Here is a 56,738-nt window from a genome sequence, read left to right on the forward strand (position 1 = left end):
ACTATGCTCGCGCTATTGCCGACGCCGGTCTTTTAGCGTTAATTGCCTGTCTAGGCTTAGCTCAACTGTCACACGAAACAACGCCGGCATTAGCGCAACTAGGCTTTACTGCGCTGATTTTTTACGCCATGGCGTCTAGTCCCTATCGCAACGCCACTACCATTCTTGGCCCCGCGCTTGGCCTTTTAATTGGCCTTGCCGGCTTAACCTTAAGCGGTGCACCAACACTGGCACTGCTACTCGGCAGCGGCGGCGCAGTGGTGGAATGGATGCATCTTAAATGGGGCCACACAAGAAAAAGCTTTGATGAGTATGAGAGCCAAACCAGTAGCCGACAATCTTGGGCTTGGATCGTACTTATCGTTAGCCTAACCCTGTTGATCGCCATCTTGGCTCACACACTGAATTTGTGGCGCTGGCGCATAGAACTACCGGGTGAAAACGGCTTACCATTGACCGGCGAGTGGAAAAAAATGGGCCGACTGCTGCTCTGGTTTACTTGGCCGGCTTGGCCGCTGGCGCTGTGGACCCTGTGGCGCTGGCGGCGCCAATTGAGTAGCCGCCATGTCGCCTTACCGCTGTGGTTTGTCGCCGTTTCCGTGGGCGCTACGCTGACCACGACTGCATCTGACCGCAGCTTGCTGCTCAGCCTGCCCGCACTGGCTGCGTTAGCCGCTTTTGCACTCCCGACCTTTAAGCGCAGCGCCGCGTCACTAATCGACTGGTTCACCCTGCTGTTTTTCACCGGCTGCGCCACCATCATCTGGGTAGTGTGGATAGCCATGCAAACCGGTATTCCGCAGCAGCCGGCGGCCAATGTGGCGAAATTAGCGCCGGGTTTTGAGCCTAGCTTTTCACTCAAGTTATTTTTGCCCGCACTAATCGCAACGCTGGCTTGGACCTGGCTAGTGAAATGGCGAGCCAGTGCGCAGCGCGCGGCGATCTGGAAGTCTTTGGTTCTGCCAGCTGGCGGCGCTACTTTGTGCTGGCTGCTGTTAATGACACTCTGGTTGCCCTTGCTGGACTATGCGCGCAGCTACGCTCCACTCTCACGCAAAGTGGCAAGCCTAGTAGAGCAGCAATCCTGCGTAGAAATATACGGCCTACCCAGTGCAACCGCCGCCGCACTTCAATACCATGGCAAGCTAGAACTCAAGCAAGCCACCAACACAGCCGTCTGCCCTTATTTATTGGTCAATGCGGCCTCCCAAAACAGCTTGGGTAATACCGTCAATCTGCCAGATTGGGCTTTTCAAGCCACCGTCAGCAGGCCAGCGGACAGCAGCGACAAACTATTGCTATTTAAGCGCGTGAGCTTGCCAGCGCAGACTAGACCTCAACCCAAATGACAGAGATTAAAACCATTGCTAAGCACGCTAGCAGCGTGCTGGTAGGACAACTTGCGGTAATGGCCTATGGCGTTGCCGATACCGTGATTGCTGGTCGTTACAGCGATGCCGCACTGGCTTCTTTGTCCGTGGGCTCGGCAATCTACGTCAGCGTGTTTGTCGGCCTGCTGGGCATTGTGATGGCGCTGTTGCCTATCTGGGCAGAGATGCGCGGCGCGAACCGCTTTGAAGACATGGGCAAGTCACTACGCCAAAGCCTTTATTTATGCGTTTTGATCACACTGACTGGCATGACGGCGCTGTTGTTTCCTGGCCCTTTGCTGCGCTGGGCGAAAGTGCCAGTTTTGATGCTGGGAGAAGTCGAAAGCTATCTCCGAGTATTGGCCTTTGCTTTTGCACCAGCCTTGCTGTTTCGTGTCTACAGCAGCTTTAACCAGGCTCTTGGCAAGCCGCTGTTAGTGACGTGGCTACAAGTAGGCGCACTAGGCCTAAAAATACCCTTGTCTATCTGGCTAGTGGGTGGTGGCGCTGGCATAGAGCCCATGGGCGCAGTAGGTTGCGCTTGGGCCACATTGGTTGTGAGCTATACGCTGATGGCGCTTGGCCTAATCATGCTACGCACGCAAAAACTCTATACGCCGTTTCGTATCTGGAAGGCTATGGAAAAGCCAGATTGGCGTCAAATCGGTGAGTTTGCTCGGCTAGGTATTCCGGGCGGTCTGGCTTACATGGTGGAGATCACCTCCTTTACGTTAATGGCCTTATTTATCGCGCGCTTGGGTACTACCGCATCAGCCAGTCACCAAATAGCCGCTAGCGTAGGCGCCATCCTTTATATGGTGCCGCTATCAATGGCGATAGCCTGCAGCGCACGGGTTTCCTATTGGCTGGGTGCAGGACATCCGGACAAGGCCAAGCGGATTGTGATCATCAGCCTCCAAACCACTATGCTGATATCGCTACTCTTAGCAGCAACGCTTTTTATCTCTAGGCAAACGGTTGCAGGCCTTTACTCAGCGTCTCCCGACATCGTGCGCATGGGCGCGACCTTGCTAGCTTGGGTTGCGTTATTTCATCTGGCCGATGCGACACAAGCACTCTGCTCTTTTTTGCTGCGCTGCTACCGCATCACACTCAAGCCCTTAGCGCTATATGGCGTGCTGCTCTGGGGCATGGGTTTATATGGCGGCTATCTGATGGCCTACAAAGGTTTGTTTGGCCGACCAGCGACGCAAGCAGCGGTGAGTTTTTGGGTCACCAGCACAGTAGCTTTAGCACTGGTGGCGCTTTGCTTTTTGCTTTTATTGTGGCGCGCTGTTGTCAGCGATATGAACACCAAGCGAAGCGGCAACCTAGCGACGTAAAGAGTGTGCTGGCTTAAATTAAAGACCAGGCCGAGATAAACACATCACGATCCATAGATCTATTGAGTCCGATTCAGTCGAATCGAATCAAGCCGCCCTCAACAAAACTGGCATTTGGCGCACACGGCTTGCAGGAAAAATGATTGAAAAGCTTGAGCCCTGCCCGACTTGGCTGTGAATGACTAATTCAGCGTTATGCCGTTGCACCACGTGCTTGACGATGGCCAGTCCCAAACCCGTGCCGCCAGTCTCCCGCGAGCGACTGCGGTCAACTCGGTAAAAACGCTCAGTCAGGCGCGGTAAATGTTCAAGCTCTATGCCAGGCCCACTGTCGCTGACGATGAACTGACCACGACCATCGGCTAATACAGACCAGCTAACCTTAACTACGCCAGCACCTGGCGTGTAGCGCACTGCATTGGTGACCAGATTAGACATAGCACTGAACAACTCGTTTTGCACGCCAGAAATCTCAGACACTGGACCCGCATCAAAATGAATTTGATGACCCAAAGGTGAGATCACGGACGACAAAGCTTTTGCTTCTTGCTCACACTGCACCAGTAGCCCACCCACCAAGACCCACTCACTAGCACCGGGTTGCGGACTGCCATCGATGCGCGATAGGGTTAACAAATCGCTGACCAAAATCTGCATGCGCTGCGATTGTTGCCCCATTAACCTTAGGTAACGCTCCCGTTCGGCTTCTTTGAGTGGAAGGTTTTGCAGCGTTTCAATAAAGCCTGACAAGACAGTCAAAGGCGTGCGGATTTCGTGCGAGACATTGGCGACAAAATCACGTCGCATGGTTTCCGCCAACTCCAGCGCGGTGATGTCACGGGAAAGCAGTAGCTTTTGATTTCTACCGTAAGCATGCGCATGCACAGACAGTTTGACGCGGCGCGCTGGCGTGCTGGCACTGCCAGCAATCACCACATCATGGGTGAAATCATTGCCTGCCATATAAGCTTTAAAGGCTGGTTCTCTGACCAAATTGGTGATGTGCTGGAGCAAGTCACGCTGAGCATCGAAGCCATAGTGTTGGGTCGCAAAATAATTGCACCACTCAATTCGGCCTTGCGCATCTAACAAGACAACCCCGCTAGGCGAGGCTTGAATAGCAGATAAAAACTCATTCAAACGGCCGCGACTCTCAACCAGCAATTCATTGCGGTCTTTCACCAGCCTAAGCGCACGGCCCACAGCTTCGCCCCAAATACCGTGCATACGCGGCACGCTATCGCCCAACACAGTGGTTGATTCATTGGCTTGCTCTAAACGCAGCCACGCCAGCAAACGGGCCAAACAAAAACTATCGAATGCCATCCACAAAGTAGCGGCGAGGCCCATACCGATAATTTCACCGGCGCGGCCCTGAAGTAAAAATCCCGCAACCCCACCCACCAACATGCAAGCAACAAAACCCAGCCAGCGGCTAATCATGTCGCTTAAAGGTTGCTGCGATTGGGCAGCGCAGCACCAGGCAGCTGATTGGTTAAACGGTAACCCGCACCGCGTACCGTCTCGACCATTGCACCAGCGTCACCCAGTGCTTCACGCAGACGCTTGACATGAACGTCGACAGTGCGTTCTTCTATAAACACGTGGTCACCCCAGACTTTGTCTAGCAGTGAGCTGCGGCTATGCACGCGCTCGGCATTCTTCATCAGGTAGTGAAGTAATTTGAATTCAGTCGGTCCAAGCTTAAGGTCTTGATCTTTAAAAGAAATTCTGTGCGTAGAGGCGTCCAACATTAAAGCGCCCACGCTGACTGTGTCATTGATCGCTTCAGGCGCACGCCGACGCAGCACAGCCCGAATACGCGCCAGTAATTCTTGGGTCGAAAACGGCTTGGTGATGTAGTCATCGGCACCCGCATCCAAGCCTTCAACCTTGTCCGGCTCATCGCCTTTAGCGGTCAACATGATGATGGGAATATCTTTGCTGCGCGCCTGTTTGCGCCATTGCCGCGCCAATGAAACACCGCTTTGACCGGGTAGCATCCAGTCCAGCAAGATGATATCGGGCAAGTTAGCATCAAGCTCACGCTGAGCGGTCACGCTGTCTTGCGCTAGCACCGGATCAAAGCCGCCGTGCAAAAGATTGACAGCAATTAATTCAGCGATTGCAGGCTCGTCCTCAACAATCAAAACGCGTGGCAGTTGTTTCATTAATATGACCGTGAATTACTTAACAGCGGACTCAACATCGGCCATGGGAATATGCCGCACATCCGCACCCTTGACGATGTAGATGATGAATTCAGCAATATTTTTGGCATGGTCTCCGACCCGTTCAATCGCCTTGGCAATAAACAGCAAATCAAGGCTGGTGGAGATAGTGCGTGGGTCTTCCATCATGTAGGTGATGAGTTTGCGAACGAAGCCGTCGAACTCCTGATCAATCAGGTTGTCTTCTTTGAGAATTGTCACTGCCATCGCCGTGTCTAAGCGCGCAAAAGCATCTAGCGACTTGCGCAACTGGCCCGAGGCCAACTCGCAGGCCAACCGCAAACCCGATGTCGGCAAGGTGCGGGTAGCGCCACTGTCAATAATGGATTTGACCATACGAGCAATTTTGTCGGCTTCATCACCAACACGCTCAAGATTCGCCGTGGTTTTTGAAATCGCGACCAAAAGGCGCAGATCGCGCGCCGTCGGCTGACGTCTAGCGATGATGGAAGAGAGCTCGCGATCGATATCAATTTCCATGGCGTTAACGCGCGGCTCGTTGGCGATAACTAAATTGGCGCTCTCAGTGCTGTATTGAGAAAGCGCATAAAACGCATTGGTTATCTGGGACTCAACCAGTCCACCGAGTTCCATGACGCGCGATGAAACAGCATTAAGCTCGCTGTCAAACTGGGTAGATAGGTGTTTTTCAGGCATGGTTTACTCTTTGAAATCCGTTGAAATTGTCGGCCTCAGCCGCGCTTGCATCAAACGTAAATTATCAGCCGAATCGGCCGGTGATGTAGTCTTCGGTTTCTTTGCGCTTGGGTTTGAAGAAAATATCTTCCGTCACGCCAAACTCAACCAAATCACCCAGATACATGTAGGCAGTGTAATCACTGCAGCGCGCAGCTTGCTGCATGTTGTGGGTCACAATAACCACGGTGTAGTCGTCTTTTAGCTCGGTAATCAACTCTTCAATCTTAGCGGTTGAAATCGGGTCTAACGCCGAGCAAGGTTCGTCGAGCAGCAGTACTTCTGGCTTAATCGCAATACCGCGAGCAATACACAAGCGTTGCTGTTGGCCGCCTGAGAGGCTAGAACCGCTTTGCTTGAGTTTGTCTTTGACCTCAGTCCATAGCGCTGCTTTGCGCAGTGCCCACTCCACACGCTCATCCATATCGCTGCTGTTGAGGCTATCGAAAAGCTTAACGCCAAAAGCAATATTGTCGTAAATCGACATTGGAAAAGGCGTTGGCTTTTGGAACACCATTCCAATTTTGGCGCGAATTAAAGCGACGTCTTTTTTAGAGGTCAGCAAATTCTCGCCGTCGAGCAATATCTCACCTTCGGCGCGCTGCTCAGGGTAGAGCTCAAACATGCGGTTAAAAACCCGCAGCAAAGTTGATTTTCCACAACCTGAAGGGCCGATAAAAGCGGTGACTTTTTTCTCAGGAATTTCAAGATTAATATTTTTGAGTGCGTGAAATTTACCGTAATAAAAATCCAGATTTTTAACGTCAATCTTCGGCTTGGTAGCGCTTGGTGTAGAAACTTGCATGAGTGGAATTTTTTTGTAAGATCAGGTTTTGGCGCGTGTCAAAACACGGGCAAGAATATTCAAAGCCAACACCGCCATGGTGATAAGAAGCACACCAGCCCAAGCCAGTTTTTGCCAATTCTCATACGGGCTCATAGCGAACTTAAAAATGGTTACGGGCAAACTAGCCATGGGCTCACCCATACTGGAAGTCCAGAACTGGTTATTCAGTGCGGTGAACAAAAGCGGCGCGGTCTCGCCAGCCACACGGGCAACGGCCAGCATGACGCCAGTGACAACACCAGCTCTAGCGGCTTTGAGCGTAATACTCAAGATCACTTTCCACTTTGGCGCACCCAGTGCGTAAGCGGCTTCGCGCAAACCGGAAGGCACTAATTGCAGCATATTTTCGGTAGTACGAATCACCACAGGAATAACCAACAGAGCCAACGCAATCATGCCGGCCCAGCCAGAAAAAGTCTTAAAGCGTGCCACAACAACGGCGTAGACAAAAAGACCAATCACTATGGATGGTGCAGAAAGCAAGATGTCGTTGACGAAACGGGTAACGGTAGCAAGCCAGCTTTTGGTGTCGAACTCAGCCAAATAAATACCGGCCATCAAACCAATCGGTGTACCGACCAAAGCCGACAACATGACCATCAAAAACGAGCCGTAAATCGCATTCGCTAAACCGCCCAACTCATTCGGCGGTGGCGTCATCTGTGTGAGGGTGTCCATAGTCAGGCCAGCAAAGCCTAAACGCACCACTTCAAAAAGTATCCAAGACAGCCAGAACAGGCCAAAAAGCATAGCGCCAAGCGCCAGCACAATAGCTAAGCGATTGATTAATTTACGTCGCGCGAATTTAGCTTCGCGAGCCGATTGCAGCACGGCGCTCATGTCTTGACCCCTTCATTTTTCTTGAGTTGCGAGAGTAAAACCTTGGACAGCACCAACACAACAAAAGTAATAAAGAACAAAACCAAACCCAAATACATTAATGCGGCTTGATGCAGTCCAGGACCGGCTTCGGCGAACTCATTGGCCAAGGCGGAGGTAATGCTGTTAGCCGCTTGGAACAAGCTAAGACTGTCCAGTTGGTTGAAGTTACCAATCACAAAAGTGACCGCCATGGTCTCACCAATGGCGCGACCCAAACCCAACATAATGCCGCCCACTACACCAGCTTTGGTGTAAGGCAATACGACTTGCGAGACGACCTCCCAAGTCGTAGCGCCTAAGCCGTAAGCTGATTCTTTAAGCAAGCTGGGCGTGACTTCAAACACATCGCGCATCACTGAAGCGATGAACGGAATGATCATGATGGCCAAGATAATACCGGCCGACAAAAGGCCGATACCCACCGGCGGGCCAGAAAACAGTGCGCCAAGAACTGGCACATCACCAAACGCGCTTTGCAGCGGCTGCTGCACATAGGTCGATAGCACCGGGCTAAACACCAACAAGCCCCACATACCGTAGACGATAGACGGAACAGCTGCCAACAACTCAATAGCCGTACCCAGCGGGCGTTTGAGCCAGGCCGGGGACAACTCAGTTAAAAATAAAGCAATACCAAAGCTCACAGGCACAGCAATGATTAACGCAATGATGGAGGTCATGACGGTGCCGTAAATCATCACCAAACCACCGTACTCGTCCTTCACAGGATCCCAGGTGGTACTGGTCAAAAATCCGAAACCATACTCATGGATGGCCGGCCAAGCACTCACAGTGAGTGACGCCAATATGGCCAACAAAATTAACAGGGTAAAAATTGCCGCACCTTTGGCAGCCCAGCCAAAGATGCGGTCGGCCATAGGCCCGGAGCGAGTTTTTTTAACAGGAGGCGGATTGGTCATAGCGCTTGCGGAGGATAGTGCAGACAGTTGCAAAGGTATATCTTTCGCCGGAAGTGTAATTGACACAGATAGAGTCTCTTGTAAATTGAGTTTCGCTACGGGCTTATGGAGTTACTTAGTGGCGACTGATTTACCAGACATATCAGTGACTTTGGCCCATGATTTCTCAATCGTGCCAATCACGTTGGCAGGCATTGGCACATAGTCCAGAGCAGCAGCGCTAGCGCCACCATTTTTATACGCCCAGTTGAAGAACTTAAAGACTTCAGTCGCATTGGCAGGTGTTTCTTGCTTCATGTTCAGCAAGATAAAAGTAGCAGTAGAGATAGGCCATGCATTTTTACCGGGCTGGTCAGTGATCAGTTGGTAGAAAGACTTATTCCATTGCGCACCGTCAGCGGCAGCGGCAAACGACGCGTCATTAGGCGAGACAAAAACACCATCATGGTTTTTCATCAAGGTGTAAGTCATTTTATTTTGCTTGACATACGAGTACTCGACGTAACCGATGGAGTTAGGCAGGCGGTTCACAAAAGCGGCAACGCCTTCGTTACCTTTGCCGCCGGCACCGACTGGCCAGTTAACTGCTGTGCCTTCACCGACTTTGGTTTTCCACTCAGCATGCACGCGGCTGAGATAGTTGGTGAAGTTAAAAGTTGTACCTGAACCATCGGCGCGGCGAACCGTTGCAATCGCAGCGTCTGGTAAAGCCAAGCCTGGATTGAGTGCCACGATGGCGGGGTCATTCCATTTCGTGATTTTGCCCAAGTAGATGTCGCCCAACACTTGGCCATCTAACTTCATTTGGCCGGGTGCTATACCCTTGATGTTGACCACTGGAACCGTGCCGCCAATCACAGCAGGGAACTGGATCTGACCTTTTGCAGCCAACACTTCATCGGTTTGCGGCATATCGGAAGCGCCAAAATCAACTGTCTTGGAATCTATTTGCTTAATGCCAGCGCCAGATCCTACGGACTGGTAATTGACTTTGACACCGGTAGCCTTGTTGTAATCAGAAGCCCACTTCGAGTAAAGCGGGGCAGGAAAACTTGCACCTGCACCCGTTATTTGCTGTGCACTAGACAAGCTGCTAAAGCTCAGCGCAGCGATGGCAGCAATACCGGTCAAGGAAAGTTTGAAGCTCACGTTCATTGGGACACCCTTAGAGTTAATCGATTGATAGACAAAACAGCGTTACTATAAAAGCCGTTTATGACAAAGATGTGACATTTAGGCTTTCCGCCATTGCATCAAACCCTCACGGTATTTAAAAAGTCGCTTTCAAATCAACACTGAATAGAGCGCAAAAAACTAAGCCATCAGCGCCATGCCGTCAACGTCGCCTAGTTTTTACCCGCGGCTAAATGACTGTCATAAAAATGTCATACGCCAATTGCCATAGCTAACATGACTACAAGCAATAGCTTGACTCACATCGCCTATGGCATCTTGATTCCACTGAACAAGGAATAAATAAAACTGATGTGAACAATTGTCGCAATTACGAATAAGTAAATAACCGTAACAAAGACTATTTTTTTTATTAAAACCGGATATTGCCGATTGCCCCATGTTGGCCGGCTTGCGTAAACCAGCCTATTTAACTCGAAATTGATCGCCACATTTGAATGCTATGCTGACCACGAACAAAACGAGTCAGCTGATATGGAAAATGGAACGTTACTAGCCGCTGTTGATATTGGGTCCAACAGTTTCAGGCTAGAAATTGGTCGTTACGACCACGGTCGAATACACCGCATCGAATACCTCAAAGAAACCGTACGCCAAGGCAATGGCCTCGATGTAGACAGAAACCTTAGCCTTGACGCTATGCAGCGCGGCTGGGACTGCCTGGCTCGGTTTGGCGAGCGACTCGCCGGCTTTAATCCGGCGCATGTGCGAGCAGTCGCCACGCAGACCCTAAGAGAGGCCAGAAACCGGGATGAATTCATCACCCGTGGCCATGCTATTTTGGGCTTCCCCATTGAAGTCATCCCCGGGCGCGAAGAAGCGCGGCTGATATACCAAGGCGTAGCACATTTACTAGCGCAATCGGATGAGCGTAGGTTGGTGATTGACATTGGTGGTCGCTCGACAGAGATGATTATGGGTCGCGCCATGCAGGCCCACACCACAGAATCCTACCGCGTCGGCAGCGTCGCATGGTCTATGAAGTTTTTCCCCACTGGGGCATTTACTGCACGGGCTTTTGAATCCGCAGAAATAGCGGCCAAAGCGATTCTTGACGAAGCGGTTGATGTTTACCGCAGCAGCGGCTGGGACGTCGCTTATGGCGCCTCCGGCACGATTGGCGCGGTCTGCGATGTGCTGACTGCCGGCGGTTGGCCTGCGGGTATGGTGACGCGAGAAGGTCTGGACTGGCTGCTTGAGCGCCTGCTCAAAGCGCAAAGCGCAGACCGCCTAAAAATGGACGGCATGCGTGATGACAGACGCGCTGTCATAGGCGGCGGTGTGAGCGTTTTGAGGGCCGTATTTGATTTGCTAGACATTAAAACCATGCATGCCGCTCAAGGCGCATTGCGTCATGGCGCACTGCACGACTTGTTAGACCGCGAGCATGAACACACAGACTTGCGTTTGAGCACGGTGCAACGTTTGGCCGAAAAATTCCAAACCGATGCAGCGCAGGCCAAACGCGTCAGTCAAGTCGCAGGCCAGTTGTTTGCCATGTGCGGCAGCAACTTGCCTGACGGCAACAGTGACCTACACAAACGCAAACTCGAATGGGCGGCGCAACTGCACGAAATCGGCAGCCATGTCTCGCACAGCGACTATCACAAGCACGGCGGCTATATTTTGGACAACGCCGATGCACCTGGCTTTGCGCTGCCTGAGTTGCATCGCCTAAGTTTGCTGGTGCTAGGCCACAGAGGCAAGCTACGAAAGTTAGAGGCTGATTTTGAAGACCGACTGTTTATTGAGCAACTGCTGTGTCTGCGCTTAGCCGTCATACTCTGCCACGCCAGACGCGAGCCTGATCTTCAAGGCTTGCGACTCGACGTCGGCGACAAGTCCACTCGGTTATTCGTTCTCAATTGCAGAACTGGCTGGGCACAAACATTTCCGCAATCGGCTCACCTGCTACAAGAAGAAGTACTGGCTTGGCAGAAAACGCCTTGGACATTGCTTTTGTCAGTGCTTTAAAAATGGCTTGATTGTGTCCGTAAAAAGGCTGAAAAAATGAGTACTTCACACTTAAATTTAAATGGTATAAACTGTTTATTCTGTTTATTTCAAAAGGCATAAACCATGACCACCATGCAAGAAGAAGTCACGCCAGCAGCCGCTTTTGTAGCCACACCAGTCACAGCAACACAGCGAAAAGCAGCCGTCGCCACCAAGCCAGCTAAGGCACCGCGTGTGGCAGCAAAAGAGAAAGTGAAACCAGTAGCCAAGAAAACGCTCACGGCTCAAGCTGCTGTAAAAAAGCCAGCCCTTAAACCCAAGGCAAGCATCGTTAAAGCAATTCGCTTGAAAGCTGATAGCAAAACAACGGCGGCAAAGCCTAGCGCTAAACCAGCGCCTAAATTGCAAGCAAAGTCAGCTGAAAAATTAGCTGAAAAAGCCAAGTTAGAAAAACCCAAAAAACCCAAATTAGTGCGCGACAGCTTTACCATTCCAAAAACGGAATACCTGGTGCTAGACGACCTCAAACTGCGTGCCAACCAGCTGACTCGTCCAGTCAAGAAAAGTGAATTACTGCGCGCCGGCATCAAGGCCTTGGCCGCACTAAGCGACGCCGCATTTTTAAGCGCTCTAGACCAAGTACCCGCGATCAAAACCGGACGTCCGGCGCGCGAATAAAGCCTAGGACTAAGTGGGATTGGCTCTGGTCTAAATGTGTTCAGGCGACTGCACAGTGACCACTACCGTCTCTACCAAGGATTCGCGCTCACGATAACGCAGCCACCAAAGCGCGCCTTTTTTCACCGCGCAATCACTCTCTTGCATACCCAAGAGCTGCGCAATAGTTTGGCCCAATGTAGGTTGATGGCCAATGATGAGCACGGGTGTTTTCGCCGTCGGCCACTGCGCCACCGCTAGCATTTGACCTGGCGTGCAGCCGGGCGCTAGTTCTGGAACTAAACGATATTTACGCCCCAGCGCCTGTGCAGTTTGTTCGCAGCGGCGCGCTGGGCTGACCAAAATACGGCAGCCCTCAGGCAATTGTCTATCCAACCAAAGAGCCATCCGTGTGGCTTGCTTTTCACCCTTAGAGGTAAGCGAGCGGGTTAAATCAAGTTGCTGCTGTGCTTGCGGCGAAAGCGTTGCATCTAAGGTCATATCTTCAGCCTGGGCATGACGCCATAGGATTAAATCCATTGTGATTTCAGCCTTTATACGGGGAGGAGTAACGCGCGACCAATGCCGCCTGCGCACAATGGCTTATCTCTGAAGGGAGTGGCCAGACGCGCTGATAGCTGCCGTCGCCGCGCATATCCCAAGCATCAACTCTGTCCCTTAGATAGGCCACCAAACATTCATCAATCATGTGTTGACGCAGGTCTGCATCAACCACAGGCCAAGCCAGTTCGATGCGGCGCAACATGTTGCGATTCATCCAGTCGGCACTGGAGAGCAATAAGGTTTCGTCCTCGTCGCAGCGAAAATAAAATACTCGCGAATGCTCTAAAAAACGCCCTATCACTGAGCGCACGGCAATGTTGTCGGTCAATCCAGGAAGACCTGCGGGCAACATGCAAGCACCGCGCACAATCAAGTCAATTTTTACGCCGCACTGACCGGCTCTGACCAGCGCGTTCATCAAGTCTTCGTCAGTCAGGGCATTCATCTTGGCAACAATACGGGTTTGCCTTCCCGCTAATGCGGCCAAACCTAATTGATCGATTTTTTCAATCAACTTTCGTTGCAACTCAAACGGCGCGAGCAGCAAATGATTGAGCTTTGGTAGCCGACTTTGGCTGGCCAAGTGAACAAACAAATTATCCATATCTGCGGTTAGCTGTCGGTCGGCCGTGAGATAGCTGATATCGGTGTAGAGACGCGCAGTGCGCGAGTTGTAGTTGCCGGTAGACAAATGACCGTAGCGCACCAAGCGCTTGCCTTCGCGCCGTGTGATCAGCAGCATCTTGGCATGGGTTTTCAGACCCACTACGCCATACACCACCTGCGCACCAATCGATTCGAGCATCTCGGCCCAATTGATATTGGCCTCTTCGTCAAAGCGCGCCTTGAGCTCAACGACTACCGTCACTTCTTTGCCGAGGCGCACCGCTTCGCGCAGCAACTCCATCAAAACAGAATCGGCACCGGTGCGGTAAATCGTTTGCTTTATGACCAACACTTGTGGGTCGTTCACCGCCTCACGTAAGAAAGCCAACACGCCGTCAAAACTCTCAAACGGCTGATGTATGGAGACATCTCCTTGCTTGAGGCGTTCAAAAAAAGACTGACCGATATTTAACTGCGCCGGATAGCTAGGCCGGTGGCTAGGAAACAGCATAGAAGAATCATCAATCAGGTCAATCAGTTGTGTCAGCCTGACCAAGTTGACAGGCCCGTGCACACGATAAAGCGCTGCCACAGGCAAATTAAATTGCTTTAGCAAAAATGCCGAGAGATGCTCAGAGCAACCAGCCGAGACTTCAAGCCGCACAGCTTGGCCGTAATGCCGGTATTCAAGACCTTGACGTAGCGCCGTGCGCAGGTTGGCCACATCGTCTTCATCAACCGCGAGGTCAGAATGGCGCGTGACCCGAAACTGCGAGAACTGACCCACTACACGGCCTGGAAACAACTCGTCGAGGTGACTGCGAATCACGCTAGAGAGCGAGACAAACAAGCGTTCAGATTCATACGCGGGCTTTGAAGAATAGTTTGAAGCGGTTGACGAACCCTGAACCGGCAAGGCGATAAAGCGCGGCAACACACGCGGCACTTTAACAATCGCAATATCATTAGCGCGCCCAAAAGCATCTAGCCCGCTGAGGCGAACAATAAAATTGAGCGACTTATTCGCCACTTGCGGAAACGGGTGCGAAGGGTCCAAGCCCACCGGTATCAACAGCGGCCTGACCTCGCGGGCGAAATAAGATTTAACCCAGCGACGTTGTGCCGCATTGCGCTCGCCGTGCGAGACAATACGGATACCGTGACGCTCAAAAGCCGGCAGCAAGGCCTCGTTATAAAGCGCATATTGTCGCGCTACCATGTCATGCGCAGACTTTGAGAGCGTCTCAAAGGTTTTCGTGGTGTAAAGACCCTTGGTTTCATTGGCTTTTGCCGCGATTAAATGCGGCGCTGCACGTACCTCAAAAAATTCATCGAGGTTGGAAGACACTATGCACAAAAAGCGTAGGCGCTCCAATAGCGGGACTTCGTCACGCTTGGCCCAGTCAAACACTCGCTCGTTAAACGCCAAAATACAGCCGTCACGGTCTAAGAACTTAACGGGTAAAAAATCTGCTTTGGTAGGCGCTAGCAAGGCAAGTGAAGAAGAAGGTAAATCAGGGAGCATGAAGTACGGTAAAAAGTTAAAACTAAACTTTTGAATTTCAGAGTGAGTAGTTTTTAATTTTAACGATTAACTGTCATTTAGCTTAGCCCTGCGCTGAAAGATCTGTCGCTAAACGTTCAGCCGCAACGGTGCTCTTGGCTTGGCCATTAGCGGCGACTAGAAAACCCTCAAACAAACCACTGGCTTGCGACCAACTAAAGGCCATAGCGCGCGCCCTAGCCTGCTCGCGTGGCAAGGCCAAGGCTTGCGTGCAGGCTTTTTGCAAGTCAAGATTTAGCGCGCCACCGAGGCCTAGTGCATAGTCATCCAGGCTCACACCTAGCACTTGCAACGGCCCATCTACCGGATAGGCCGCGACAGGCGTGCCGCTGGCCATGGCTTCTAGCATCACCAAACCAAAAGTTTCCGAGCGACTGGGGAAAACAAACACATCAGCGGCGGCATAAACCTTGGCCAACTCATCACGAGCCAATACGCCCATCCAACATACGTCTGGGAAACGCAGCTTGAGACTGGACTCCAGCGGACCTACACCGCAGACAACTTTGGTGCCCGGCATGTCGAGTTTTAAAAATGCTTGGATATTTTTCTCATACGAAACACGACCCACAAACAACGCTATTGGGCGCGACATTTCCGCCATAAGTGGATGTACCAAGGGCTGAGGCGAATAAGAAAAAAGCGCCGTATCAACCCCATGAGTCCAACTTCTGAGCTGCTTAAAACCGCGCCGCTCTAGCATCTGTAGCACGCCTAGCGTAGGCACCATCACGCCAGATGAGGCTTTGTGAAAATACCGAAACAGCGCATAGCCTAAAAAAAGCGGTAGCCCGATTGCAGCCTTGAGTATTTCGGGAAACTTGGTATGGAAGGCAGTGGTAAAACGCAGACCGCGCTTAATGCAATAACTGCGTGCGGCCCAGCCCAGTGGTCCTTCTGTCGCCACGTGAATGGCATCGGGCACAAACGCATCTAGTGTTTGACTCAGTACGCGCTTGGGTGAAACCGCCAAATCAAGACCAGCATAACCGGGGCAAGGTCTTGTCTTGAACATACCAGGATGAACTACGGCCACTGTGTGGCCTAACAGTTCAAGCTCACGCACCAACTCAACCAAGGTGGTGACCACGCCATTGACTTGGGGTTGCCAAGCATCGGTAACAAGAGCAATTTTCATAAAGTGGCTGTGGCTTGGGTTGAGTTTTGGGTTCGAGTTACGACGAAACTTGAGAGGTCGCTGTCGCTGTGCCAGTGCAGCAGCTCTAAGCTGCCATCGAAGTTCTCTACCAACGCGGTTCGACTCTCGACCCAGTCGCCATCGTTGCAATAAAGAATGCCGTCAATTTCGCGCATCTCAGCACGGTGAATATGACCGCAGACCACACCTTGGTGTCCGCGCCGGCGCGCCTCCTTGGCAACTGCCACTTCAAAGTCAGTAACATAGTTAAGCGCAGTTTTAACTTTTTGTTTGAGATACGCCGACAACGACCAATAAGGCAAACCCATGCGGGCACGCAGGCGGTTGAGATGGCGATTGAGTTTGAGAGTGAACTCATAAAGATTGTCACCAAGGTAAGCCAGCCATTTGGCACACTGCACGACTGCATCGAAATAGTCGCCGTGGATAACCCAAAGTTGACGGCCATCAGCAGTCATATGCACGACCTCTTCCATCACCACAATGCCGCCGAACTGGTGACCAATAAAGCCACGCGCAAACTCGTCATGATTACCTGGTACAAAGATAATTTTGCAACCTTTGCGCGCACGTTTGAGCAGTTTTTGAACCACGTCGTTGTGTGCTTGCGGCCAATACCATTTGCGCCGCAATTGCCAACCATCAATGATGTCGCCAACCAGATAAAGACGCTCGCTAGGATGGGCTTTTAAGAAATCCAGCAAAGCGTTAGCCTGACAGCCAGGCGTGCCTAGATGTAAGTCAGAGATAAATATTGTGCGGTAGCGCTTACGCACAGCGCTCTCATCGTCATTACCATCATGCTCAATAGAACCCATGCCTTTGACACCTGAGGCATCAAATAAAGCACCTATGGCGGCGTCAAAATTGGCCCGCATATCAGCCAGCCCGGTGGTTGCTACCAGTTTCAAAAGTATCTAAGCGGCCAGAGAAATGTTTTAAATAACGCGGCGGTAAATCTTGGATGCGCATCATCATGGGCAAATCGGCCGAATTGAAATCAGGGTCCCATGCCGGCGCACCCAATACTTTGGCACCTAAGCGTAAGTAGCCTTTAATCAATGCCGGCGGCTCTATGTCTAGTGAGCCGTCTAGTTGATCAACAGGCAAGGCCAAGCGCGGCGTGACACGGTATTCAATCGGTGCGAGATGGGTCTGGCTGACTTGTCGCCAGATGCTAGCGGCTGCATGACCACTGGGCACACCCATGTGCCGCATAGGAATACTCGCGCAACCAATCATGGTGTCTAACTGGTTGCGCCCCATGAACTCAGCCAATGCACCCCAGAGCGCCAAAATCACACCACCATGCCGGTGATCAGCATGCACGCAACTGCGACCAAGTTCGACCATGCGTGAGCGCAGTGTGCGCAGCCGGGTCAGATCGAATTCGGTGTCGCTATAGGTGCTGCCGACGCGCTTGGCCTGCGTCGGCGTGAGAACGCGGTAAGTGCCTATGACTCCGCCACTGGCCTCATCACGCACCAGCAAATGTTCACAAAAGTCGTCAAACAAATCGATGTCATGGCCCGCGATATTGCACGGAATTTTTGCGCCCATCTCCAGCGCAAAGACTTGATACCTCAGGCGTTGTGCCTGCCTGACTTCATCTTGATGCTTGGCCCAGCTGACAGAAATTTTGCCCGCGACAGGCTTGAGCTGAGAGGCTGCATGGATTGCATGATGGCTTGGACAAAGCGACCCCCGTGGCATAGCGACTGGCGACAATGCAAAGGTTGGATTCGGCAGTTCTTTCATGTTTCGCTCCTAAAGAGTAGAGGTTTTAGTCATGACAGGGCTACAAAAAAGCCCCTTGCAAGGGGCTAATTTCTGTGCCACTTCAGTCGTTAGCGAGTGCAGTATTGACAAATTTTTGGGAATCAAAAGTCTGTGCCGACAACAAACCGTCTAACCAGGGACGGGTGCCAGCTTTGAAGCGTAAGCCGCCAGGACTGCTACTCATGGCCTTGGCGGTGCAACGCAAAATACGTTGACATTGCAGATTGAGATCTTGCAAACCGCTGCTGAGATTGCGGCTTGAAGATGCGTTATTGCAGAGAGATAGGGTTTCCAGTTTCATTGCATGTGCTCCATGAATCTTTTCAGTTCATGTAGTTTGCAAGACTGGAATGACGGCGGCGTGTCAGTTTAATGGCTTATCTGTGACACAGCATACAAAGCATTGGAGCAAGTTGCTCGGGGCAAATATAGCATTGCTAAGTCGAACTACGAACCGTTGAAAAATGGTACTTAAAGAATGCGTTTACCACTGGCATCAACCAGTTTTTGTCCATCTTCTTTCGTCAATGCCGCATGTTGCGGCAGCGGCAAAATATCCAACACCCGCTCAGAAGGACGACACAAGCGCGTGCCCAGCGTGGTCACAACTATGGGTCGATTAATAAGTATCGGGCGAGCCAACATAGCCAACAGCAAGGCTTCGTCATCCAGCGCCAACTCTGCAGGGTTGGCCTCTTTTTCTCGCATGATTTCGCGTACGCTCAGGCCTGATTGCACGATTAGTTCACGCAGTTTTTCTAGAGTAGGCGGCGTTTGAAGATACTCGATGATTTTCGGCTCTTGGCCGATATTGCGAATCAACGCGAGTACGTTGCGCGACGTGCCGCAGAGTGGATTGTGATAAATGGTGATGCTAGTCATTGGTGAAATATTTTTGTAGATTTTGCGTTTAGAGGTGGTTAAAAATAAATGCTTCGATCTTTCGACTATAGTCGAACAATGACAACACAAGCGCAAAACAAAATACCCACTACGCAAAAGTCAAAGTCTGTAAAAAAAATCGCACCGAAGAAAACGCTTGCAGCAGCACCGCAAGACCAGAGCGGCCCACTACTCAGCATGGAAGAGGCGGCTGCCGTTAAAGCATTAGCGGCACTGGCCCAAGCCCAAAGACTACGCACATTTCGCGCTTTAGTTGTTGCCGGCAGTCAAGGCCTCACACCCGGTGCGATTGCACAACAGCTAGATCTTGCGCCCAGCACCCTGTCGTTTCACCTCAAAGAGTTAACTAACTCCGCACTTTTGAGCAGTCAAGCGCTGGGGCGTAATTTGATTTACCGGGTAGATTTTTTGCAAGTGCAAGCGCTGCTAACTTACCTAAGCGAGAACTGCTGCGAAGGTCAGTCCTGTGAGGTCAGCAAAACTGCGATCTGCATAAGCGCTGACGAGGTGCCAAAGCCAAAAATAAAAGTCAAAGCAAAGACGACTAAAAAAGAAACCGACAAAGCATTAACTGAGTTAGTCAAATCAGCTAAGTCGTCAACGACGACGAAAATAAAATCCACCGTCAAACCGTAAACGATTCATACCTAAAAGCGCACGACGAAATTAGTCGTCAACACCTTGTCTACTACCAACGTTTTTCAGCAACGTTTTTCCACGCCAACTCATCATGCTCACAGCTCTCATCATTTTCATCGCCACTCTCACACTGGTGATCTGGCAACCACGTGGCCTAGGCATTGGCTGGAGTGCTTCTGCGGGGGCAGCATTGGCCTTGTTAACCGGTGTTGTTCAGCCCGGCGACATTGCAGTAGTTTGGGACATCGTCTGGAACGCAACCGGCACTTTTATTGCCATCATCATCATTAGTTTGCTGCTGGATGAAGCTGGTTTTTTTGAGTGGTCGGCTTTGCATGTTGCGCGCAGTGCTGGCGGCAATGGCAAATGGTTGTTTGCGCTCATAGTGCTGCTTGGTGCGGCTGTTTCGGCCATTTTTGCCAATGACGGCGCGGCTCTGATACTCACGCCAATTGTCATGGCTATGCTGCTGGCCTTAGGTTTAACGCAGCGCACCACACTGGCCTTTGTCATGGCGGCAGGCTTTATCGCAGATGTCGCAAGCTTGCCCTTGGTCGTGTCAAACTTAGTCAACATCGTCTCAGCGAATTATTTCAATATCAGTTTTATGCGCTACGCCTCAGTCATGGTGCCTGTCAGTGTGGTCGCTGTGCTGTCGGCTCTGGCTGTGCTGCTGCTGTTTTTCCGACGTGATATTCCGGCTACTTATGCGCTTAGTCAAATCAAAGACCCAGTGCTGGCAATCCGTGACATCAACACTTTTCGCGCCGGCTGGCTGGTGCTAGGCCTTTTGATGCTGGGCTTTTTTGTGATCGAGCCCATGGGCGTTCCTATCAGCGCAATCGCTGCGGTATGCGCAGCATTACTACTTGCTGTAGCTGCGCGCGGCAAACATATCAGTACGCGCAAAGTTATGTATGGCGCGCCATGGCAAGTGGTGGTGTTTTCACTGGGTATGTATTTGGTGGTTTATGGTCTGAGCCGTCAGGGATTGACCGCACCGATTACGCGTTTGCTAGACTTTTTGGCCAGCCATGGCGTTTGGGCCGCAACGCTAGGCACGGGTTTTTTAAGCGCCCTGCTCTCGTCCATCATGAACAATATGCCGGCGGTGCTGATCGCTGCGCTGTCGATAGATGCGAGCAGCGCCACCGGCGCAGTCCGAGAAGCCATGATTTACGCCAATGTCGTAGGCAGTGATTTAGGGCCAAAAATAACCCCCATCGGGTCACTTGCGACCTTGCTTTGGTTGCATGTGCTAGCCAAGAAAGGTTTGCAAATCGGCTGGGGTTACTATTTTTTAACGGGCTTGGTATTGACGCTTCCAGTGCTGCTGCTGACGTTAGCAGCACTGGCTTTGCGGTTAACACTGGGTGCGGGATAGACGATTAAACCCATTTCACCCAAGCTAAAAAATCAACTGCGAATAGTGTTGGCTATGCGCTCAGCCCAGAGCTTGGCCATAGCCGCGTCACGCGCCTCGACCATTACCCGCAGCAGCGGCTCGGTACCACTGGCGCGTATGAGCACACGGCCACTGCCGGCCAATGCGGTCTCTGCCGCCAGCGTTTGCTCTGCCAGCTCAGTACTGGCACGCCAGTCTTGCTCGGGTTTTAGTCTGACGTTAATCAGAGTTTGCGGAAACAGCACCACATCTTCAAGCAAATCAGCGATGCTCTGGCCGCTGCGCACGCAAGCTTGCAACACTTGCAAAGCACTGATCAAACCATCACCAGTCGTGTGTTTATCCAAAGCCAGTAAATGTCCTGAGCCTTCACCGCCCAACAGCCAGCCGCGTTTTTCCATCTCTTCGAGCACATAACGGTCACCAACATTGGCGCGTACAAATTCAACGCCTTTTTCCTGCAGCGCCAATTCCACCGCCATATTAGTCATCAATGTGCCCACCGCACCGGGAACCGCTTCACCGCGCTCAAGGCGCTCTTTAACCATGAGATAGAGAACTTCGTCGCCGTTAAACAAACGTCCACTAGCATCGACTAACTGCAAGCGATCCGCATCACCATCGAGTGCAATACCGTAATGCGCTTTATTCGCCCGTACCGCTGCGATTAAGGCTTCTGGATGGGTGGCACCGACTTCGTGGTTGATATTCATACCGGTCGGCGAGCAACCAATAGAGATGACTTCGGCACCAAGCTCGTAAAAAAGTTTGGGCGCAATGTTGTAGGCCGCCCCATGTGCGCCGTCGACCACAATCTTTAGACCTCTTAGCGACAGGTCGCTGGCAAAAGTACTTTTGCAAAATTCGATGTAGCGGCCAGCTGCGTCATCTAGCCTGCGGGTTTTTCCTAGGCTGGCGGAATCCGCCCAAACCGGCTCTTCCATCAGCGCAGCCTCGACTTCGCACTCCCATTGATCATCGAGTTTGCGGCCTTGGGCGCTAAAAAATTTGATGCCATTATCGGCAAACGGGTTGTGGCTGGCACTGATAACAACGCCCAAACTAGCCCGTTGAGCCCGCGTGAGATAGGCCACGCCAGGCGTGGGCAAGGGGCCTAACAACACGACGTCAACACCCGCTGAGTTAAAGCCAGATTCAAGCGCGCTTTCAAGCATGTAGCCGGAAATACGCGTGTCCTTTCCGATTAAAACTGTAGGTCTGGCTTGACTACGCTTAAGAACCCGGCCTACAGCATGCGCTAAGCGCAGTACAAAGTCCGGTGTGATGGGCGACTGACCCACAGTACCGCGAATGCCGTCAGTGCCGAAATATTTTCTGTCCAAGCTCATGCTGGCCTCCTGTTTTTATAACGATTGTAATTTTTTTAGCGAGCTGCCTGCCAAACTTTGAGCGCTTGAACGGTCTGCTGCACATCATGTACTCTAACAATACGTGCGCCGCGTTCAACCGCTAGCAAAGCCGCCGCAACACTGGGCAGCATGCGCTCTGCATTATCAGGCAGGCCGTTAGCTGGCTGAGTATTGCTAAGACTGGCCAATGATGATTTACGCGACCAACCCGCCAAGAGTGGGTAGCCGGCAACAAGGAGTTCGTGCTGACGCGCTAACAAGGAAAAATTTTGCGCTACGCTTTTGCCAAAACCTATACCGGGGTCGAGCGTGATGCGAGCGGAATCTACGCCAGCAGCTTTTAGCGCAACTGCGCGCTGCGTCAAAAAATCCAACACTTGAGGTAATACATCACCCAGCATGGGTTGGATCTGCATGGTTTGTGGTTCGCGGTGCATGTGCATTAAGCAAACGCCACAAGATGGATGGGCAGCGACAACAGACAACGCACCGGGCTGCCTAAGCGCCCAAATGTCGTTAATGATGTCAGCGCCTAAATCTAGCGCCACCTGCATCACTTGCGACTTGTAGCTGTCCACTGAAACCGGCACTCCCAGGGTGAGCGCATGACGCAAAACAGGCAATAGTCGGGCTAATTCTTCCTCAAGTGATACTGCAATTGCACCGGGGCGAGTCGATTCAGCACCGATATCCAAAATATCCGCACCATCAGCGACGAGTTTTTCACAGTGCGCAAAAACCGATTCGAGTCCCTGGCTTGGCGCGTAGTACTGACCGCCATCAGAAAATGAATCCGGCGTGGCATTGACTATGCCCATAACGCGCGGTGAACTTAAATCAATCTGAAAGCGAGCAGTCTGCCAAACAGCAGCCAGAGTGCTGGAGTTTTGAATCATATGGTGGCTTACGAAAACGAAAAAAAAACCCGGGACAAGCCCGGGTCGGTGTGCATCAACACACTAATAATTTAATCCAGCATCAAGCCGCAGTAGGCGTTGGCGCTGCAGGTGGCTCAGCAGCTACAGCGGGAGGGCTGCCGCCATCAGGACCACTACCGCCGCCAACTGAAGCGTTACGCGGTGTCCAGTCTTTAGGTGGACGTGGAGGCTTGCCGGCAATGATGTCGTCAAGCTGTTCACCGTCAATGGTTTCCCACTCAAGCAAAGCCTTGGCCATAGCGTGAACTTTTTCTTGGTTGTCTTCAATCAGTGTGCGCGCAACGGCGTATTGCTGATCAATGATGCGGCGAACTTCGGCGTCAACTTTTTGCAGCGTAGCTTCGCTCATGTTGTTGGTCTTGGTCACTGAGCGACCTAAGAAAACTTCACCTTCATTCTCAGCATAAACCATGGTGCCCAAAGCTTCGGTCATGCCGTAGCGAGTGACCATGTCGCGGGCCAATCCAGTGGCGCGCTCAAAGTCATTACTAGCGCCGGTTGTCATCTGATGCATGAAAACTTCTTCAGCAATTCGGCCACCGAACAGCATGCTGATTTGGCTGAGCATATAGTCTCTGTCATAGCTGTAGCGGTCTTGTGCTGGCAGACTCATGGTCACACCCAATGCGCGGCCACGTGGAATGATGGTGACTTTGTGGACTGGGTCGCACTTAGGCAACATCTTGCCGAGCAATGCGTGGCCAGACTCGTGATACGCCGTGTTGCGACGCTCTTCTTCTGGCATGACCATGCTGCGGCGCTCTGGGCCCATCAAAATTTTGTCTTTGGCTTTTTCAAAGTCTTGCATCTCAACCGTACGCGCATTGCGGCGTGCAGCCATCAAAGCAGCTTCGTTGCATAGGTTAGCTAAGTCAGCGCCTGACATACCGGGCGTGCCGCGAGCAATTACACCCGGGTTAACGTCTTGGCCCAGTGGGACTTTGCGCATGTGCACATTAAGAATTTGTTCACGGCCACGGATATCTGGCAACGTGACATAAACCTGACGGTCAAAGCGACCTGGGCGCAGCAGTGCGGCGTCCAAAATATCGGGCCTATTGGTTGCTGCAACGACGATCACGCCGGCGTTGGTTTCAAAACCGTCCATCTCAACCAACATCTGGTTCAAAGTCTGTTCGCGCTCGTCATTACCGCCACCCAAGCCGGCACCACGTTGGCGACCAACTGCATCGATTTCGTCGATGAAAATAATACACGGTGCGTTTTTCTTAGCGTTCTCAAACATGTCGCGGACACGGGATGCACCCACGCCAACAAACATCTCGACAAAGTCAGAACCAGAAATTGAGAAGAAAGGAACCTTGGCTTCGCCAGCAATACCTTTAGCCAACAGAGTCTTACCAGTGCCCGGAGGACCAACTAGCAACAAACCGCGGGGAATACGTCCGCCTAACTTTTGAAAGCGTGCAGGGTCTTTCAGGAAGTCGACAACCTCTTTGACTTCTTCTTTGGCTTCGTCGCAACCGGCAACGTCAGCAAAAGTAGTCGTGTTGGTCGCTTCATCCATCATGCGGGCTTTGGATTTACCAAAACTAAACGCACCGCCTTTGCCACCGCCTTGCATTTGGCGCATGAAGTAAATCCAAACACCAATTAGCAAAAGCATTGGGCCCCAGCTGACCAACAAGGTGGTGAGCAAAGAGCTTTCTTCACGCGGTTTGACATCGAATTTAACGTCGTTTGCAATCAAGTCACCAATCAAACCACGGTCGAGGAAAGTCGCAGTCGTGCGAATTCTTCTGTCGTCGGATGTTGTTGCCAAGATCTCAGTGCCGCCTTGACCTTCGGAGATGGTCGCGGTTTTAATGCGCTTACCGCGCACCTCGTCGAGAAATTCGGAATAGCCAAGAGCAGATGCTCCGGCTGCGGTACGCGTATCAAATTGTTTAAATACGGTGAAAAGCACCATGGCTATAACAAGCCAGACTGCAATTTTAGAAAACCACTGATTGTTCAAGGATGACTCCGATGTTAGAACTCAAAACTCGACTAATGTCACGTGAAGTGATTTTAGGCCTTTAGCGCGCCTAAACCGATTCGACCGAACTCTATAGGCACTAGACCAAGATGGGATTATGCTTAATGAATAGATCGGGACAGTTGTTGAAAATGCAAATTATTTTTTCAAACCGATACCAACCAAAAAAGTTTCCGATGATCCAGAGCGTGAAGCTTTCGGCTTCATACGCTTAACCACTTTAAAACTTTCCTTAAAAAGCTTAACCATGGGGTCATATGCTCCGCCGTGGAAAAGTTTGACGACCAATGTGCCGTCAGGCTTCATATGCTGGTTGGCAAAGTCAACTGCCAACTCTACCAAATCACTGATGCGCGCAGCGTCTGCTGACTCAATACCAGAAAGATTAGGGGCCATATCAGAAATCACGGCGTCGAGCTTGCGTGGATTGTTGCCACTTTTCAATTCTTGCTCAAGTACTGCCAAAACCTCGGCTTCACGAAAGTCGCCCTGAATAAAAACCACGCCTTCAATAGGATCCATGGGAAGCAAGTCAAGCGCCAAAATTCGGCCATTGAGTTCCCCTGTCGCCGCACCGGTTGGTGATAGCTTGCGCCTCACATACTGACTCCAAGCGCCAGGTGTGCTGCCCAAGTCAACAATCCAATTACCCGGTTTGATCAGGCCTAAGGTCTCATCAATTTCTTTGAGCTTATAGACGGCACGCGCTCTATAGCCCTCGCGCTTAGCCTGTTTAACGTAGGGATCGTTAATGTGCTCGTGCAGCCAAGCCTTGTTAACTTTGCCGCCAGTCTTAGCCGGTTTGGCCGGCTTAACCAATGCTGCCAGAGGCTTTGCAGGCTTGTTAGAGGTGTTAATAGCCAGCTTTGCGCCGCCGTGAGGGGTAGCGCTGCCAGTCTTTGTGTTTGCTTTCATGGGGCAGATTGTCGTCTATTGGCACAAATACACTTTTAGTCCGCGCTATTAACCGATAATTGACGAATGGCTCAAATAATACTTACCCCCGCCCAGCGCAAAGACCACCGCTCTGAGGCACATCATCTCAATGCGGTTGTGATGATAGGCTCCGACGGCTTAACCGACGCTGTCAAAAAAGAAACCGACGCGGCGCTCAATGCGCACGGCCTGATTAAGGTACGGGTTCAATCCGACGAACGCTCAAGTCGCGAACAAATTTTTCAAATACTGAGCAATGAACTCAACGCAGCGCCGATTCAGCACATCGGCAAACTGTTGGTGCTGTGGCGCCCGATTCCTGAGAAAGAAAAGAAAATTGACGAAGACCGCATGCCGGGTCCGCGCGACATCAAAGTGCTGAAAAACAGCTCACGTTACGGTCAGCGCCCAGAAGTGCGAACCCTGCGCGTGCTGGGTAATCAGCGCTTAACACCAGGCGGCACTATCAAACGCGCGAAAAAGCCCCAATTACGCAGTGCCAAGAAAAGATCGCAAGACTGACCTTTAAAACCCGGCTTGCTGCCCACAGCTATTGAGGATGACAAATCCTCTTCTAGACTTTTCCGACCTCCCGCTGTTTGACAAAATCACACCTGATGGTGTGGCTCCAGCGATGGATCAATTACTGCAAAAATCCGAGGCTGCACTTGAAGTGGTTACAGCCGCGGATTTCCCCGCCAATTGGACGGCGATTTCTGCAGAACTAGATGTAGCGACCGAAGAACTCGGTCGCGCTTGGGGCGCAGTCAACCACCTCAATAGCGTCGTAGACACGCCTGAGCTTCGCGCCGCATACAACGCAGTGCTGCCAAAGGTGACGCAATTTCTAACCCGCATGAGCGCCGACGAGCGCTTATTTGCAAAATACAAAGCCATCAACACCGCCGAGTTAAACCCGGAACAAACCCAAGCGCACAAAAATGCGATGCGCAATTTTGTTCTCTCAGGTGCAGACCTCATCGGTCAAGACAAAGAACGCTTTGCACAAATTCAAGAACGCCAAGCCGAGCTAAGCCAAAAGTTTAGTGAAAATGCACTCGACGCCACCAACGCATATGCTTACTACGCAAGCCTAGAAGAGCTCGCTGGCGTGCCAGCCGACGTGATCGAAACCGCGCGCGAACAAGCTAAAGCAGAAGGCAAGGACGGCTACAAGCTCACTTTAATGATGCCTAGCTACTTGCCGGTGATGCAGTTTGCCGACAGCAGCGATTTGCGCGAAACCATTTCCCGCGCCTACAGCACCCGCGCAAGTGACCAAGCAGCGCAAGCTTTTATCCAATTCGATAACAGCGCCATCATCCAAGAAATCCTCGCACTGCGCTTAGAAGAAGCCAAGTTGCTGGGTTACAAAAACTACGGCGAAGTCTCAGTCGCCGCCAAAATGGCCAAGTCGCCAGAAGAAGTGATCACTTTTTTACGCGACCTCGCCTCACGCGCCAAGCCGTATGCCGAAAAAGACGTTGCCGACCTGCGCGCCTTCGCAGCCAGTCATTTAAAACTGACGGAACCAAAAACTTGGGACTACGCCTACATTAGCGAAAAACTCAAGGAAGAGCGCTACGCTTTTAGCGAGCAAGAAGTCAAACAATACTTCACCGCACCTAAAGTGCTGGCGGGTTTATTCAAAATTGTGGAGACCTTGTTCGAAGTCTCCATCCGCAAAGATCAAGCGCCGGTGTGGAAAGCCGGTGTCGAGTTCTACCGCATAGAGCGCGCCGGCCAATTAGTCGGTCAGTTCTATCTCGACAAACCTGCACGCACTGGTAAACGCGGCGGCGCCTGGATGGATGACGTACGCGCCCGTTGGTTGCGCCCAGACAACGGCAAACTGCAAACACCGGTGGCCCATTTGGTCTGCAATTTTGCCGATGGCGTAGGCGGCAACCCAGCGCTTTTGACGCATGACGACGTGACCACCTTGTTTCACGAATTCGGCCACGGCTTGCACCACATGCTGACGCAAATTAACGAGCGCGATGTCTCTGGCATTAGCGGCGTCGAATGGGATGCGGTTGAATTGCCAAGTCAATTTATGGAAAACTTCTGCTGGGAATGGGATGTGCTAAAGCACATGACAGCCCATGTCGAGACCGGTGCAGCCCTGCCGCGGCCACTGTTTGACAAGATGCTGGCAGCCAAAAATTTCCAAAGCGGCATGCAAACGCTGCGCCAAGTCGAGTTCTCGCTGTTTGACATGCTGCTGCACACTTCGCATCAGCCATCTGATGACGTGATGCTGCTGTTAAATGAAGTTCGCCAAGAAGTCGCCGTGATTCAAGCGCCGGCCTATAGCCGAACTGCTCACACCTTTAGCCATATTTTTTCTGGTGGTTATGCCGCCGGTTATTACAGCTACAAATGGGCCGAGGTGTTATCAGCCGACGCCTATGCCGCTTTCGAAGAAAGTGCCGGTGCGGGTCAAAGCACAGTCAGTGTTGAAACAGGTAAGAAATACCGTACCGCTATTTTGGAAGCCGGCGGTAGTCGCCCGGCCATGGAGTCGTTCAAAGCCTTCCGTGGCCGCGAGCCGACAATTGACGCCTTGCTGCGCCACCAAGGCATGGCAAGCTAATCCGAAAAATCTAAGCGCTAAGGCTGGAAGTTAACGCCGAAAATTAACCTGTAAAAACGTAAAATGCTCTACTATTCTGAAAAATAAAATTCGGAGCTTGTATGCGTTCACAGCTAAAAAAACTTCTAGTCCTTAGCCTTAGCCTAGCAACTTTTGCCGCAGTTAATAGCTCGGCACGAGCGCAACAAATATTTCGTATTGTCGGTGCAGACGGAAAAGTCACTTTTTCTGACCAAGCGCCTTCAAGCCAAAGCAATGCCACAGTCCAAGCTGTGACGGCAGAAAATTCGGCTGGTCAAGACAGCAATACAGCTATCAATATGCTGCCGTATGCGCTCAAGCAAGTAGCGATCAAATACCCCGTCACTTTCTACACCAGTAATCAATGCAGCGCCTGTGCTGCTGCACGCGCTATGCTGGTCGGGCGCGGTATTCCCTTTACCGAAAAAACTATTTCAACAACCGAAGATATTCAAGCCCTAGAGCGCTTGAGTGGAGACAACAGCCTGCCTTTTGCTACTCTGGGAGGGCAACAACTCAAGGGCTACGCCGAAGTCGAATGGACGCAGTTTCTAAACGCAGCAGGTTATCCCGCAGTCTCGCAATTGCCCGCTAGTTATCGCCAAATACCAGCCACGCCGCTGGTAAAAATTACCAGTGTTAGTGTCGCGCCAAAATCAGCCGCATCAAGTCCAGCTAGGCGCATAACACCCGTAACACCGGCGACGAACAATCCCAGCGGCATCCGATTTTAAATTTTAAAAATTCAGAGTTTTAACGCCATCGGCTGTGCCGAGCAGGCAGATCGAAGCTTTCTGAAATGCAAATACACCCACTGTCACCACGCCAGGCCACTGATTAACCTGCGACTCAAAAGCCAGCGGATCTGCAATGCTCAAGCCCGACACATCGAGAATGTGTTGACCGTTATCCGTCACCAGCGGCAAACCATTTTTTAAGCGCAACACTGCTGAGCCGCCTAAAGCTTCGAACTGACGCGTAATGCGTCTTGCCGCCATTGGCACAACCTCAACCGGCACAGGAAAATGCCCCAACATTTGAACCAGCTTTGAATCATCCGCAATACAAATAAATTGCAGCGACTGAGCGGCCACGATTTTTTCGCGTGTGAGCGCAGCACCACCGCCTTTAATCATGTTGCCAGCGTTGTCAATTTCATCCGCACCGTCTACGTAAACGGCTAACTCATCAACCTCGCCAGCTTCAAACACCTTGATGCCTAGGGCTTGCAAACGTTCGGTCGAAGCGACTGAGCTCGATACTGCGCCAGCAATTTTGTCTTTAATGGTGGCTAAGGCATCGATAAATTTATTCACGGTAGACCCCGTGCCAACACCGACTATGCTGCCGGCCTGAATATATTGAAGGGCGGCCTGACCGACCAGCGTTTTAAGTTCGTCTTGAGTCATGAGGATTAATTTTTTCGGTTAAAAATAATGGATTAAAAAAGACAAGAGGGCCGTCAAGCTCAGGGTTTTGCGACAATGCATAACCGCCCAACACAAGTCAAATTATCCAATGTCCCTGATACCTTACGCCCTGACCCGTCCTTTTTTATTTAGTCTTGACCCCGAGACAGCCCACGAACTCACCATGACCGGCTTAGCGCGCAGTCAGGGCACGCCGCTGGCCTTGGCGTATTGCGCCAGCCGGGTCGATGATCCGGTTGAAATTGCAGGCCTAAAGTTTCCCAATCGTTTAGGGCTGGCCGCTGGACTGGACAAAAATGCGCGCTGTATTGACGGCTTAGCCGCTATGGGGTTTGGCTTTATCGAGGTCGGCACTGTCACTCCCCTAGCCCAGTCAGGCAACCCCAAACCCCGCATGTTTAGACTGCCTGAAGCAGGCGCCATGATTAATCGTTTGGGCTTTAATAATGAAGGCCTGCAAGCTTTTCTGGCGAATGTCCAAAAATCCAACGTACGCAAAGATATATTAAAAAATCCACTGATATTGGGTTTAAACATCGGCAAGAACGCCGCCACTGCAATTGAAAATGCGGCTGATGACTACCTGATTTGCCTTGACGGCGTCTACCCGCATGCTGACTACGTGACGGTGAATATCTCCAGCCCCAACACCAAAAATTTACGCGCCTTGCAAAGTGATGAAGCACTAGACGCTCTACTCGGAAAAATCGCTGAACGCCGCGAAATACTGACCACACAGCATGGCAAACGCGTGCCGATATTCGTAAAAATTGCGCCCGATCTAGACCATGATCAGGTGCAAACCATAGCCGCAACGCTTAAACGCCATAGTATGGATGGTGTGGTCGCCACCAACACCACACTCAGCCGCGAGGCCGTACAAGGCATGGCGCACGCCCAAGAAACCGGTGGTTTAAGTGGTGCGCCTTTGCTCGAATCTAGCAATGAAGTCATTCGGCAGCTGCGCTCAGCACTGGGGAAAGCTTTTCCAATTATTGGCGTGGGCGGGGTGATGAGCGGCGCAGACGCACTTTCAAAAATTAAAGCCGGTGCAGATTTAGTGCAAATTTATACCGGGCTAATTTACAAAGGACCAGGCCTGGTTTTTGAGGCAGCCAAGCGTATCAAAAAAGGAATTTGAAATCTTCAGGCATTTGCCACCGCATTGGTTTTTACACTGTAGAAAAACCCTTAAGCGAAAAATTAGTCTTTTTGAACAGCAATATTGACTGGTTTTTGGATTAAACGCAGGCTAAGTTAGCCGCGTTTTGAAACTTCACTTGCTCGCTGACTTCAAGCTGAACTTTTTGAATCAACTCTCCATCTTCTATCCAAAGCAACTGCCCGGCCTCTAGTTGCTGCCAGCACTCATTGCGTGTCAAAGGCTGGGTAGCAATGATGCACAGCTTGTCGTTAGCTACATTGGTCAGGGCAAAATCCATGCTTAGTTCCGAGTCAACAAGTTGTGCGTTTGAAAAAGGCCATTGGCGCTGCAAATACCAAAGCCGTGTTGAGCAATGCGCAAACATGGTCTGTCCGTTAGACAGCAGAAAATTAAACACGCCATGGCAAGCGATTTTTTGGGTGACTTGGCACAAGGTTTCAAACGTCTGCTCAGGAGTGCACGGCTCACGTTGGCTGCTAGCGCGCAGGGTTTGCAGGATTTCGCAAAAAGCCCGTTCACTGTCAGTTGCGCCTACGGGAAGACAAACTCCATCAAGCGCTGGTGCATAGTTTTTTAAGTCTCCATTGTGCGCAAACAACCAATGTCGACCCCAAAGCTCACGCGTGAAAGGATGACAGTTTTCAAGTCTCTGTGAGCTGCCTTGAGTCGCCTTGCGTATGTGCGCAATCACGTTACGTGACTTGATCGGGTAGTGTTTGAGAAGTTCGGCCACTGGAGAAGTCGATGCCGGCTGGGTATCCATAAAAAGCCGGCAGGCCTTGTCTTCAAAAAATCCGACGCCGAAGCCATCTCCATGGTGGTCAGTCAGGCCGCCTCGGGCAGCAAAACCAGTGAGAGAAAACCGCACATCGGCGGGAATGGCAGAATTCATACCAAGCAATTGACACATAAAGTGATTCTATGTTTTATTGCTAGTCGCTAATTCAATACGCTGCGGTCTTTACATGTCGCGGATTCAAGTCTGAAGTGCAACTTTGAAATTAACCGTACGGGTGGGTGAGATGTGAGAGCATCCAAGCTTCCCGACTACCAAGTCAAAGTTGCCCAGAATGATTTACACACACCTCACCCGTGACGAACGTTACCAGATTGCAATCCTCGTCAAAGCAAACTTCAATCAAAGTGAAATTGCAAAAATGATGGACCGTGATAAATCGAGCATCAGCCGTGAGTTGCGTCGTAACCGCGGTCTACGAGGCTATCGCCCTAAGCAGGCAAATGACAAAGCCCAAGAACGTAGACTTGCCTGCGCCAATAGTCCTAGAGTTGCTGACTCGACATGGGCTGTAGTGGAGGAAAAGTTGGCTGAGGCTTGGAGCCCCGAGCAAATCAGCGGCCACCTCGAAGCTAGCCACCAACCCGGTGTTAGCTATGAGAGCATTTACCAGTACATCTACGCTGACAAACGCGCGGGCGGCACCTTGCATAAAACACTGCGTTGCCAGAAGACGCGAAAAAAACGCAGCAGTGGCCGTGAACGGCGCGGCACCATCTCTCGCCAGGTCTCAATAGAACTGCGACCCGACATCGTGCTTGAGCGTGCGCGCTTTGGCGACTGGGAGGCTGATCTGGTGATTGGTGCCGGGCAGAAGCAAGCACTAGTGACGATTAATGAGCGTGTCTCTCGCTATTCAATAATTTTCCACGTGCCATTCAAAACAGCGCAAGCCGTAGGGGACGCGTTAATCACTTTACTCAAACCGTTCGCTCATTGCGTGCACACTCTCACGACTGATAACGGCAAGGAATTTTCTCAGCATGAACGAATAGCTTCTGCGCTGAGTGCAGATTTCTTTTTCGCCCATCCATACGCCTCGTGGGAGCGTGGGGCGAACGAGAATATGAACGGTTTGATTCGCCAGTTTTTCCCAAAGGGGATGCGCTTTAATTGCATCACCGACGATGACATTGCTTTAGCGATGCACAGGCTCAATCATCGTCCTAGAAAATGTTTAGGGTATCGAACGCCGCATCAGGTTTTTATGGAACAGTTAGAGTCCTATCAGCATACGGTTGCACTTCAAGCTTGAATCCGCCAACCATAAACAGTAGCGCCACAGCACCCAAACCAAAAGCTATCGGCAGACCAGTTGCCAACACCAAAAGGGTGACTGCAAAGACCAAAATACCAATCCAGAGCGGGCTCATAAGTTCACTCCCGGCGCCATTCCATACGGCTCTTCGTAGCGCGTACAAACTAGCCAAATCTCAGCTAAGTATTGCAAACACAATATAAAAAGGCCTACGGGAACGGCAAGGTAAGGAATCCATAACTTGGCGCGCCAAATAGTGGAAGTCGTTTGCCCCGTTACCCACGTGTCATGCCACCAAGGAATTGAGGCATACAGAAAAAAACCACAAAAACCTAAAGCAATAAAACTACCCAAAAGATAAAGTGACAGTCTGGCCCGACCGGCAACCATCATGGGGACAATGTCCACACCGACATGGCCTCGGGTCAGCAAGATAAAGGGTGAACCTAAAAAAGTAGCACCCAAAATACAAAAAGTAGTGAATTCAGTCTGCCAAATAGATGATTGCCCCAACACAGCCCGGGTAAAAACCATTTGACAAACTACAGCAACCGCTAGCAGCAGCATGCACGCAGAGAGCACGCCGAAAAAGCGTGAAGTTCCATGAACAGCAGCCACCCAAGCTGGTAATGGCCGCAGATTAATAGTCTTACTTAACACTGAGCGCCTTCTCGATCAACTCTTTGCCACCAGGAACTTTGTCTGCAAAAAGTTTGTAGGAAGTTTTTTGCGCAACAGCGCGCCAGGCATCTGCTTGCTCGTTGGTCAATGTAATGACCTCAACATTATTCTTTTTAAAAGTACTGACCATTTCGTCAGGCGGATTCAAGCTTGAAGTGCAACCGTATGCTGATAGGACTCTAACTGTTCCATAAAAACCTGATGCGGCGTTCGATACCCTAAACATTTTCTAGGACGATGATTGAGCCTGTGCATCGCTAAAGCAATGTCATCGTCGGTGATGCAATTAAAGCGCATCCCCTTTGGGAAAAACTGGCGAATCAAACCGTTCATATTCTCGTTCGCCCCACGCTCCCACGAGGCGTATGGATGGGCGAAAAAGAAATCTGCACTCAGCGCAGAAGCTATTCGTTCATGCTGGGCAAATTCCTTGCCGTTATCAGTCGTGAGAGTGTGCACGCAATGAGCGAACGGTTTGAGTAAAGTGATTAACGCGTCCCCTACGGCTTGCGCTGTTTTGAATGGCACGTGGAAAATTATTGAATAGCGAGAGACACGCTCATTAATCGTCACTAGTGCTTGCTTCTGCCCGGCACCAATCACCAGATCAGCCTCCCAGTCGCCAAAGCGCGCACGCTCAAGCACGATGTCGGGTCGCAGTTCTATTGAGACCTGGTGAGAGATGGTGCCGCGCCGTTCACGGCCACTGCTGCGTTTTTTTCGCGTCTTCTGGCAACGCAGTGTTTTATGCAAGGTGCCGCCCGCGCGTTTGTCAGCGTAGATGTACTGGTAAATGCTCTCATAGCTAACACCGGGTTGGTGGCTAGCTTCGAGGTGGCCGCTGATTTGCTCGGGGCTCCAAGCCTCAGCCAACTTTTCCTCCACTACAGCCCATGTCGAGTCAGCAACTCTAGGACTATTGGCGCAGGCAAGTCTACGTTCTTGGGCTTTGTCATTTGCCTGCTTAGGGCGATAGCCTCGTAGACCGCGGTTACGACGCAACTCACGGCTGATGCTCGATTTATCACGGTCCATCATTTTTGCAATTTCACTTTGATTGAAGTTTGCTTTGGCGAGGATTGCAATCTGGTAACGTTCGTCACGGGTGAGGTGTGTGTAAATCATTCTGGGCAACTTTGACTTGGTAGTCGGGAAGCTTGGATGCTCTCACATCTCACCCACCCGTACGGTTAATTTCAAAGTTGCACTTCAGACTTGAATCCGCGTCATCTAACTTTTGGGATTCAGTATTGAAATAAATTTCAGCTTTTTTAGACGCTTTCATCAAGGCCGCCTTTTGCACATCGTTAAGTTTGTTCCAGCTGCGCATAGAAATAAGAACGGGCTCATACATAAACCACAGCGCGTTCTCGCCTGGCGCAGTGATGCACTTCATTTGTTCATACATTCGGAAAGACACAAAACTGCTGGTAGAGGTATCTGTACCTTGAGCTACGCCTTGTTGCATGGCGCTATAAACCTCGCTCGACGGAATCGCCACAATCGAAGCACCGGCGCCAGCCCACATTTGCGCAAAGGTTGCACCGGCCGAGCGCATCTTCATACCAACGACATCTTCTGGTGCACGAATACATTTATCCTTACCGCCAAAAGCGCCAGCCAACCATGAATCGGCCAGAACTTTTGCACCACCTTTTTCAATAATGGCTTTGATGTCTTGCATGAAAGGCGAACTATTCATACGTTGGGCATGGGCGTGACTTTTTACCAAACCAGGCATCAAAGTAGCGCCAAATTGAGGGTGAAAGCCAGATGCATAGTCCAATGGCAGCGACGTCATATCGATTTGCCCGGTCTGCATCGCCTTCCACTGCTCCTGTGCTTTGACAAGGCTAGAGCCGGGGAAAACTTTAATCGTCAAATCAACTTTGGCTGCTGCCACGTCGCGGGCAATCATTTGCACCATTTCATCTCTTACGTCGCCCTTGCCACCGGGAAATTGATGTGAAGCCTTTAGCGTGATGCTGTCAGCCAATGCAGCGGTCAGCGGTAGAGCTGCAAAAAGTAGACCGGTCAGGGCCTTGGTGAGGATATTTTTTTTCATACTGATGTCTCCTGTTTATTGTTTGAACTTAGATGTTAGACGAAGGCAGTCACTTAAAAAATCAGTATTTGCCCGACAGCAAAGCGCCAAAACCCGGCGCATAAGTGCGTAGATTCAGTCGCTTGAGCATCATGTAAGTGGTGCAAACTGCTGACGACACCACCGGCAAACCAACCCGATCTTCGATTGCTTGAATCGATGACAACGAGGGCATTTGCACGCAAGCAGAAGCGACTATGGCGTCCACGCCCTTGGTGTTTAAACGCTTGGTAATTTCAATCGGTGCGCTGGGGTTTTGGCGCCCGACTTCGAGGTTGTCTGGAATTTCTAGCGAGATGCTGTCGACGACTTCAATACCCTCAGCAGCCAGATAGTCGATCACCAATTGCGTGAGCGGTTTCATATACGGCGTGAGTATCGACACGCGTTTAGCGCCCAACACTTTAAGACCGTCAACCAAAGCACCAGCACTTGTGACTATGGGTGCGGGACCACCGGCTTGAATCGTGCGTTCATGCAAGCGTTTTTCAGAAACACGGTGGTAGCCATTACCCATGCTCATGATGGCGATCAGACAGGCATAGCCCAGCACATCAACTCTGGCATCGGCCAACTCCAAAGCGCAGCGGTCTGAATCCTTATCCATTGCAGCTAACTCTTCTTTAGTCACTTTTTGCATACGCATGCGACTGGAATGAAATGTAAACCGCTCAGACTCGACCGTCTCACGCATGCGAAGAATGGCGGGAATTTCAGTTTCCATGGTGGTGTTAGAGCTAGGCACGATTTGGCCGATGCGATAAGTGCGGTTCATCTAGAAGATCTCCTTGGTGTGACCCATTGCGAATTTAAAGTCGCAAGGTTAAACAGGCAGACTAACGCTGAAGCATCATGATTTCCAATATATTATTAGTGTCGATTAAGACTTTAAAAGTATCAAACCATGGAATTGCGCCATCTTCGTTATTTTCTAGCGCTAGCAGAAGAACTAAGCTTTACCCGAGCAGCCGAGCGCCTACACGTGTCACAACCACCGCTTAGCCTACAAATACGCCAGTTAGAAGAAGAAATAGGCGCACAACTTTTTTCACGCACCAGCCGACGAGTTGAACTCACACGTGCAGGTCATGGTTTTTTAAAAGATGCACGCGCCATCTTGAAACGGGTAGACGCATCAGTCAGCCGCGCCGCCGCCATTGACAGTGGCCTGGCCGGCAGACTGGATATTGGATTGTCGGGTTCACATTTTTTTGGACCACTGCCAGAACTAATAGCGACTTACTCCCAACAGCATCCTGACGTATCCATACTGCTGCATGAATTAGGTCCATTTGTGCAGCTCGAAGCATTGCGCGAGCGGCACTTGGATTTAAGCATTTCCCGCACGTTGGTCAATGACGTACAACTTCGCAGCACGCATTTATGGGCTGACCCAATAGTCGCCGTACTACCGCCGAATCACCCGCTTAAGCACCGCAAAAGACTTGACCTTGCTGATCTACGCAGCGAAAACTTTGTTGCACTCAAGCTTGAGACATCTGCGTTTTCTCAGCATATTCGCGACTGCTGCATGCAAGCAGGCTTCACGCCAAAAGTCGTACAGCAAGTAGCAGAAATACCCGCCATCGTCAGCTTAGTCGCCGCCGGTATGGGGATGGCATTAATACCAAAGTCGATCAGCCATCTTTACGCCGAAAAAATATGCGTGGTGCCGTTAAAAACGGGACAAATGAATTCGGATGTTTACGCGATTCAGCGCAGCGAAGAGGGGGCGAATGTGACGGCGGCGTTTGTGCGGTTTATAGCTAAGAAATAGACAACTTGTCTGTATGTAAATTGAAATTACTAGGGAAATGGAGTGTCGAAATTTTGACTAAGTTAATAAGCAGGAACAGTCCAAGATCCCAAATACAGACAATAAAAATATCGTTCACTCTTTATTTTTTGAGTCCAGTAGCCACTTGAAGTAGACCTTGGCGTCTACGCTCTAAGTTAGCAAAATTACAAAAAAAATGCTAGGTAGAGCGAATGGTCTATCAGTTTATTACTTACGACAACAATTCGAAGTTCTTGGTATTTAACAACTTCGAGCAAGTTAGCCGATTACTGAAAAATAAAGACGCCACTAGAAAACTTTAAATTAGCCAACCGCCACAGCTAACAATTTGGCTAGCAAATTTGCTAAAAAGTTAACCGACGCTTTTTACTCCAGCGCCCCACCACAACTACTACCCTGCCCCGCCGTGCAACCGTAGCAATGTCCGGCCACGCGAATCGATTGGTCTTGCAAATCGGTGTGCAGCAAATCACGCAAATGCCTACGCACACCTAACGTGCCTAAGTTGCCTAGCTGCAAACCCAATTGCTGGTTGAAGTCGCAGTCTGATAGCCAGCCTTGCCAGTCCACACTTACCGTGCTGCGGCACATCACGCCGGCTAGATTTTCTGCTTTGTAGCTGCTTTTAAGCAAATCCATATAGGTCTGAAAAGTGCCCTTGGACACCATGGTCGAGCCAAAGCGGTGAATCGGCATATTTGTCACCACGAACAAATCGTTGAACACGATTTCAAAGTGAGTCAGCAGTTCGCGTTTGTAGTCGGCTTGCAGTTGCTGCTGGTTTGGCGGCAGTGATGCGCCTTGCGGGTTAAAGACTAGATTCAAAATCAAGCCTGTGCCGGGTTTGCCGTAACCCAGTGCATTGAGTTGCTGCAAAGCTGCAATGCTTTTATCGAACACACCGTCGCCGCGTTGCTTCTCGACATTGACGGCCGAATAACATGGCATGGAGGCTACGACTTCGACTTGGTTATCTGCCAAAAACTGGGCCAGCCCCTCTTGTCCGGGTTCAAACAAAATCGTCAGGTTGCAACGGTCTATCACGCGCACGCCTAGCTTTCTTGCGGCCAGTACCAGTGGTCTAAAACCATTATTTAATTCTGGCGCACCACCCGTTAAATCCAATGTCGCTGTGCCGCGAGCAGCCAGCACTTCTGGCACCAGTGCCAACATGGCCTCGTCCATCATCTCAGTACGATTCGGGCCGGCGTTAACGTGGCAGTGCACGCAGGTTTGATTGCATTTGTAACCCAGATTTACCTGCAAGGTATCTAACTTATCTCGGCGAATCGCAGGAAAACTGATTTTCTTAAGCAAGGGCAACATGTCGTGCATAGGGTTCCAGTTTTTGAAGTTAACTTGTAAATCCGACCAGCAATGCGGCTAAACGTTCCCGTGTCTCCGGCGACATTGCGTTTGGGTGTGTGAGCAATGAGTTTTGCATCGCGCTGTGCGCCAAACTGATGGGCTGCTCAGCACCTAACAAACGAATCGCCTCCGCTAAAACATGTTGCGCACGGCTGGCGTTTTGTGTCAGGTTGGCCATGGCTAAGCTAGCCGTGACATGCGCTTCTACTGGGTGCCAGCAGTCAAAATCTGTCACCATGGCCAGTGTGCTGTAGGCCATTTGCGCTTCTCGAGCGAGCTTGGCTTCTGGCATATTCGTCATACCAATCACGCCTGCGCCCATGCTGCGGTAATAGTGCGATTCGGCTTGTGTAGAGAACTGCGGCCCTTCAATACAAACATAGGTACCACTGGTGTGCAGCGCAAGGCTACGGCTTGTCTTTGTAGGCTCGTCCTCTAAAACGCGGCGCACAGCACGCGCCAAAATGTCGGCAGTCGCTGCGCAAACCGGTTGCGCCATCGAAAAATGAGCGATCGCACCACGGCCAAAAAAAGTGCTTTCGCGACCTCGGGTCAGGTCTATGAACTGGTCTGGCAGCACCATGTCCAAGGGACGAAAGTCCTCTTTAAGCGAGCCCACAGCAGACACTGATAACACATAGCGCACACCGAGTTGTTTGAGCGCATAAATGTTGGCGCAATAAGCCACCTCAGAAGGTAGCAGACGATGACCACGACCATGGCGCGCCACAAAAGCCACAGGCACACCATGTACGCGGCCAATCACCAGCGGATCGGACGGCATACCAAACGGCGTGTTGATCACCGCTTCCTGCACATCTTCGAGCGCATCCATTTGATAAAGACCGCTGCCGCCTATAACGCCAACCAGTGCTTGGTTCATGATTTTTCCTTGGAAGCTTGGTAGTAAAAGACGGCCATAAAAATTGCAAGTCAGAAGCTGATGTAGGCTGAAGTGTAGGCAAAAAATCAGACCTTAAGCATAAACAAATAATGTGCTGTTCATGCGTTTTCTATGCGCAACCAATGCCTAACTAATGCCTAATTAATGCGCAACTAGCACCCAACTATTGCGCCATCGCACGTCGACTTAGGTAGCTTAAACCATCGACTAACACCACCAACAGCAGCATAGCCAGCAGCACCGTACTGGTCTTGTCCATTTGAAACAAACCCATATGAAAAGCTAACATCTGACCCAAACCGCCGGCGCCGACCACGCCTAGAACGGCAGCGGCGCGGATATTGTTTTCCCAGCGATACAGCGTGTAGCTGATAAGCTGAGGTAACAACTGCGGCAGCGTGGCATAGGTAAAAACACCAGCGCTTGAAACCCCACGCAACCTAAGCGCAAAGGCTGGACCATCGGGCGCGTTCTCTAAACTTTCGGCAAACAGCCGACCTAGAACACCGGTGGTGTGCAGTGCGAGTGCCAAGGTTCCAGCCAAAGGGCCAAGGCCAGCAGAAATGAGTAGTAATGCGGCCCACACCAGCTCAGGAACACTGCGCAAAGCATTGAGCAACAAACGCGTGGCTGAGCGCCATCGCGCCTTGTCATCGGCATGGGTTTTGGCCGCTGGTATAGCCAGAAGCAATGCAGCTATAGCGGCTAGGGCCGTACCCAAAGCAGACATGGCCAAGGTCTCTAGGGTTGCCCAGCCAATCTGGATGAGAAATACCGGGTCTAAATCAGGCACCAGCAATTCGACCACGAAGCGGCGCATACGGCCTAATGATTCGGGTAATAAAAACTGCGCCCATTGCAAATCCAAGGACCAAAAACTAATCGTGACCAGTAGCAAAACGGCCAGCACAAACCAGCAAGCCCGGCAGCGTGCATCAAACATGGGTGGGGGCAAAGGCCGGTTCATGCTAAGCCCTCACGCAGCCAACCGCTGACTTTATCGGACAGCCACACCAAGGCCATAAAGACCAGCAGCATGGTGGCCACTTCAGAGCCGTTAAACATCTTCATAGAAGAATCCATCAACTGACCCAAGCCACCCGCGCCCACAAAGCCCAGCACGGCTGAAGATCGAATCGCACACTCCCATCGGTAGACGGTATAGCTGGTCAGTTCAGCGGCACTTTGCGGCAACAAGGCATAGAAAAAAGCTTGTAGTCGTCCTGAGCCATTGCGCATCAAGGCCTGGGTCGGTTGGGCGTCGCTAGACTCCATGATGTCGCCGTAGACCTTGCCCAGCATGCCGGAGTAAGTCAGTGCAATCGCTAACACGCCACTGGTTGGACCCAAGCCCACCACGCGCACAAAAATCAAGGCCCAAATAAGTTCTGGCACGCTGCGCAGCACAATCAAAATCCAGCGCACTAGCTGACGCAGCGACGCCGGCAACACATCCACGCGGCCAGACAGCGCAGACAGCGACAAGGTGCGCACCGACAGCAATGCAAAGGGAATCGCCAGCAACATGGCCAGGGTTAAACCGGCTGTTGCAATGGCTACCGTGCGCCAAGTTTCTTTGAGCACCAACAACAAGAAATCAGGCTCTACCTTGGGCGGGAAAAAATCCCCCACAAAGCGCAACGTAGGCGTGAGGCTTTCTGGCGTAAACAGTACCCAAGGCTTGAATTCAGCCAGCACCAGCATGGGCCAGGCGATAACCAGCCCAGCTAGACACCAAAAAATCCGGCTGCGCCAAGCAGGGTCGGTGCGGCGTGGTTGCGTATTACTTTTGAAAGAGCTCACCGGCATTGCATGGCTACCCGTGCGCGTGGCGCGGGCACGTCATCCATCCTGGGCGCTGGACCTGTGAGTTCTTCAAGATTACTCGCGTATAACGATTGCAAAATCGAGGGACTGACTTCTGCGGATGGCAAGTCAAAAACCAATTCACCGCCGCGCAAACCGACGATGCGCGGGAAATACGCCAAAGCCATCTCCACATGATGGAGCGACGTTACCAAGGTTGCGCCACGCTCACGGGCCGCATCGCAAATCGCTTGCAAAGCTTGGCGGGCACGTTCAGGGTCTAACGCAGAGAGTGGTTCATCAACTAGTAGCAGCGAAGCACTAGACGCCAACATTCGGGCCAGACCTACGCGTTGGCGCTCACCGCCGGATAACCGGTCAACTCGCTCAAAGAGTTTTTCTGACAGATCAAACTGCGCCAGTGCGGCATCAGCCAAATCCGTCTCACGCGGGTAAAACAAGCTTTGCAGCGAATACCACAAACTCATCTCTGGCAAACGGCCAGCTAGCACAGCACTGACTACCCGTTGCCGTGGTGGCAGTGGCGGTACTTGGGGCGCTAAAAAAACCTGTGCGCGCTGGCGTTTAAGCGCCGAACTACCGAGTTGCCAAGGGTCAACTCCATCCATTTCAAAATTGCCTTGCTCCGGCCTTTGGGCGCAGGCTAGCAATTGCAGCAACGTGGTTTTACCCGCGCCAGACGGCCCAATAATGGCCAATTGCTCGCCACTCGCTAGCGCCAAGCTAATGCGAGTTAACGCATCAGACGCCGCTGCCACTGCTGCCGGATGGCGCGCTGAGCAGGAATGCAAATCAAGCTTCATGCGCTACATCCAATCGAAACAAACACACGCATTATTTGAGCAGACCGGCGCTGCGCGCTGCCGTCTCAATGCCTTTGTAGTTTTCGGCCTTAGTGGGCACAAAACGCGTGGCGCGCTGCAAATCAAGAATGGCTTTACCTTCAGCGGTATTGGGGGCCAGGTCGAGAAAGGCTTTGGTGATTTTTTCTTTCAGCGCGGCTGGCATGTCGGCATGCACCGTCCAGTTGTAGTCGTAGTAAGTCGGCGTGGTGAAGATCACATGCACTTTGGCTGGATCAACTTTTTTATCCAGTACGAATTTTTCCCACACCGAGATATTCAGCGCACCCACATCGACCTTGCCGGCCGCAACTGCAGCGATAGTGGCATCGTGCGCACCAGAGTAAGCCACGCGCTTGAGGTCTTTCTCAGGATCGATTTTTGCTTCAAGCAAAAAACTGCGCGGCATCAAGTGGCCAGAGGTGCTGGACTGCGAGCCAAAGCTCAAAGTCTTGCCTTTGAGGTCAGCCAATGTTTTGATTGCTGGGTCGCTGGTGATGAACACTGAGCGAAATTTTGTATCTTCTTCACGCTGCACCAAAGGCACTACTTTGCCACCCGAGCGCTGTTGAGCTTGGACGAAAGTAAAGCCGCCAAACCAAGCCATATCCACTTGCTTATTAGCCAGCGTTTCAACTGCCGCTGCGTAGTCAGACACTGGCGTGAACTCAACCTTCATACCCAGTCTTTGTTCTAAATACTTCACCAACGGACCGGCTTTGCGCGCCAACTCAGTCGGCGACTCATCAGGAATGGCGGTGATTTTAAGAACTTGCTGGGCTTGCTGCGCTTGCGCTGGCAGGACGGTCATAGCGCCTAAGAACAAAAAAGCACTGGAAACCAGTGTTTTTAGTGTGTTGGCTAGGTTGAGTTTTGACATGAAGTAAATGTGTTTTTGAGTTAAAGAATTTAAAAACAAGCGTCATTACAGCGTGAATGCCAAGGGCTTGCTTAAGCAGGGAATTAATTCAAGAAGATGGGATGTTGAGCCGCTCATGTTTTGGGGTTCAATTTTTTAGTGCTCAATTTGCGCCGAGCATGACTTTGAGATAACTGAGTTCACTGCTACAAGCGCTGAAAGCACAAATTGATAACAAAAAATTATTACAAAAACTTTGCAGCTAGCTAAATTGATAGCATGAACCGCAAACAACTCAAGACTCTTGATGCGTTATTTACAAAACCTACTACGGCATCAATGAAATAGGCTCGTATTGAGTCATTGCTGATTGCTGATTGCTGCAGGATATTTAGTTATAAAAGGCCGCGGTTCACGAGTGCGCTTTGTACAGGGGTCAAAAATAGCCACCTTCCACCGACCGCATCCGGCGAAAGAGGCCAAACAGTAGCAAGTCGAAGACGCTAGTCATTTTTTAACCGCTATTGGAATAAGGCCATGAACACCATGACCCATATGGGACAAACAGCACGAATTGAATTCGACGATAAAGACAATATTTTCGTCGGCCGTCTGCTCGGCATTACAGACAGCATTAGCTATCATGCGGATACGGTTGTAGCACTCCGTCAAGCTTTTGTAGAGGCGGTCGACGACTATATTGAGACCTGCGCGAAGATTGGCAAACCGGTAGAAAAACCGGCCAATGGAAAAATCTTGCTACGCGTACCACCGGAGCTGCATAGCGCCGCATTGATTGCGGCTGAGGCAGCGGGAACAAGCTTAAATCAGTGGGCTACAAAAGCACTTCATCAAGCCGCATACGTAATAGATTGAACAATCGCCAACCGTTTCCCAATGCCAAAAAACTGGCGTTGAAATACAAACTTCGCTCGCACACCAATGCGCGCGCCACAAGAAGTTAGATATTACAAATTCAGCTTTTAGATCCGCTCAATCACCGACAAGTACGAAACCCAGCATGAATATCATTGCGTTCAGGGGTAAAAAAATTGCGTAAACGTGGATGTGCCAAGCTGGGTGCAGTCGCCAAGCTCGCGCCACGCAGCACGGGTCGATCGTCAAACCAAGGCGCTGAGTAATCACGGTAAGGGTGAATTTCAAAGCCCGGGTAAGGCTGAAATGAACTAGCAGTCCACTCCCACACTTCGCCCCACACAAACTCTGGCTGCGTCATGGCTGCGCATTCCCATTCGGCCTCGGTAGGCAAGGACAAACCGGCCCAGCTGCACCAAGCTTGAACTTCAAAAAACGAGAGATGCACGGCGCGGGCATTGAGGTCTAACGCCTGCCAAACACCAAAGCGCTGGCATTGCCAGCCGCCATCTTGAAGCCTCAGGTAAAGCGGTGCGGTGAGTTTTTCTGCCGCTAACCAGTCCCAACCTTGGGCCGACCACCAACGTTTATCGGTGTAACCGCCTTGTTCCACAAACGGCAAGAAGCGCGACCAGCTCACGCACTGACTGTCCATCTCGCGCTGTTGTATCGCGACGCTATGGGCGGGCAGTTCGTTGTCAAAGGCAAAGCCAGTCCCATCACTACCTAATTGCCAATTGCCCGCAGGCAGCGTGAATGTGGCTGGGCCATCGATTGGGCGCGCAACTGGCTTAGCAAGCAAGTCAGACGAGAGTGCAAAGCCCATGGCTTGGGCCATGTAGACCGCGGCTTCGCAGTGCATGTCTTCATGCAGCAGCGCCAAACGGAAAAAGTAAAGCGCTTGGTCGTCCTCTGGGCTTTGCGCTAATAAGGCCAAAGTCCTAGTCAAACCGGCCTGCAAATCTGCACGCGTTGCATCTATGGTGGGCAAAGCAAAATCCCACCGCGCTTGGTGTGAGATAAGGCTAGAGTTGTACAAATCATCATCGGTCACACCATTGACCAGCGAGCGCGGCGCGCTGTGAACGCAAGCTGAGTCATACGCCGTCCCTAAGGCACGCTGGGGATTACGGGCAATCCAATAGTCCTGAAACCAGCCCAGATGGCCAAGCTCCCATCTAGGCGGATTGAGCTGCGGGCTGCGCGGGACGGGCAATGCGTGGCCTAAAGCGACTTCATAGCAGTCGAGTAATGCCAAGCTGCGGGCACGGGTAGCGCGCAGTAAAGCGGCTAATTCAGTGCTACTAGCATGGCGTGCAGCATGGGCGGTCTGCCATGGCTTAGTGGAGGGCTTTGCTGAAACTGGCATCATCACGACATTCTATGAAACAAAAAATTGTCATTATCAGCCCTGCATTGAAAGCCGCGAACAACGGCAATTGGCAAACCGCCAACCGCTGGCAAAAGATGCTCAGCCCGTATTACCAAGTGCGAATTAGCCAGAATTGGCCGGATGGACCCGAAGCTCAGCACGACAAAGTCATGCTGGCTTTGCACGCACGGCGCTCGGCAAGCTCAATTGCCGCTTGGGCTAAAGCGCATGCGCCTAGCCAAGCGGCAAACATCAGCAGTCCTGGATTGGCCGTGGTTTTAACCGGCACAGATTTGTACCGCGACATCCACGAAGACGCGCAAGCTGCGCATTCCCTGGAATTAGCGCAGTGCTTGGTAGTACTGCAAGAATGTGGCCCAGAGGCACTACCCGAAGCGCTGCGCGAGCGCGCCATGGTGATGTTTCAATCCACCAGTGAGCGCCGTGCTTTGGTCAAAACCCAGCGCCACCTGCGGGTCGTGATGGTCGGCCATTTGCGGGATGAAAAAACCCCGGAAACGCTGATGAATGCAGCGCGGCTAATCGCGCCAAACGAAGGCATATTGATTGACCACATTGGTGCGCCGCTTGACGCAAACCTGGGTCAACTGGCCGAAGCCACGGCAGCGGATTGTCCACATTACCGTTGGCTAGGCAGTCTCAGTCACGCGCAGACACGGCGGCGGATTCAGCAAGCCCATTTATTAGTCCACACCAGCCGCATGGAAGGCGGCGCCCATGTGGTGATGGAGGCCGTGCGCAGCAACACACCCGTGTTGGCTTCCAACATTGATGGCAATCGCGGCATGTTGGGCGCAGATTACGCCGGCTATTTTGACTGGAACAACGCCGAGCAACTGGTCAGTCTGCTACGCCAAGCCCGAGCCAGCCAAAGCAACAACAACGATGACAGCGATTTACTAAAAACGCTGCAAGCGCAAAGCCATCAACGCGCCGCCTTGTTCGCGCCTGAAACAGAGCAAGCGTCGCTGCTAAAACTGGTGGCTAATTTACTCAATACTTCTTCGAACACAATTACCTGATGCAAAAATCAACCCAAGCCATAGCCCGCGATATCGTTTTAGTCGGCGGCGGCCACAGTCACGTTGGCGTGCTCAGACGCTTTGCCATGAAGCCAGAACCCGGCGTGCGTTTGACCCTGATCTGCACCGATGTGCACACCCCCTACTCCGGTATGTTGCCCGGCTACGTGGCCGGTCATTACGACTATGACGACGTTCACATAGACCTAGGCCGGCTGGCAGTATTTGCCGGCGCACGGCTTTACCGCGACGAAGTCATAGGCCTAGACCGCAGCGGTCAGCGCGTGCTGTGCCGCAATCGCCCAGCCGTGCCGTATGACTTGCTGTCCATCAACATAGGCTCTACACCACAACTCGCTGGGGTCGAGGGCGCAGAGCAGCACGCTGTCCCAGTCAAACCCATTTATGCCTTTAACCAGCGCTGGCTGGCGCTGCTAGCGCGGGTGCGTCAGCATACCCAAGGCCCACTGCGTATTGCAGTGGTGGGCGCGGGCGCAGGTGGTGTGGAATTGCTGCTGGCCATGCAATACCGCTTGCTCAATGAATTCAAAGCGCTGGGCCGCGACCCCAAACTGTTGCAATTTATTTTGCTGGGTGCCGATGCCGAAGTTTTACCCACCCACAATGCCGGTGTCAAACAGCGCTTTACGCGCGTGCTAAGCGAGCGCGGCGTAGCCATGCATTTAGGCAGCGAGGTCACCCGGGTTGAGGCCAATACGCTGATATGCGCCACGGGAGAAATCGTCACAGCCGACGAAATCATGTGGGTCACCCAAGCCGGCGGTGCGCCTTGGCTTAAAAAAACCGGCTTAGATCTGGACAAAGGTGGCTTTTTAATCGTCAACGATTGCTTGCAAAGCACTAACGACGAACGCGTGTTTGCAGCTGGCGATATTGCGGCAATGCAAAACTACCCGCTGCCAAAAGCCGGTGTCTTTGCCGTGCGCCAAGCCAGACCACTGGCCGACAATATGCGCCTTAGCCTGCAAGGTAAACCGCTAAAACCGTACCACCCGCAAACCAATTGGTTGGCATTAATTAGCACCGGCGACCGCTATGCGGTAGCGTCACGCGGTGCCATCGGTTTTGCCGGCGCTTGGGTCTGGCGCTGGAAGGATTGGATTGACCAGCGCTTTATGCGCAAGTTCTCTGATTTCGAAGCCATGGACGAGCACAGCCAAGCCGCAAGCTCTAAAAGCGCAGCTAGCGCAACCACCTCCTTGGCACTGAGCCAAGAAGAATCCCAGCAAACCATCTCTGCGATTGCCATGCGCTGCGGCGGCTGCGGGGCAAAAGTCGGCGCCAGCGTATTGAGCCGAGCACTGGGCAATTTGCATGTGATTGACCGTGAAGACGTACTAATTGGCCTGCATTCCCCCGACGACGCCGCCGTAGTGCGCGTGCCACCGGGCAAAGCCATGGTGCATTCGGTTGACTTTTTCCGCTCCTTTATCGATGACCCCTACATCTTTGGCAAGGTCGCCGCGAATCATGCGCTCGGCGATATTTTTGCCATGGGCGGCGAAGCACAAACCGCCACCGCGATTGCCACCGTCCCGCCGGGCTTGGAAGCCAAGGTTGAAGACGTGTTGTTCCAGATGATGACGGGTGCAGTTGAGGTGCTCAATGAAGCCGGCTGTGCCTTGGTTGGTGGCCACACCGGAGAAGGCAGCGAATTGGCATTAGGTTTTGCCATCAACGGCTTGATTGACGAAAACCTCGATCAGATCTTGACCAAAGGCGGCATGAAAGCTGGCGACGTGTTGATACTCACCAAGCCCATAGGCACTGGCACTTTGTTTGCTGCTCACGCAAGACTGGCCGCGCGCGGTCGCTGGATTGATGCGGCGCTAAAGTCCATGGTGCAGTCCAACCGCATAGGTGCAATTTGCCTGCGTAAATATGGTGCGACAGCTTGTACCGATTTGACTGGCTTTGGTTTGCTTGGCCACTTGGTCGAGATGACCAAACCTTCTGGCGTTGACGCCGAGCTGAGTTTGTCTGCATTGCCGCTGTTAGACGGTGCGCTGGAATGCGTAAATGCCGGCATTGTGAGCTCGCTGCAACCGGCCAATGTGCGCTTGCGTCGTGCATTGCGCAACCAAGAAGCGTTTGTTAAAAACGAGCGCTATCCCTTGATTTTTGATCCGCAAACCGCGGGTGGATTACTCGCTAGCGTGCCGGCAGATAAAGTCCAAGCCTGTATTGCTGAGCTAAAAGAATTAGGCTATCCGCACACTGTTGTTATTGGACGAATATTGGAACAGGGCGAGGCGATTGAGCCGATTTTGTTAGTTGATTAAGACACTTTATGCCGCCTCAAAAAAGGCATAAAAAATTCGAATTAAACGTTCAAGCCAAATTGCTCACATGCGCACTGACCACGCGCCAACCATCCGCTGTACGCAGCCAAGTCTGGCTTTGCCGGCCCGGCCGTGCGCTGCCGTCGCGTTGAAACTCTAGGTTGACAGTGGCCATGTCTTGGCCGTAGCTGGTGATCACACTGCGTAGCACGGTGCGCGCCAGCCCCACCGCTGGTCGGCTGGCACGAAACGCACAGATGGCTGCATAGCTATAAAGATTTTCGCCAGCGCCATAGCGCAGCGTGTGTGGGCTGTTCCAGAATAATTCGTCGAGCACAGCAACGTCATTACTCACCAAGGCCTGCTCGTAGCGCTCACTTTGCACTTGCACTTCTGCAAGCACCTGCGGCAGATTAATCTCCATGTGGCTGTGGGTTGTCATATCAAAAATTAACCGTTTTAAGTTTTGCCAAGCCGGCTGTTTGCAGCACAAGCGCTGCGCGCAAGGCTAAGTCTTCGCGCCAAGGCGCAGCAATAATTTGCACACCGATTGGCATGCTGTCTGTTGATGTCGGCCACATCGGTGCGGCGACTACCGGACAGCCGGCGAACGAAATTGGCTGAGTCAGCAAACCCATGGCCGCACGGCAAGGATGCTGCGTGCCATTGATATCTAAAAAATCAGTCCCAATCACAGGCGCACTGACCGGCGTGGCGGGTGCTAACAACACATCCCAATCTTTGAACAAAGCATTCACGCGATCACGGTAGCTGCGTCTAAAACGTTGCGCAGTTAAATACCAATGCGCGGGTTGCAAGGCGCCAGCAATAAAGCGGTCAACTGAAAGTGGCTCAAATTCAGCGCTATGCTGGCGCAAATCGTCCAAGTGCAAACTGCCGCCTTCGCTAGCGGTGATGATAAAAGCCGCGGCTCGGCCAAGTGCCGCATCTGGCCAAGTTACGGTATCCACAGCGCCCAAAGCTTTAGCCGCAGCCGCCACCACTTCACGCGCAGCAGCAGTTGCGTTGTCATGAAAATAGCCATCCAAAATACCCACGCGCAGACCTTGCATGCCGCGGCCTAATTCGCCACTGGCGAGCTGCACGCGAAGCGCGTGACAACCCGGGTCTAGCGCATCCGGGCCTTGCAACACGTCATAGGCCAGCGCCAAGGATTCCAGACTGTCCGCAAACGGGCCGAGGTGATCTAGGCTGTGCACAAAGGGGTAGCTGCCGCGGCGCGAAAGCCTGCCAAAAGTAGGTTTAAGCCCCCAAACACCGCAAAGGGAAGCCGGCACGCGGATAGAGCCGTTGGTGTCCGAGCCCAAGCTAATACTCACCTGCCCGGCCGCAACCGCAGCGCCGCTGCCGCCCGATGAACCACCAGCAATCCGACTCGCAACTTTATCGTGTGGGTTGCGGGTTGGGCCGTAGTGCGTGTTCTCGGTGGTAAAGCCGTAGGCGTATTCGTCCATGTTCAAGGAACCCACCAACACCGCACCGGCAGCCTGCATTTGCCGCACCAAAAAAGCATCGCTCTGCTGCGGCGCATGGCGGCGGTTGATGATGGAGCCAGCTAAGGTGATTTCGCCGGCCACGTCGTAGAGATTTTTCACGGCATAAGGCACGCCCGCTAATGGCGGCAAAGCCGCACCGCTGGCGCGCAGAGCATCAATCGCATCAGCCTCCCTCACAGCCCGATCGTGGTGGCGACTGGTGAATGCGTTGACTTGACCATCACTCTGATCAATACGCGCCATGCAGTCATTGAGCGCTTGGCGCGCGCTGAGCTGGCCGGTCTTAATGGCTTGGGCTAAGGCCATTGCGTTCATAGGTTTTTCAGATGACGTTTGGCTCATAGCGATTTGTCCTGCTGTTCTTGCGTGGCCTGCAATGGAAACGCTAGCGGGCAGTAAATCTCAGCCAATTCATGATCCGGCGCGAGTTTGAGCGCATCGAGTTGCTGAGCCATTAAAGCCGTGCGCTCAAGTTGCTGGGCCACGCGTTCAGCCTGCGCTGGTGCTAGCGATAATCCCAGCAGTGCAGCGCTGTTAGTGACATAAGCAAGCATCTCAAAGTCTGATGTTTGACGGGGGATTTGATCTGCCATTTAACGCCTCACTTCACGTTGGAAAATCTCTAGGCTGCGTTTTTTTGCAGCGATAAAACCGGGTTCAGTTAAGGTCTCAACCGTGCGTGGGCGCGGCTCGTCATAGCGCAGTATTTCTGCGACTTTGGTTGGCCTTTTAGTCAGTAGCAAAACTTCGTCGGCGAGGTAAACCGCTTCTTCCAAATCGTGCGATACCAGCAGCATGGTGGTGCCGGTTTGCATAAAAACTTCTTGCAACTTTTCACGAATGAAAAGCGTCATTTCAAAATCCAGCGCAGAAAACGGCTCATCTAAAAATAACACCTCAGGCTTGGGTGCCAGCGCCCGCATGATGGAAGCGGTTTGCTGCTGGCCACCCGACAACTCATAAGGAAAGCGATTTAAATCAAACTTCACATCAAAGGAAGCCACCAACTCAGCCATGCGTCTATCGACTTCAAGCTTGGATTGCCCGGCTAATTTAAGCGGATAAGCAATGTTGTCTATGGTGCGCATCCACGGGAAAAGCGCTTCACGGTAGTTTTGAAAAACGTAGCCAATGCGCGTGTCTTTGAGCGATTTACCGTCAAATAAAATCTCACCAGCATCAATTGGCACCAGCCCGGCAATCATATTAATCAGGGTTGATTTGCCGCAGCCGTTAGGGCCAAACACCGAGACGATTTTGTGCTTAGGAATATCTAAATCAAAGTTTTCATACAGCGGCCAGCCAGCAAAATATTTAGTCAAGCCGCGAATGGTGATATGCGTGCCAGCCGGCCCTGGCCGAAATGGCGCGACCGGAATATCCGCAGAAAAAGGCGCGTTAAGAACTCTACTCATCTTCCACTCCAGTGAACAATACGGCGCTCAGCCAATAAAAATAAAATATTCAAACCGTAGCCCAAAGCACCGGCAGCCAAAATCGAAGCATACATATCGCGCACATTAAGCACCTGCTGCGAATTGATAATGCGGTTACCCAAACCGCTGTCCGCGCCAATAAACATTTCCGCCACAATCACAATCACCAAGGTCATAGACACGGCCGAGCGCAATCCGACAAAGCTTGGCTGCAAGCTTTCCCAAACCAGCACATCGCGAAAAATTTGCCAACGCGAAGCACCCATTACCCGGGCCGCCATGACGCGTTGTTTGCGCGCATTCATCACACCGTAAGCGCTGTTGAAAATAACAATCAGCACAGCGCCAAATGCAGCAATAGCGACCTTATTAATATCAGACACGCCAAACACCATCATGAACAGCGGAATCAAAGCCGAAGACGGCGTGGAGCGAAAAAAATCAATCAAAAATTCGACACTTCGGTAGGCTTTTTCGTTGCTACCCAACACCACGCCTAGCGGCACACCAACGACAGCCGCAATCGAGAAAGCCTGCACCGTACGCCACACCGTGACGCCAAAATCATGCAGCAAGCTGCCGCCCGCCAAACTATTGAGCAAAGCCATGATGGCGTCCAAAGGCGGTGGCAGCAAGATGGCTTTAACCAAACCAAAACGCACGGTTAAGTCCCATACTAAAAACAACAAAATCGGGCCTATAAAAGGCAAAATTTTGTCCCCTATGCTGGTGCGTGGCGCTTGGCTGGCGCTGGGCTGAGCTGATGCTGGCGGCGACCAAGGCGTGCTGTTGGCGGATGTTGCAAAGGGCGTAGCAGAAGTCGGCGTGTTAGGTGTCGCGTCTTTCATAACGCTCAAGCCTTATGCAGCATGGAGTCAACCATCAAGCGTTTTGTGATGATGCCTTTATCCAAAAACAAGTCATAAAACTTCTGGAAGTAAGCGATATCGGATGCCGTAAATTCGTTGTGCAGGGTGTAGGCGGCCAGCGGCACTTCGGCTGTTAATGCGCCTTCAATCGCGGTATAGCCTTTTAAGTATTGGCGCGCCTCAGCCGGCTTGCTGCGCACATAAGCAACGCCTTTGGCGTAAGCGTCGATATAGCGTTTAGCGACCAGTGGATTTTTCTTGATAAAGCCAGAAGTGAGCGACGCCACACCGCCAAACCAAGGCGCCATTGAGTCACCCAAAACATAGTGAGAAATCACACCGGCTTCAAGCACACGGGTTGTGCCGTTGAGCCGACCAATCGTGCCAGTGGGCTCTAAGGTGTAGGCGCCATCGAGCTGACCGGCAGCGAGTGCGGCGACATGCTGACCGATTGGCAATTCAATCACCGTCGCACCGACTGCACCGCCGCGCTCAAGAATAGTTTTTGCCAAGGTCACGTTTTGAATCCCGGGGCCACTGCCTACACGCTTGCCTTTGAGGTCAGCAATAGTTTTGGCCGTGCTAGCGACCGGCACTATGACTTCGTCAAGCACGTTTTTAAGATTGCTAGGATTGGCACAAAAAATCTTAAAACTGCCGGGCGCAGCAATTTCACCAATCGCGATATTGCCTGAGCCCGTACCGTTGGCACTGCCTTCAACCCGCTCAGACAACATGCCCTCCATAATTTGCTGCGCACTCGCAAAACGCACGGCTTCAACATTCAAACCAGCCTCTTTAAAGTAACCCAATTCAACCGCCGCATAAAACGGCAGACCGGCAGCGATAGGCCAGTAACCGACACGAATAGTCGGCGCCGCCTGGGCACGAACCAGCCCAGGGATACTGCCGACAGCAGCGCCTGCACCCAGCACTTTGAGCAATTGACGACGGGTTGCGAGTGGGGTTTTGAAATTATTTGTAGTCATGGTGATGTTCTTGCGATTTTGATAATTGACGAATTGAAAAATTTTTTAAAGACAAAACTAAACAGCGATCGGTAAGAATTCGGAAAGGAGTCGGCAAGCGCGCTTTTAGAAATCAACCCAAAAAGGGCTGCGTACTCGCGAGCAGCGCACCAATTGAAGGTTTTCTTTCTTTTCATAGATTGGATATAGCAAGAGCTGTGCCTGCTTGGGAAATAGCTCCCCAGAATGGTGAAAAGCATTTCAACAAGTAATAACCACTGCACTGCATTGCATTGCATTGAATAATTTTTAAAACTATTCGCGCCTCTAACTGCGACTCAATTTAGAACCAGTGTGGCACCTGCAAACTTCGCGCTAAGGTATCAAAAATGCATTGAATCAATTGCTTTTTTGTTTTGTTAAGTACTGATCACGTTCACTTTAGCCAATCGTTTCAGCACCCATTCACTCAATCAATTCATCTCAAAGTTGTGCGATAAAAGTCAAGCCGCGTTAGATTTTTGGTACGCCTGTCTCTATTTGAGAATTGACTATTTAGAACTACATTAAGCGACGTTTAAAAGCATGCTGAATTTTTGAATAATTTTTTTAGGGTGGAACATGTCTCTAATGCAAACTATTGAATCGCAAATACAAGCTGCACTATGGGAATGCTGCGCACCAACGTATATTCGTTTGGTGACTGACAACGGTCTAGTTGGCAAGGTGTTGGAAATACTGCATGAAGACGCTACTGCATTCGCTAACAAAGACCCAGCATCAAACGGCGATCTCACACGCATTGTTCAAACCTACACATCGTTTCGTGCAGTGCTTCACTATAGGGTTGCACATGAAATGCTTAGCCTGCAGGCGGACACCTGTGAAAACGTCTGCAACGCCTTACTGATTTCTAGCCGAGGAAAATTATTATCCGGCGCCGAGTTACACCCAAGTTGCCATATCGGCCGTCGTTTCGTACTTGATCATGGTATGAGTAGCGTTTTTGGAGAAACCGCCAGCTTGGGTGACGACTGCTACGTGCTCGGGGGTGTCACATTAGGGGCAGATGGCATTTCTGGCAACCCTCAGGGAAAGCGACATCCATCGATTGGTGACCGCGTAGAGATCGGTGCTTTTTCTAGAGTCTTCGGCAACGTCAGTGTTGGCGATGACGTTTTTATTGGCCCGCATTGCACTATTACTCAAGACGTTCCAGCCGCAAGCAGAGTGATCTTGCGCAGTTGCCAGCAAGTGGTCAAAACGAATTGGCCGCAACTGCCAGTCAATGCATAAATTCAAATTTCTCGCGGTGATTAGAAAAAAATCTGTTCTTTAAGCGTTACTAAAGCTTTTTATATCAAGCTTTTTTATCCTAACAAAAAACGCTGATTAGTCCCGTTTATTTAACTAAGACTGCCGCTCAGCTTAAAAAATGCTGCACACGCCAATAGTTTAGGAGACCTCTTATATGCAAAATCAATGGCGACAGTTTTTACCCGACCTGCCAAGAGCAACTTATATTTTGACCTTAGCGCAGGCTTTAAATCTGACATGCGCAGTCATTTCAGTCACTATTGCAGCCATAGTTGGTAGCCGCCTAGCGGGGGCACCGGCACTCGCTACCTTGCCATATGGTGCACAGTTCGCCAGCGTCATGCTCTGCACCTATCCTGCGTCCATGCTGATGCGTCGGTATGGACGCAGGATTATTTTTTCTTTCGGTGCGGTGATGCTTATCATCGCTGGAATACTTGGCTATCTGGCGGTTGCGCACAGCAGCTTTTCATGGTTAATTGTGTCGCATATCTTTCTTGGTATCTTCATAGCATGTGCAAACTTCTATCGTTTCGCAGCGGTCGACAACCTCGATTCAACAGCCAAACCTAGGGCAATCTCCTTGGTTGTTTCTGGCGGCGTTCTCGCAGCAATCGCCGGCCCAAGCCTATCAAACTCACTGCGTTCCGTGACTGGATTTGTCGACTTCTCGCTGTGCTACGCCGCATTTTGCGCATTAGGCCTGACCACACTTTTGTTGATGGCTGTCTGGAGACCTTTAGGCGTCAATTTAGCATCTCAAACGGCGTCGAATACTGCTGCGCATCTAACGAAGTTTGAAAATAAAAAAGTAATCTTAGTCGCGATCTTTTGTTCCGCTAGCGGGTACTTCATCATGAATTTGTTGATGGTGCAGGCTTCGCTAGTGATGAAAGATATATGCTCTTTTTCAGCCACCTCTTTTGCGATTCAAGTGCACGTTATAGCAATGTTTGCGCCCTCGTTTTTTTCCGGTTTAATCATCGCAAGAATTGGTTTGCAAGCAAGCTTAATCAGCGGTTTTATTCTACTCAGCACAGCGATTTTTTTTGGTGTGTTCGACATCCGCTACTCACTCGTCTTTACGGCACTGGCATTACTAGGCTTGGGATGGAACCTAAGCTATGTCGGCGGTGGAACACTACTAGCCCAAAGCGTCAACGAACATAACCGACATCGCTGGCAAGGCATTAACGATAGCGTCATCGCAGCTTGTGCAACGCTGGGTGCATTACTGCCTGCGCCTATGTTGACTGTTCTGGGCTGGAATTGGTCGAACATAGTACTTGCCCCCATTTGTATTCTTGGCATCGCGCTTTGTTGGCGTGTCCTGTGTAGAAGGCAATCTATGCATGACGAATCATTGGCTGAGGTATCTGAAAAGTGAAAAAAACATACTCCCTACAACTGCAAGCCCATCTTCACATTGG

The 56,738-nt window shown here is 51.5% G+C and carries 56 protein-coding genes and 1 pseudogene (1 of these 57 cut by a window edge); 18 read left to right on the forward strand and 39 right to left on the reverse strand.

Annotated elements, in window-relative coordinates; translation table 11 throughout:
- Together HC248_RS10450 and HC248_RS10455 are read left to right on the forward strand one after the other, a co-directional pair.
- Window positions 1-1,349: the 3' portion of a hypothetical protein gene (locus HC248_RS10450; RefSeq protein WP_168922419.1), read on the forward strand. The gene continues 421 nt to the left of window position 1, outside the view; 1,349 of the gene's 1,770 nt are visible here — the last part of the coding sequence; its start codon lies beyond the left edge, outside the window; the stop codon is at window positions 1,347-1,349.
- Window positions 1,346-2,713 carry an MATE family efflux transporter gene (locus HC248_RS10455; protein WP_168922420.1) on the forward strand — a complete coding sequence of 456 codons (1,368 nt, stop codon included), beginning with the start codon at window positions 1,346-1,348 and terminating at the stop codon, window positions 2,711-2,713. Before HC248_RS10450 ends, HC248_RS10455 begins: the two co-directional genes overlap by 4 nt.
- A gap of 87 nt (window positions 2,714-2,800) precedes the next feature.
- Here HC248_RS10455 and phoR read toward each other — a convergent pair whose 3' ends face one another.
- From phoR to pstS, 7 genes are all read right to left on the reverse strand, one after another.
- Window positions 2,801-4,156, reverse strand: coding sequence for a phosphate regulon sensor histidine kinase PhoR (phoR, locus tag HC248_RS10460; protein ID WP_168922421.1), 1,356 nt, complete (start codon window positions 4,154-4,156; stop codon window positions 2,801-2,803).
- Between the two features lie 5 nt (window positions 4,157-4,161).
- Window positions 4,162-4,884 (reverse strand): phosphate regulon transcriptional regulator PhoB, encoded by a 723-nt coding sequence (phoB, locus tag HC248_RS10465; RefSeq protein ID WP_168922422.1) that lies wholly within the window; start codon window positions 4,882-4,884, stop codon window positions 4,162-4,164.
- Window positions 4,885-4,899: 15 nt separating this feature from the next.
- Window positions 4,900-5,601 carry a phosphate signaling complex protein PhoU gene (phoU, locus tag HC248_RS10470; protein WP_168922423.1) on the reverse strand — a complete coding sequence of 234 codons (702 nt, stop codon included), beginning with the start codon at window positions 5,599-5,601 and terminating at the stop codon, window positions 4,900-4,902.
- Window positions 5,602-5,665: 64 nt separating this feature from the next.
- A complete protein-coding gene (gene pstB, locus HC248_RS10475; protein WP_168922424.1) occupies window positions 5,666-6,445 on the reverse strand; it encodes a phosphate ABC transporter ATP-binding protein PstB in 780 nt (259 codons plus the stop codon).
- A 21-nt stretch (window positions 6,446-6,466) separates the two neighbouring features.
- Window positions 6,467-7,327: a phosphate ABC transporter permease PstA gene (pstA, locus tag HC248_RS10480; protein WP_168922425.1), complete on the reverse strand. Its 861-nt coding sequence runs from the start codon at window positions 7,325-7,327 to the stop codon at window positions 6,467-6,469.
- Complete coding sequence (gene pstC / locus HC248_RS10485) at window positions 7,324-8,289, reverse strand: phosphate ABC transporter permease subunit PstC (protein WP_168922426.1); 966 nt, start codon at window positions 8,287-8,289, stop codon at window positions 7,324-7,326. Before pstC ends, pstA begins: the two co-directional genes overlap by 4 nt.
- Window positions 8,290-8,400: 111 nt before the next feature.
- A complete protein-coding gene (gene pstS / locus HC248_RS10490) occupies window positions 8,401-9,444 on the reverse strand; it encodes a phosphate ABC transporter substrate-binding protein PstS (RefSeq protein WP_168922427.1) in 1,044 nt (347 codons plus the stop codon).
- Window positions 9,445-9,957: 513 nt separating this feature from the next.
- On the opposite strand from pstS, the gene HC248_RS10495 reads away from it, so the two are divergent.
- Together HC248_RS10495 and HC248_RS17505 are read left to right on the forward strand one after the other, a co-directional pair.
- Window positions 9,958-11,457, forward strand: a complete 1,500-nt coding sequence (locus HC248_RS10495) for a Ppx/GppA phosphatase family protein (RefSeq protein WP_168922428.1) — start codon at window positions 9,958-9,960, stop codon at window positions 11,455-11,457.
- A 105-nt stretch (window positions 11,458-11,562) separates the two neighbouring features.
- Entirely contained in the window at window positions 11,563-12,117 is a 555-nt protein-coding gene (locus HC248_RS17505) for a hypothetical protein (RefSeq protein WP_337778943.1), read from the forward strand.
- Between the two features lie 30 nt (window positions 12,118-12,147).
- Here HC248_RS17505 and HC248_RS10505 read toward each other — a convergent pair whose 3' ends face one another.
- The 7 genes from HC248_RS10505 to arsC form a co-directional block, all read right to left on the reverse strand.
- Complete coding sequence (locus HC248_RS10505; protein ID WP_168922429.1) at window positions 12,148-12,636, reverse strand: SixA phosphatase family protein; 489 nt, start codon at window positions 12,634-12,636, stop codon at window positions 12,148-12,150.
- A 7-nt stretch (window positions 12,637-12,643) separates the two neighbouring features.
- Entirely contained in the window at window positions 12,644-14,791 is a 2,148-nt protein-coding gene (gene ppk1 / locus HC248_RS10510; protein ID WP_168922430.1) for a polyphosphate kinase 1, read from the reverse strand.
- Between the two features lie 82 nt (window positions 14,792-14,873).
- The gene (locus tag HC248_RS10515; protein ID WP_168922431.1) at window positions 14,874-15,968 is read right to left on the reverse strand and encodes a glycosyltransferase family 4 protein; all 1,095 of its coding nucleotides are present in this window, start codon (window positions 15,966-15,968) and stop codon (window positions 14,874-14,876) included.
- The gene (locus HC248_RS10520) at window positions 15,965-16,807 is read right to left on the reverse strand and encodes a UDP-2,3-diacylglucosamine diphosphatase (RefSeq protein WP_238342812.1); all 843 of its coding nucleotides are present in this window, start codon (window positions 16,805-16,807) and stop codon (window positions 15,965-15,967) included. Before HC248_RS10520 ends, HC248_RS10515 begins: the two co-directional genes overlap by 4 nt.
- 61 nt (window positions 16,808-16,868) lie before the next feature.
- Window positions 16,869-17,747 carry a GNAT family N-acetyltransferase gene (locus HC248_RS10525; protein ID WP_168922432.1) on the reverse strand — a complete coding sequence of 293 codons (879 nt, stop codon included), beginning with the start codon at window positions 17,745-17,747 and terminating at the stop codon, window positions 16,869-16,871.
- A gap of 82 nt (window positions 17,748-17,829) precedes the next feature.
- Window positions 17,830-18,069, reverse strand: a complete 240-nt coding sequence (locus HC248_RS10530; protein ID WP_168922433.1) for a hypothetical protein — start codon at window positions 18,067-18,069, stop codon at window positions 17,830-17,832.
- A gap of 170 nt (window positions 18,070-18,239) precedes the next feature.
- Window positions 18,240-18,650 (reverse strand): arsenate reductase (glutaredoxin), encoded by a 411-nt coding sequence (gene arsC / locus HC248_RS10535; RefSeq protein WP_168922434.1) that lies wholly within the window; start codon window positions 18,648-18,650, stop codon window positions 18,240-18,242.
- Between the two features lie 198 nt (window positions 18,651-18,848).
- Here arsC and HC248_RS18055 point away from each other — a divergent pair.
- Together HC248_RS18055 and HC248_RS10545 are read left to right on the forward strand one after the other, a co-directional pair.
- Window positions 18,849-19,163, forward strand: a pseudogene (locus HC248_RS18055) (ArsR/SmtB family transcription factor); the annotation flags it as partial.
- 238 nt (window positions 19,164-19,401) lie between these two features.
- Window positions 19,402-20,694: an arsenic transporter gene (locus HC248_RS10545; RefSeq protein ID WP_168922435.1), complete on the forward strand. Its 1,293-nt coding sequence runs from the start codon at window positions 19,402-19,404 to the stop codon at window positions 20,692-20,694.
- Between the two features lie 32 nt (window positions 20,695-20,726).
- On the opposite strand, the gene glmM is transcribed toward HC248_RS10545, so the two are convergent.
- The 4 genes from glmM to HC248_RS10565 form a co-directional block, all read right to left on the reverse strand.
- A complete protein-coding gene (glmM, locus tag HC248_RS10550) occupies window positions 20,727-22,058 on the reverse strand; it encodes a phosphoglucosamine mutase (protein ID WP_168923790.1) in 1,332 nt (443 codons plus the stop codon).
- Between the two features lie 41 nt (window positions 22,059-22,099).
- Window positions 22,100-22,981 (reverse strand): dihydropteroate synthase, encoded by an 882-nt coding sequence (gene folP / locus HC248_RS10555; RefSeq protein WP_168922436.1) that lies wholly within the window; start codon window positions 22,979-22,981, stop codon window positions 22,100-22,102.
- Window positions 22,982-23,063: 82 nt separating this feature from the next.
- Window positions 23,064-25,001, reverse strand: coding sequence for an ATP-dependent zinc metalloprotease FtsH (gene ftsH, locus HC248_RS10560; protein WP_168922437.1), 1,938 nt, complete (start codon window positions 24,999-25,001; stop codon window positions 23,064-23,066).
- Window positions 25,002-25,160: 159 nt separating this feature from the next.
- Window positions 25,161-25,937 (reverse strand): RlmE family RNA methyltransferase, encoded by a 777-nt coding sequence (locus tag HC248_RS10565; RefSeq protein WP_168922438.1) that lies wholly within the window; start codon window positions 25,935-25,937, stop codon window positions 25,161-25,163.
- Window positions 25,938-26,003: 66 nt separating this feature from the next.
- Here HC248_RS10565 and HC248_RS10570 point away from each other — a divergent pair, with 66 nt between their 5' ends.
- The 3 genes from HC248_RS10570 to HC248_RS10580 all read left to right on the forward strand — a co-directional run bounded on the left by HC248_RS10570 (window position 26,004) and on the right by HC248_RS10580 (window position 29,309).
- Window positions 26,004-26,480 carry a YhbY family RNA-binding protein gene (locus HC248_RS10570; protein ID WP_168922439.1) on the forward strand — a complete coding sequence of 159 codons (477 nt, stop codon included), beginning with the start codon at window positions 26,004-26,006 and terminating at the stop codon, window positions 26,478-26,480.
- A 37-nt stretch (window positions 26,481-26,517) separates the two neighbouring features.
- The gene (locus HC248_RS10575; RefSeq protein ID WP_168922440.1) at window positions 26,518-28,554 is read left to right on the forward strand and encodes a M3 family metallopeptidase; all 2,037 of its coding nucleotides are present in this window, start codon (window positions 26,518-26,520) and stop codon (window positions 28,552-28,554) included.
- A 101-nt stretch (window positions 28,555-28,655) separates the two neighbouring features.
- The gene (locus HC248_RS10580) at window positions 28,656-29,309 is read left to right on the forward strand and encodes a glutaredoxin family protein (RefSeq protein ID WP_168922441.1); all 654 of its coding nucleotides are present in this window, start codon (window positions 28,656-28,658) and stop codon (window positions 29,307-29,309) included.
- A gap of 3 nt (window positions 29,310-29,312) precedes the next feature.
- Here the strand turns inward: HC248_RS10580 and rpiA are convergent, their stop codons facing one another.
- On the reverse strand, window positions 29,313-29,984 hold the full coding sequence (gene rpiA / locus HC248_RS10585) for a ribose-5-phosphate isomerase RpiA (RefSeq protein WP_168922442.1): 672 nt from the start codon (window positions 29,982-29,984) through the stop codon (window positions 29,313-29,315).
- A 109-nt stretch (window positions 29,985-30,093) separates the two neighbouring features.
- Here rpiA and HC248_RS10590 point away from each other — a divergent pair, with 109 nt between their 5' ends.
- The gene (locus HC248_RS10590) at window positions 30,094-31,146 is read left to right on the forward strand and encodes a quinone-dependent dihydroorotate dehydrogenase (protein WP_168922443.1); all 1,053 of its coding nucleotides are present in this window, start codon (window positions 30,094-30,096) and stop codon (window positions 31,144-31,146) included.
- Between the two features lie 100 nt (window positions 31,147-31,246).
- On the opposite strand, the gene HC248_RS10595 is transcribed toward HC248_RS10590, so the two are convergent.
- Window positions 31,247-32,080: a class II glutamine amidotransferase gene (locus HC248_RS10595; protein WP_168922444.1), complete on the reverse strand. Its 834-nt coding sequence runs from the start codon at window positions 32,078-32,080 to the stop codon at window positions 31,247-31,249.
- Window positions 32,081-32,240: 160 nt separating this feature from the next.
- Between HC248_RS10595 and HC248_RS10600 the strand changes: the two genes are divergently transcribed.
- Window positions 32,241-33,221: an IS30 family transposase gene (locus HC248_RS10600; RefSeq protein ID WP_168922445.1), complete on the forward strand. Its 981-nt coding sequence runs from the start codon at window positions 32,241-32,243 to the stop codon at window positions 33,219-33,221.
- Here HC248_RS10600 and HC248_RS10605 read toward each other — a convergent pair.
- From HC248_RS10605 to HC248_RS10630, 6 genes are all read right to left on the reverse strand, one after another.
- Window positions 33,172-33,339, reverse strand: a complete 168-nt coding sequence (locus tag HC248_RS10605; protein WP_168922446.1) for a hypothetical protein — start codon at window positions 33,337-33,339, stop codon at window positions 33,172-33,174. The genes HC248_RS10600 and HC248_RS10605 overlap by 50 nt on opposite strands.
- Window positions 33,336-33,884 carry a TRAP transporter small permease gene (locus HC248_RS10610; protein WP_202882370.1) on the reverse strand — a complete coding sequence of 183 codons (549 nt, stop codon included), beginning with the start codon at window positions 33,882-33,884 and terminating at the stop codon, window positions 33,336-33,338. Before HC248_RS10610 ends, HC248_RS10605 begins: the two co-directional genes overlap by 4 nt.
- Window positions 33,874-34,053 (reverse strand): hypothetical protein, encoded by a 180-nt coding sequence (locus HC248_RS10615; RefSeq protein WP_168922447.1) that lies wholly within the window; start codon window positions 34,051-34,053, stop codon window positions 33,874-33,876. Before HC248_RS10615 ends, HC248_RS10610 begins: the two co-directional genes overlap by 11 nt.
- Complete coding sequence (locus tag HC248_RS10620; RefSeq protein ID WP_168922448.1) at window positions 34,050-35,030, reverse strand: IS30 family transposase; 981 nt, start codon at window positions 35,028-35,030, stop codon at window positions 34,050-34,052. The genes HC248_RS10615 and HC248_RS10620 overlap by 4 nt, the downstream gene beginning before the upstream one ends.
- Window positions 35,031-35,079: 49 nt before the next feature.
- The gene (dctP, locus tag HC248_RS10625) at window positions 35,080-35,970 is read right to left on the reverse strand and encodes a TRAP transporter substrate-binding protein DctP (protein WP_168922449.1); all 891 of its coding nucleotides are present in this window, start codon (window positions 35,968-35,970) and stop codon (window positions 35,080-35,082) included.
- A gap of 61 nt (window positions 35,971-36,031) precedes the next feature.
- Entirely contained in the window at window positions 36,032-36,784 is a 753-nt protein-coding gene (locus HC248_RS10630) for a maleate cis-trans isomerase family protein (protein ID WP_168922450.1), read from the reverse strand.
- A 129-nt stretch (window positions 36,785-36,913) separates the two neighbouring features.
- Here HC248_RS10630 and HC248_RS10635 point away from each other — a divergent pair, with 129 nt between their 5' ends.
- The gene (locus tag HC248_RS10635) at window positions 36,914-37,786 is read left to right on the forward strand and encodes a LysR substrate-binding domain-containing protein (protein ID WP_168922451.1); all 873 of its coding nucleotides are present in this window, start codon (window positions 36,914-36,916) and stop codon (window positions 37,784-37,786) included.
- Window positions 37,787-38,173: 387 nt separating this feature from the next.
- Here HC248_RS10635 and arsS read toward each other — a convergent pair whose 3' ends face one another.
- The 6 genes from arsS to HC248_RS10665 form a co-directional block, all read right to left on the reverse strand.
- Window positions 38,174-39,142, reverse strand: a complete 969-nt coding sequence (gene arsS / locus HC248_RS10640) for an arsenosugar biosynthesis radical SAM (seleno)protein ArsS (RefSeq protein ID WP_168922452.1) — start codon at window positions 39,140-39,142, stop codon at window positions 38,174-38,176.
- A 19-nt stretch (window positions 39,143-39,161) separates the two neighbouring features.
- The gene (gene mtnP, locus HC248_RS10645; protein WP_168922453.1) at window positions 39,162-40,058 is read right to left on the reverse strand and encodes an S-methyl-5'-thioadenosine phosphorylase; all 897 of its coding nucleotides are present in this window, start codon (window positions 40,056-40,058) and stop codon (window positions 39,162-39,164) included.
- 184 nt (window positions 40,059-40,242) lie between these two features.
- A complete protein-coding gene (gene phnE / locus HC248_RS10650) occupies window positions 40,243-41,046 on the reverse strand; it encodes a phosphonate ABC transporter, permease protein PhnE (RefSeq protein WP_168922454.1) in 804 nt (267 codons plus the stop codon).
- Window positions 41,043-41,888: a PhnE/PtxC family ABC transporter permease gene (locus HC248_RS10655; RefSeq protein WP_168922455.1), complete on the reverse strand. Its 846-nt coding sequence runs from the start codon at window positions 41,886-41,888 to the stop codon at window positions 41,043-41,045. The genes phnE and HC248_RS10655 overlap by 4 nt, the downstream gene beginning before the upstream one ends.
- Window positions 41,879-42,709: a phosphonate ABC transporter ATP-binding protein gene (locus HC248_RS10660; RefSeq protein WP_168922456.1), complete on the reverse strand. Its 831-nt coding sequence runs from the start codon at window positions 42,707-42,709 to the stop codon at window positions 41,879-41,881. The genes HC248_RS10655 and HC248_RS10660 overlap by 10 nt, the downstream gene beginning before the upstream one ends.
- 31 nt (window positions 42,710-42,740) lie before the next feature.
- On the reverse strand, window positions 42,741-43,628 hold the full coding sequence (locus HC248_RS10665; protein WP_168922457.1) for a putative selenate ABC transporter substrate-binding protein: 888 nt from the start codon (window positions 43,626-43,628) through the stop codon (window positions 42,741-42,743).
- A 349-nt stretch (window positions 43,629-43,977) separates the two neighbouring features.
- On the opposite strand from HC248_RS10665, the gene HC248_RS17995 reads away from it, so the two are divergent.
- Both HC248_RS17995 and HC248_RS10675 read left to right on the forward strand, forming a co-directional pair.
- Complete coding sequence (locus HC248_RS17995) at window positions 43,978-44,097, forward strand: type II toxin-antitoxin system HicA family toxin (RefSeq protein WP_202882371.1); 120 nt, start codon at window positions 43,978-43,980, stop codon at window positions 44,095-44,097.
- Window positions 44,098-44,144: 47 nt separating this feature from the next.
- A complete protein-coding gene (locus tag HC248_RS10675) occupies window positions 44,145-44,483 on the forward strand; it encodes a type II toxin-antitoxin system HicB family antitoxin (RefSeq protein ID WP_168922458.1) in 339 nt (112 codons plus the stop codon).
- Window positions 44,484-44,604: 121 nt separating this feature from the next.
- Here HC248_RS10675 and senA read toward each other — a convergent pair whose 3' ends face one another.
- Window positions 44,605-45,855, reverse strand: a complete 1,251-nt coding sequence (senA, locus tag HC248_RS10680) for a selenoneine synthase SenA (protein WP_238342601.1) — start codon at window positions 45,853-45,855, stop codon at window positions 44,605-44,607.
- Between the two features lie 11 nt (window positions 45,856-45,866).
- Here senA and senB point away from each other — a divergent pair, with 11 nt between their 5' ends.
- Window positions 45,867-46,898 carry a selenoneine biosynthesis selenosugar synthase SenB gene (gene senB / locus HC248_RS10685; protein ID WP_168922459.1) on the forward strand — a complete coding sequence of 344 codons (1,032 nt, stop codon included), beginning with the start codon at window positions 45,867-45,869 and terminating at the stop codon, window positions 46,896-46,898.
- Entirely contained in the window at window positions 46,898-49,201 is a 2,304-nt protein-coding gene (gene selD, locus HC248_RS10690) for a selenide, water dikinase SelD (RefSeq protein ID WP_168922460.1), read from the forward strand. Before senB ends, selD begins: the two co-directional genes overlap by 1 nt.
- 49 nt (window positions 49,202-49,250) lie before the next feature.
- Here selD and hpxZ read toward each other — a convergent pair whose 3' ends face one another.
- From hpxZ to HC248_RS10720, 6 genes are read right to left on the reverse strand one after another with little or no spacing between them, the layout of a single operon-like run.
- A complete protein-coding gene (hpxZ, locus tag HC248_RS10695; protein ID WP_168923793.1) occupies window positions 49,251-49,625 on the reverse strand; it encodes an oxalurate catabolism protein HpxZ in 375 nt (124 codons plus the stop codon).
- A gap of 19 nt (window positions 49,626-49,644) precedes the next feature.
- A complete protein-coding gene (locus tag HC248_RS10700) occupies window positions 49,645-51,060 on the reverse strand; it encodes an AtzE family amidohydrolase (RefSeq protein ID WP_238342602.1) in 1,416 nt (471 codons plus the stop codon).
- Complete coding sequence (locus tag HC248_RS10705) at window positions 51,057-51,311, reverse strand: DUF4089 domain-containing protein (RefSeq protein WP_168922461.1); 255 nt, start codon at window positions 51,309-51,311, stop codon at window positions 51,057-51,059. Before HC248_RS10705 ends, HC248_RS10700 begins: the two co-directional genes overlap by 4 nt.
- Window positions 51,312-52,133, reverse strand: coding sequence for an ABC transporter ATP-binding protein (locus tag HC248_RS10710; RefSeq protein ID WP_168922462.1), 822 nt, complete (start codon window positions 52,131-52,133; stop codon window positions 51,312-51,314).
- Window positions 52,130-53,002, reverse strand: coding sequence for an ABC transporter permease (locus HC248_RS10715; RefSeq protein ID WP_168922463.1), 873 nt, complete (start codon window positions 53,000-53,002; stop codon window positions 52,130-52,132). The genes HC248_RS10710 and HC248_RS10715 overlap by 4 nt, the downstream gene beginning before the upstream one ends.
- A 5-nt stretch (window positions 53,003-53,007) precedes the next feature.
- Complete coding sequence (locus HC248_RS10720) at window positions 53,008-54,012, reverse strand: ABC transporter substrate-binding protein (RefSeq protein WP_168922464.1); 1,005 nt, start codon at window positions 54,010-54,012, stop codon at window positions 53,008-53,010.
- 609 nt (window positions 54,013-54,621) lie between these two features.
- Here HC248_RS10720 and HC248_RS10725 point away from each other — a divergent pair.
- Window positions 54,622-55,287, forward strand: coding sequence for a serine O-acetyltransferase (locus tag HC248_RS10725; protein WP_238342603.1), 666 nt, complete (start codon window positions 54,622-54,624; stop codon window positions 55,285-55,287).
- Window positions 55,288-55,462: 175 nt separating this feature from the next.
- Window positions 55,463-56,695 (forward strand): MFS transporter, encoded by a 1,233-nt coding sequence (locus HC248_RS10730; RefSeq protein WP_168922466.1) that lies wholly within the window; start codon window positions 55,463-55,465, stop codon window positions 56,693-56,695.
- The last annotated feature ends 43 nt before the right edge of the window (window positions 56,696-56,738 follow it).

The organism is Polaromonas vacuolata (genome assembly GCF_012584515.1).
GTDB classification, from domain to species: Bacteria; Pseudomonadota; Gammaproteobacteria; order Burkholderiales; family Burkholderiaceae_C; genus Polaromonas; species Polaromonas vacuolata.

Excerpts from the sequence above, each read along its gene's own strand:
- HC248_RS10455 (WP_168922420.1), top strand. The coding sequence starts at position 1,346 with ATGACAGAGATTAAAACCATTGCTAAGCACGCTAGCAGCGTGCTGGTA.
- phoR (WP_168922421.1), bottom strand. The coding sequence starts at position 4,156 with ATGATTAGCCGCTGGCTGGGTTTTGTTGCTTGCATGTTGGTGGGTGGG.
- phoB (WP_168922422.1), bottom strand. The coding sequence starts at position 4,884 with ATGAAACAACTGCCACGCGTTTTGATTGTTGAGGACGAGCCTGCAATC.
- phoU (WP_168922423.1), bottom strand. The coding sequence starts at position 5,601 with ATGCCTGAAAAACACCTATCTACCCAGTTTGACAGCGAGCTTAATGCT.
- pstB (WP_168922424.1), bottom strand. The coding sequence starts at position 6,445 with ATGCAAGTTTCTACACCAAGCGCTACCAAGCCGAAGATTGACGTTAAA.
- pstA (WP_168922425.1), bottom strand. The coding sequence starts at position 7,327 with ATGAGCGCCGTGCTGCAATCGGCTCGCGAAGCTAAATTCGCGCGACGT.
- pstC (WP_168922426.1), bottom strand. The coding sequence starts at position 8,289 with ATGACCAATCCGCCTCCTGTTAAAAAAACTCGCTCCGGGCCTATGGCC.
- pstS (WP_168922427.1), bottom strand. The coding sequence starts at position 9,444 with ATGAACGTGAGCTTCAAACTTTCCTTGACCGGTATTGCTGCCATCGCT.
- HC248_RS10495 (WP_168922428.1), top strand. The coding sequence starts at position 9,958 with ATGGAAAATGGAACGTTACTAGCCGCTGTTGATATTGGGTCCAACAGT.
- HC248_RS17505 (WP_337778943.1), top strand. The coding sequence starts at position 11,563 with ATGACCACCATGCAAGAAGAAGTCACGCCAGCAGCCGCTTTTGTAGCC.
- HC248_RS10505 (WP_168922429.1), bottom strand. The coding sequence starts at position 12,636 with ATGGATTTAATCCTATGGCGTCATGCCCAGGCTGAAGATATGACCTTA.
- ppk1 (WP_168922430.1), bottom strand. The coding sequence starts at position 14,791 with ATGCTCCCTGATTTACCTTCTTCTTCACTTGCCTTGCTAGCGCCTACC.
- HC248_RS10515 (WP_168922431.1), bottom strand. The coding sequence starts at position 15,968 with ATGAAAATTGCTCTTGTTACCGATGCTTGGCAACCCCAAGTCAATGGC.
- HC248_RS10520 (WP_238342812.1), bottom strand. The coding sequence starts at position 16,807 with ATGGGTTCTATTGAGCATGATGGTAATGACGATGAGAGCGCTGTGCGT.
- HC248_RS10525 (WP_168922432.1), bottom strand. The coding sequence starts at position 17,747 with ATGAAAGAACTGCCGAATCCAACCTTTGCATTGTCGCCAGTCGCTATG.
- HC248_RS10530 (WP_168922433.1), bottom strand. The coding sequence starts at position 18,069 with ATGAAACTGGAAACCCTATCTCTCTGCAATAACGCATCTTCAAGCCGC.
- arsC (WP_168922434.1), bottom strand. The coding sequence starts at position 18,650 with ATGACTAGCATCACCATTTATCACAATCCACTCTGCGGCACGTCGCGC.
- HC248_RS10545 (WP_168922435.1), top strand. The coding sequence starts at position 19,402 with ATGCTCACAGCTCTCATCATTTTCATCGCCACTCTCACACTGGTGATC.
- folP (WP_168922436.1), bottom strand. The coding sequence starts at position 22,981 with ATGATTCAAAACTCCAGCACTCTGGCTGCTGTTTGGCAGACTGCTCGC.
- HC248_RS10565 (WP_168922438.1), bottom strand. The coding sequence starts at position 25,937 with ATGAAAGCAAACACAAAGACTGGCAGCGCTACCCCTCACGGCGGCGCA.
- HC248_RS10570 (WP_168922439.1), top strand. The coding sequence starts at position 26,004 with ATGGCTCAAATAATACTTACCCCCGCCCAGCGCAAAGACCACCGCTCT.
- HC248_RS10575 (WP_168922440.1), top strand. The coding sequence starts at position 26,518 with ATGACAAATCCTCTTCTAGACTTTTCCGACCTCCCGCTGTTTGACAAA.
- HC248_RS10580 (WP_168922441.1), top strand. The coding sequence starts at position 28,656 with ATGCGTTCACAGCTAAAAAAACTTCTAGTCCTTAGCCTTAGCCTAGCA.
- rpiA (WP_168922442.1), bottom strand. The coding sequence starts at position 29,984 with ATGACTCAAGACGAACTTAAAACGCTGGTCGGTCAGGCCGCCCTTCAA.
- HC248_RS10590 (WP_168922443.1), top strand. The coding sequence starts at position 30,094 with ATGTCCCTGATACCTTACGCCCTGACCCGTCCTTTTTTATTTAGTCTT.
- HC248_RS10595 (WP_168922444.1), bottom strand. The coding sequence starts at position 32,080 with ATGTGTCAATTGCTTGGTATGAATTCTGCCATTCCCGCCGATGTGCGG.
- HC248_RS10600 (WP_168922445.1), top strand. The coding sequence starts at position 32,241 with ATGATTTACACACACCTCACCCGTGACGAACGTTACCAGATTGCAATC.
- HC248_RS10605 (WP_168922446.1), bottom strand. The coding sequence starts at position 33,339 with ATGAGCCCGCTCTGGATTGGTATTTTGGTCTTTGCAGTCACCCTTTTG.
- HC248_RS10620 (WP_168922448.1), bottom strand. The coding sequence starts at position 35,030 with ATGATTTACACACACCTCACCCGTGACGAACGTTACCAGATTGCAATC.
- dctP (WP_168922449.1), bottom strand. The coding sequence starts at position 35,970 with ATGAAAAAAAATATCCTCACCAAGGCCCTGACCGGTCTACTTTTTGCA.
- HC248_RS10630 (WP_168922450.1), bottom strand. The coding sequence starts at position 36,784 with ATGAACCGCACTTATCGCATCGGCCAAATCGTGCCTAGCTCTAACACC.
- HC248_RS10635 (WP_168922451.1), top strand. The coding sequence starts at position 36,914 with ATGGAATTGCGCCATCTTCGTTATTTTCTAGCGCTAGCAGAAGAACTA.
- arsS (WP_168922452.1), bottom strand. The coding sequence starts at position 39,142 with ATGCACGACATGTTGCCCTTGCTTAAGAAAATCAGTTTTCCTGCGATT.
- mtnP (WP_168922453.1), bottom strand. The coding sequence starts at position 40,058 with ATGAACCAAGCACTGGTTGGCGTTATAGGCGGCAGCGGTCTTTATCAA.
- phnE (WP_168922454.1), bottom strand. The coding sequence starts at position 41,046 with ATGAACCGGCCTTTGCCCCCACCCATGTTTGATGCACGCTGCCGGGCT.
- HC248_RS10655 (WP_168922455.1), bottom strand. The coding sequence starts at position 41,888 with ATGCCGGTGAGCTCTTTCAAAAGTAATACGCAACCACGCCGCACCGAC.
- HC248_RS10660 (WP_168922456.1), bottom strand. The coding sequence starts at position 42,709 with ATGAAGCTTGATTTGCATTCCTGCTCAGCGCGCCATCCGGCAGCAGTG.
- HC248_RS10665 (WP_168922457.1), bottom strand. The coding sequence starts at position 43,628 with ATGTCAAAACTCAACCTAGCCAACACACTAAAAACACTGGTTTCCAGT.
- HC248_RS10675 (WP_168922458.1), top strand. The coding sequence starts at position 44,145 with ATGAACACCATGACCCATATGGGACAAACAGCACGAATTGAATTCGAC.
- senA (WP_238342601.1), bottom strand. The coding sequence starts at position 45,855 with ATGATGCCAGTTTCAGCAAAGCCCTCCACTAAGCCATGGCAGACCGCC.
- senB (WP_168922459.1), top strand. The coding sequence starts at position 45,867 with ATGAAACAAAAAATTGTCATTATCAGCCCTGCATTGAAAGCCGCGAAC.
- selD (WP_168922460.1), top strand. The coding sequence starts at position 46,898 with ATGCAAAAATCAACCCAAGCCATAGCCCGCGATATCGTTTTAGTCGGC.
- hpxZ (WP_168923793.1), bottom strand. The coding sequence starts at position 49,625 with ATGGAGATTAATCTGCCGCAGGTGCTTGCAGAAGTGCAAGTGCAAAGT.
- HC248_RS10700 (WP_238342602.1), bottom strand. The coding sequence starts at position 51,060 with ATGAGCCAAACGTCATCTGAAAAACCTATGAACGCAATGGCCTTAGCC.
- HC248_RS10705 (WP_168922461.1), bottom strand. The coding sequence starts at position 51,311 with ATGGCAGATCAAATCCCCCGTCAAACATCAGACTTTGAGATGCTTGCT.
- HC248_RS10710 (WP_168922462.1), bottom strand. The coding sequence starts at position 52,133 with ATGAGTAGAGTTCTTAACGCGCCTTTTTCTGCGGATATTCCGGTCGCG.
- HC248_RS10715 (WP_168922463.1), bottom strand. The coding sequence starts at position 53,002 with ATGAAAGACGCGACACCTAACACGCCGACTTCTGCTACGCCCTTTGCA.
- HC248_RS10720 (WP_168922464.1), bottom strand. The coding sequence starts at position 54,012 with ATGACTACAAATAATTTCAAAACCCCACTCGCAACCCGTCGTCAATTG.
- HC248_RS10725 (WP_238342603.1), top strand. The coding sequence starts at position 54,622 with ATGCAAACTATTGAATCGCAAATACAAGCTGCACTATGGGAATGCTGC.
- HC248_RS10730 (WP_168922466.1), top strand. The coding sequence starts at position 55,463 with ATGCAAAATCAATGGCGACAGTTTTTACCCGACCTGCCAAGAGCAACT.